The organism is Mesorhizobium sp. WSM4313, assembly GCF_002294725.1.
Classification (GTDB): domain Bacteria; phylum Pseudomonadota; class Alphaproteobacteria; order Rhizobiales; family Rhizobiaceae; genus Mesorhizobium.
Map to the genome: position 1 here is coordinate 56,435 of NZ_NSFT01000015.1, position 57,202 is coordinate 113,636.

Sequence of the window (57,202 nt, forward strand, 5' to 3'; positions counted from 1 at the left end):
ATAGTGGTGTCGCGCCGCACCGTGCTCGAAGAGAGCCGCGCCGAACAGCGTTCGGAAATCGTGCAGAACCTCGAGGAAGGCCAGGTGGTCGAAGGCGTGGTCAAGAACATCACCGACTACGGTGCGTTCGTCGACCTCGGCGGCATCGACGGCCTGCTGCATGTCACCGACATGGCCTGGCGCCGCGTCAACCATCCGACCGAGATCCTCAACATCGGCCAGACGGTCAAGGTGCAGATCATCCGCATCAACCAGGAAACCCACCGCATCTCGCTCGGCATGAAGCAGCTCGAGTCGGATCCGTGGTCGGATATCGGCACCAAGTTCCCGATCGGCAAGAAGATCAAGGGCACCGTCACCAACATCACCGACTACGGCGCGTTCGTCGAGCTGGAGCCGGGCATCGAGGGCCTCATCCACGTTTCGGAAATGTCGTGGACGAAGAAGAACGTGCATCCCGGCAAGATCCTGTCGACGACGCAGGAAGTCGACGTGGTGGTGCTCGAGGTCGATCCGGCCAAGCGCCGCATCTCGCTCGGCCTCAAGCAGACGCTAGAAAACCCGTGGCAGGCTTTCGCCTCAAGCCATCCGGTCGGCAGCCAGGTCGAGGGCGAGGTCAAGAACAAGACCGAGTTCGGCCTGTTCATCGGCCTGGAAGGCGACGTGGACGGCATGGTGCACCTCTCCGACCTCGACTGGACCCGTCCGGGCGAGCAGGTCATCGAAGAGTACAATCGCGGCGACATGGTCAAGGCGCAGGTGCTCGACGTCGACATCGAGAAGGAGCGCATCTCGCTCGGCATCAAGCAGCTGGCCCGCGACACTGTCGGCGAGGCGGCCAGTAGCGGCGAGCTGCGCAAGAACGCCGTCGTCACTTGCGAGGTCATCGGCGTGAAGGATGGCGGTCTGGACGTGCGGCTGGTCGACAGCGGCATCGAGACCTTCATCAAGCGTTCGGACCTTTCGCGCGACCGCGACGAGCAGCGCCCCGAGCGCTTCACCGTCGGCCAGAAGGTCGATGCCCGCGTCATCGCCTTCGACAAGAAGACCCGCAAGCTGCAGGTCTCGATCAAGGCGCTGGAAATCGCCGAGGAGAAGGAAGCGGTCGCCCAGTACGGCTCGACCGACTCCGGCGCGTCGCTCGGCGACATCCTGGGCGCGGCGCTGAAGAAGCAGGGCAACTAAAGCCTTCCGGGAAAGCCGTTTGCGGCTTTCCGTCGGAATTGCGTAAGCCCTTTGGCGAACAGCAAAAACCCCGCCGGAGCGATCCGGCGGGGTTTTTCTATTGCCTGGATTTCTGTGCGGTCAGGCGCGTCCGTAAAGCGGAACCAGCGTGCCGCTCATCGCCAGGTTGGCGGGCGAGGCGAGGTAGGCGATCGCTTCCGCCGCGGCCTCCAGGCTGACCCATTTGGCGAAATCGGCATCGGGCATGTCGGCGCGGTTGGCGGGCGTGTCGAGCGTCGAGGGCGCCACGGCGTTGACGAGGATGCCCTTGCCCTTCAACTCCTCGGCCATGGCCACCGTCATCGCAGCGACCGCCGCTTTGCTTGCGGCATAGGCGACCATGCCGGAGCCGCGCCTCGGATCGAGTCCGGCGCGCGCGGTGACGTTGACGATGCGGCCGGCCGTGTTGGAGTCCAGCATCGAGCGCACCGCGGCGCGGCTGCACAGGAAAGCCGTGCGTGCGTTGGTGTCCATCATCTCGGCGAAGGAGGCCGACTCGATCTTTTCGACCGGCGCCATGGTGAAGCCGCCGGCAAGGTGGATCGAGGCCCAGAGCTCGGGAACCTGATGGTAGAAGGCCTCGACCTTGGCCGAATCCGACAGGTCGACATTATGCGCCAAATGCACGCTGGCATGGGCTGCGTAAGGAAAATGCGGCGGGGCCGCCGCGTGGGCATTTGGCACGTGGCAGATCGCGCCTTGCTCCAGCAGTCTGCCGACAACCGCGCCGCCGAGCGCCCCAGTGCCGCCCGTCACCACGACATGCCTGCCATTCAGCGTTTCCGTCATACCTAGACCGCTCCTGTCATTTTTTTTTATGATTATATCTTGGGTTATGCCGCCCCAGGCTCGAACGTCGCGCCTTTCGCGCTGTCACTCAATTGAAATATCGACATGGCAGGCGCAGCGTCTTTGCATGCGTCGGACGTTGGCGGGCGGCATCGATTTGCCGGCGCCGAAAGGGGTCAACCGGCAGATGCACCGATCTTTCAGTCGACGGTGATTTCGATGACGCGCGGCCTGCCGGCCGCCCGCGCGCGCTTCAGCGCCAAGGCAAGGCCGCCAGCCCCGGCCAGCCGCTCGGCCACGATGCCATAGGCCTCGGCGAGCTTGCAGAAATCGGGCGGTACCGGCGACACGCCGACCGGCTCGACGCCGACATCGAGCATCGAGGTTTCGATCTCGCGATAGCCGCGATTGTTCCAGACGACGAAGATTACCGGCGCTTCGGCGTCGAGCGCGGCGCCGATCTCCGGCAAGGTGAACTGGAAGCCGCCATCGCCGGTGAGGCACACCACCGGCGCCTCGGGCACGGCAAGTGCCGCGCCGATCGCCGCCGGCGGACCGTAGCCGAGCGCGCCGAAGCCGGTCGCGGCGTTGAACCAGCCGCCGGGACGGTCGTGGTCGTAATAGAGGTTGGCGGCATAGATCGGCTGGGTTGAATCGCCGACGATGATGGCGCCCGGCAGCGCGTCGCGGATTGCCTCCACGGCGCGAACCTGCGCCAGGTATTCGGGCTTCAGCTCGGCCAGCGCTGCCTTCCGCGCGGCGGCCGCGCGAGCCTCGCTATCGCTTGCCGCGGCATGGCCAGATCCGATCGCTGCAAGCAGCGCCTCGATCGCTTCGGCGCAATCCGCGTGGATGCCAACCGTCACCGGCCGGCGCGCGATCTGGTCGGCGCCGATATCGATGCGGATCAGGTTCTTCGGCAGCACGAAGCCGCCGTCGCCATAACCGTCATAGTCGGTCGGGCCGAACTCGGTGCCGGCGGCGATCACGAGATCGGCGTCCGCTATCAGCGCGCGCACGGCCTTGAGGCTGGGGCTCGCCGGCACGCACAGCGGATGGCCATGCAGCAGGCCACGCGCATTGGCGGTCTCGGCCACGGGGGCGCCGAGCATCTCGGCCAGACGCCGCAGCGCCGCATCGGCCTTCTTGGCGCCGCCGCCTGAAAGGATCAGCGGACGGCGTGCGGCCCTGCAAAGCCGTGCGGCCTCGGCGATCGCCGCCAACTCCGGAGCGGGCGGCGCGGCATTGCTAAGGATGGCCGCAACACCATCGGCGGGCTTGACCATGACGTCGGTGGGGATCTCGATATGGACCGGCCCCGGGCGTGAGGAGGAGAAAACGGCGAAGGCGCGGGCGAGCGCGCCAGGCAACTGCCCGGCCTCGGTGATGCGCTCGGAAAACAGCGCCACCTTCTCCATCATGCCGCGCTGGTCGGGCAGCTCATGCAGGAAGCCCAGCCCTTTTCCCAGCGTGTCGGTGGCGTTGACGCCTGAGATGACCAGCATCGGCACCGAATCGGCGCGCGCCTGGCCCATGGCGGTGATGGTGTTGGTGAGGCCCGGCCCGGTGATGACGAAGGCGACGCCGGGACGGCCACCGGCGCGCGCATAACCATCGGCCATGAAGCCGGCGCCCTGCTCGTGGCGCGGCGTGACATGGCGGATCTTCGAGCCCGCCAAGCCGCGATAGAGCTCGACCGTATGCACGCCCGGAATGCCGAAGACGGTGTCGACGCCATGCGCCTCGAGCAATTTGATCAGCGCCTCGCCGATGGTGGTCATTGGTTTCCTCCCTTTTCCGGCGCCAAGCCGAGCTCGGCCTCTATGGCTTTGACGCCAATCGCCGCCAATTCGCCAGGCGAGAACATCTCTGCTGCCAGGCAGCCTTCGATCCAAAGCCCGTCGATGATCGCGTTGATCGCGATGGCATGGCGACGCAGCTCGCCTGCGTCCGGCTTGCGCCGCTCGGCGGCGAGGACCTCGGCAACGACCGCTTCCACCTCGTCGCGAAAGCCGAGATAGCCTTCGCGATGGGCACGGGCGAGCGCCGGATCCGCATTGGCGCGGCCAAGGAAGGTTGCCCAGAGCGAAAACACCCGCCGGTCGACGATCGGCGCGTTGAGGTTGGCGGTGACGAAAGCCGCGAGGCGTTGGCGAGGCGAGGCGTCTTCCATGACCAATGCCGCCTTCGCCTGCTCGGTCATGCGGCCGACCAGCGCCGTATAGGCTTCCTGCAGCAATTCTTCCTTGCCGGGAAAATAGTGCCGGATCAGCCCGGCGGTGACGCCGGCGCGCAAGGCGATGGTGCGCAAGGTGGCGCCCTGAAGGCCATATTCCGCCACGCTGTCCAGCGTCGCATCGATCAGATCCTGCCGCCGCCGCTCCTCGCCCTCGCGGCGGAACTTGCGGCGCGCATTCATTGGCGCAGGATCGGCCGCGTCAGGCATGTCGGCCCGCCTTCGCAGGCGATGCAGAGCGCATCCGCCTCGAATGTCTCGACCGTGCAGCCGGCCGCTTCCATCGCGGCCTTGGTCTTGGGAAAACCCGCAACGGCGATGACCTTGTGCGGGCTGGTCGGCAGCACGTTCAGGCTGAGGCCGTTGGAAGCGGCGAACTCTTCGGCGTCGCCTTCGACCAGCCGGATGCCGCGCGCCTTCAGCATCTGATAGAACGCCGCCGGCAGAAGCGGCGAATGGACCAGGGCCAGGTCGTCGGCCAGCGGGCTGATCACCGACATCAGATGCAGGCACGCCTCTTCGCCCTGCCACAGCGGCAAATCGAAGCCGTAGACGGAAATGCCCAGCGGCGTCAGCAGGTTGGAAACCTGCTGGATGCCTTCCTGGTTGGAGCGCACACCACGCCCGATCGCCAGCGTGCGGGCATCCACCCATACGCAGTCGCCGCCTTCGACCTGACCAGGCGCCTCGACACGACCGAGGACGGGAATGCCCAGTCTCTTATAGGTTTCCTCATGCAGCGAGGGCTCCCGAGCGCGCAATGGTTTGCCCATGGACAGGATCAGCGCGCCGCGGTCGGTCATCAGCGACGGGTCATGCGTGAACACCGAATCCGAAAGGCCGTCGGTCGTGTCCTCGATCCATTCGATCTCGGCGCCGGAAGCCGCCACCATGTCGGCAAGGGCCGCATGCTGCACGGCTGCTTTCGCCGGGTTGAATCCCGGGCCATAGTGCCAGGCCGCCCTGTCGGCGTCGCGCATGGCGTTGGCCGCCGACCGCATCAGCACGCGCCGCAGCGGCGCCGCCATGGACTGTGACCCGAAAGCGCTCATCGATGCCCTTTTAAGATGAAAAAAATCGTGAAAATTTCATGAAAGGCTATTTATACACTTGCGCAACAAGGCCGCAAGTGCCGTAATGAGCGGGATTGACGGGCTCGCGCTGTCGGGTCCATGCTGAAGCCTGGAGCGGGTCAGTGCAGCGTATGTTGATTAGCCGGATAGACGTTCGACGACCTGCCGTCGGCCAGATAGAGGTCACCCGGTGAGCGCTGCAGCAGCTGCCGCAGACCAATCCGGTGAGGCGCAGAACGGCGCCGCCGAAGCCATCCATGTCGAAAACCTGCACAAGAAGTTCGGCCAGCTGCACGTGCTGAAGGGGGTTTCGCTGTCGGCGCGCGACGGCGAGGTGGTCGCCATCATCGGCGGCTCCGGTTCCGGCAAGTCGACGCTCTTACGCTGCATCAACTGCCTGGAGAACCCCACAAGCGGCATCATCCGGGTCAATGGCGAGGAGATCAAGCTCAAGGCCGACAGCCACGGCCACACCGTTCCGGCCGACCGCAGGCAGATCGAGCGCATTCGCTCGAGGCTCGGCATGGTGTTCCAGAATTTCAACCTGTGGAGCCACATGACGCTGATAGAGAACGTCATCGAGGTTCCGGTGCATGTGCTGGGCGTCAAGCGCGACGACGCGATCGCCCAGGCCGAGAAGCTGCTTACCCGCGTCGGGCTGGCGGAGAAGCGCGACGTCTATCCGGCGTTCCTGTCCGGCGGCCAGCAGCAGCGGGCCGCGATCGCCCGCGCGCTGGCGATCAATCCGCGCGTCATGCTGTTCGACGAACCGACTTCCGCGCTCGATCCCGAGCTGGTCGGCGAAGTGCTGAAAGTCATCGGCGACCTGGCGCGCGAGGGGCGGACCATGGTGCTGGTGACGCATGAAATGAAGTTCGCCCGCGAGGTCGCGACGCATGTCGTCTATCTCTACAACGGGCTGGTCGAGGAAGAAGGTCCGCCGGAACAGCTGTTCGGCGCGCCCAAATCCGAAAGGCTCAAGCAATTCCTCCGCAATGTCGGCTAGGTGCCGGCATCAAGCGGAGCGAAAAACCGGGAACAACAACAAACTGGGAGTCCTGACATGAAGACTGTTCTCAAGACATTTGCCGCCGCGCTGCTTCTCGGCGTCGCGGCGATGGGCGGAGTGGCCAAGGCCGAGCAGGTCAAGATCGGCGTCGCCGCCGAACCCTACCCGCCCTTCACCTCGCCCGACGCCAGCGGCAAATGGGTGGGCTGGGAGATCGACTTCGTCAACGCCGTCTGCGCCGAAGAGAAACTTGACTGCGTGATCACACCGGTGGCCTGGGACGGCATCATCCCGGCTCTGACGACCAAGAAGATCGACGCCATCGTCTCTTCCATGTCGATCACCGACGAGCGCAAGAAGACGATCGACTTCTCGGACAAGTACTACAACACCCCGACCGCGATCATCGGGCCGAAGGACCAGAAGTTCGGCGCCACGCCGGACGATCTCAAGGGCAAGGTGATCGGCGTCCAGGTCTCGACCGTGCATGCCGTGTACGCGAAGAAGCACTTCACCGGCGCCCAGGAAATCAAGGAATACCAGACCCAGGATGAAGCCAACCAGGATCTGGCCGCTGGTCGCATCGACGCGGTGCAGGCCGACTCGATCGCGCTCGGCGAATTCCTGAAGTCGGACCAGGGCAAGGCCTGCTGCGACCTGAAGGGCATGGTGGCGCCCGACGACGAAGTGCTTGGCCCGGGTGTCGGCGCCGGTATCCGCAAGGAAGACACCGCGCTCAAGGAAAAGTTCAACGCCGGCATCAAGGCGATCCGCGCCAACGGCAAGTATGACGAGATCTCGAAGAAATATTTCGACTTCGACATCTATGGCGGCGCCACGCAGTCGAACTGAGCCCTCTCGAAATGAGTGAGGGCATGGCGTCCGCGCCATGCCCGATCTTGCCACGCGTGCCCGCCGCTGACCTGACCATCGGCGGCTCGCCAGCAATCCGGGGACGAAGCTGATCGACGCCTTTCTTCCGGCCTCCGCGGCCGGCATCATCGAACTCCTGTCGCCCGTGGCGCCCGGCTGGGGCGGCACGCTGCTGGTCGGCCTGCTGCATTCGATCGAGATCGCCATAGGCGCGACCTGCCTCGGCCTCATGATCGGCACCGCCGGCGCGTTCGGCAAGCTCTATGGCGGCCCGGTGACGCGCGATCTGCTCGCGGTCTACACGACTGTCGTGCGCGCCGTGCCGGAACTGGTGCTGATCCTGCTGCTCTATTACGCCGGCACCGACCTCATCAACCAAGTGCTGACGGCGATCGGCTACAGCCGTGTCGACATCAGCGGGCTCGCGGCCGGCATTTTCGTGCTGGGTTTCGTCCAGGGCGCCTATTCGACCGAAGTCATCCGCGGCGCCATCCTCGCCATCCCGCAAGGCCAGATCGAGGCCGCCCGCGCCTACGGCATGTCGCCGGGCCTGATGCTGCGACGCATCACTGTGCCGGCCATGCTGCCCTTCGCCCTCCCCGGCCTGGCGAATCTGTGGCTCATCGCCACCAAGGACACCGCGCTGCTTGCCGTCGTCGGCTTCTTCGAACTGACGCTGGCGACGCGCCAGGCGGCCGGCGTGACCAAGGCCTACCTGCTTTTCTACCTTGCGGCCGGCGCGCTCTATCTCGCGCTCTCGCTGTTCTCCAACCTGATCATCGGCCGCGTCGAGGCCTGGTCGCGGCGCGGCATGCCCTCCGTCAGGGAGGCGCGCTGATGTCCGCCGAAGCCTCCGCGATCCACATGGCGGCGCGCGCCTCGATCTGGCTCAAGCCGCACCGCATCGTGCTGATCCTGATCGGGCTGGCGCTGGTTCTGTGCGCCGCCGTCTTCATGCGCTGGGACTGGCTGCCGCAATATTGGGAAATGGGCCTGATGGGCATCTGGCGGACGCTTTGGATCCTCGCCGTGACCTGCGCGCTGGGCTTTGCGCTGGCCGTGCCGCTCGGGCTCGCCCAGGCAGGCGGACCGATCTGGTTCTCGGCACCGGCGAAGGTCTTCTGCACGATCATCCGGGGAACGCCGCTACTCCTGCAGCTCTGGCTGCTCTATTACGGCCTCGGCTCGATCTTTCCGCAATATCCGTGGATCCGTGAATCCTGGCTATGGCCGTATCTCAGGCAGGCCTGGCCCTATGGCGTGGTAGCGCTGACCTTTTCCTTCGCCGGCTATGAGGGCGAGGTTATGCGCGGCGCCTTTGCCGGCGTGCCGCGCGGACAGTTGGAGGCCGCCCGTGCGTTCGGCATGAGCCGCTGGAAAATCTTCCGGCGCATCTGGTTGCCGCAAGCCTTCTACCGTGCTCTGCCGACGCTGACCGGCGAGACCGTGCTGCAGTTGAAATCGACCCCGCTGGTGGCGACGATCAGCGTCATCGATATCTTCGCCGTCTCCTCCAAGGTGCGCCAGGACACCTATCTGACCTACGAGCCTTTGCTGCTGCTGGCGCTGATCTATATGACGATCACCGGTATCCTGGTCTTCGTCTTCAGCCGGATCGAGGCACGGATTCCGGTCAAGATCGGATAGCGAATAGAGAGTAGCGAATAGCGAGTAGTTTCTTTATTTCCCCCTACTCGCTACTCGCTATTCCCTATTCGCTACTCGCTGCAGGGCAACACTGATGCAACTCACCCTCGCCCAGGCAACAGGCCTATGCCGGATGGCGGCGCTTGGCGCCGGCGCCAATGGGGAGGCGGCGCAGTCGCTGACAGCCTCGATCATCGCCGCGGAGGCCGAAGGCCTGTCGACGGTGGGGCTGTCGCATTTCATCGACTATCTGGAAGCGCTCGAAGCCGGCCGCATCGACGGCAACGCCGATCCGGCGATCACGCGGCCGGCGCTCGCCGTCTATCTTTCGGATGCGCGCGGCGGACTTGCCCATATCGGCTTCGACCGCACAATCGACGACCTGGTCAAGGCGGCAAAACTGTTCGGCGTCTCGATCTTCTCGCAGAAGAACGCCTACACATGCGGCGCGCTCGGCTATTTCACCGGTCGGCTGGCCGACCAGGGGCTGGTTTCCTTCGCCGCCACCAACGGACCGGCGGTGCTTGCCGGCTCGGGCTCGGTCAAGCCGGTCTATTGCACCAATCCGATGTCCTTTGCGTCGCCCGCCGCCGACGGGCCGCCGCTGATCATCGACCAGTCGTCGAGCGCGACCGCCTTCGTCAACATCCGCAAGGCGGCCGAGGACGGCAAGAAAATCCCCGAAGGCTGGGCGCTGGATGCCAGCGGCAACCCGACCACCGATCCGGCGGCGGCGATGAAGGGCGCCATGCTTGCCTTTGGCGGCCAGCGCGGCGCCAACATCGCTTTAATGGTCGAGGTGCTGGCCGCGGGCATTTCCGGCGCCAACTGGTCGCTCGACGCGCCCTGGTTCACCGATGGGGCGGAGAGCCCCGGCACCGGCCTTTTCGTTCTGGCCATCGAGCCAAAGCTGCTCGACCCGAATTTCGAGCGGCGCATGAAGGACCAGCTCGAGCGGTTGCGGCGGCGCTATGGCGTGCATATCCCCGGCCGCTCGCGCGCTGACGCCGCCGAGAAGGCAAAGGCGCGCGGCATCACCACGTCCAGGGCAGTGGTGCAGCGCATTTCGGAATTCGCCGAGCGTTATTCGGCCTGATTTTCCCTCCGCGATTGAACTTTTTTTCGACGTGACACGACTCATATCCGGCACCCCACGCCGCGAGCCGCCCGATTGGCTTCGTCGCGGCTGGCGGCGCCACGCCGGGCGTTCAGGGCGGGGCGGGCGTGCTTGCTTCACGCCACCTTGATGCCGTCTCAGGTCAGGCCGTCTCGTTGGACACTGCTTCGGTGTGGACACTGCCCGGAAAACCCCGCTTCGGCGGGGTTTTCTGTTCTCCCAAATGCGGCGGGGCAGGCATTCCGGGCAAGTTCAAAAACAAGCCGACGGCGACTTCCGGTCGCTCTTTGCCTTTGGCGAGAAACGGATTAAGAAACGGCTTCAGCCAAGCATTTGCGCGCGGAGCCAGTCATGACCGAAATCCTGCAGACCCCCAAGCTCGTCGTCGTCTTCGGCGGCTCGGGCTTCGTCGGTCGCCACGTCGTGCGAGCGCTGGCCAAGCGCGGCTACCGCATCCGGGTCGCCTGCCGGCGGCCCGACCTTGCCGGCCATGTGCAGCCGCTCGGCAATGTCGGCCAGATTCAGCCCGTGCAGGCCAATGTGCGCGTGCGCTGGTCGGTCGACCGCGCCGTGCAAGGCGCCGACCATGTCGTCAACTTGGTCGCCATCCTGCATGAGACCGGCCGCCAGAAATTTGGCGCCGTGCACGAGTTCGGCGCGCGCGCCGTCGCCGAGGCCGCACGCTCGGTCGGCGCCGGCCTCACCCAGATCTCGGCGCTCGGCGCCGATCTCAATTCGCCGTCCAACTACGCCCGCACCAAGGCGCTGGGCGAAAGGGCAGTGTTCGAGACGATTCAGGATGCCGTCATATTCCGGCCGTCGATCAATTTCGGACCGGAGGACCGCTTCTTCAACCGCTTCGCCGGCATGGCGCGCCTGTCGCCCGTCCTGCCGCTGATCGGCGGCGGGCAGAACAAGCTGCAGCCGGTCTATGTCGGCGACGTCGCCGAAGCGATCGCGCGCTCGGTCGACGGCAATGTCAAGGGCGGCCAGATTTATGAACTCGGCGGCCCGCAGGTGCTGACCTTCAAGGAATGCATGGAGGAAATGCTTGCCGTGATCGACCGCAGGCGCCTCCTGGTGCCGGTGCCGTGGTGGGTGGCGAACATCCAGGCGTCGATCCTCCAGCTGCTGCCCAATCCGCTCCTGACCAAGGACCAGGTGCTGCAGTTGCGTGAGGACAATGTCGTCTCGGACGAAGCCGCCAAGGCCGCCAGGACGCTTGCCGGGCTGGGCATCCAGCCGCAGGCGATCGCCACCATCCTGCCCAGCTATCTCTGGCGCTTCCGCGCCGCCGGCCAATTCCAGCAGCGCCGGCCGATCGCGGACCGTTAGACCAGTTTCTACGCCCGCCGGGAGACCTGCATCGGCAGGCCGCCCTGCGGCTGCGTGGTGAGCTTCTGCACCGGCCATGGCCGGGTCTGCGACGTAGCATCGAAGCGGAAGCGCGACAACAGGATCGCCAGCGCGATGATCGCCTCCTGCATGGCGAAGCTGGCGCCGATGCAGACGCGAGGCCCGGCGCCGAAGGGCAGGTACTGGAAGCGGTCGATCCTGTCGCGGTTTTTGGGATGGAAACGTTCCGGCAGGAAGGCGTTCGGCCTGTCCCACAGCTTGCGGTGGCGATGCACCACCCAGGGCATCACCAGCACGGCGGCGTATTTCGGAATATATAAGCCGTTCCAGGTCTCCGGTTCGATCGGCTCGCGGTTGATCGAGGGCGCAGGCGGATAGAGCCTGAGCGCCTCCTCGAAAGCGGCGCGGGTGAGCGGCATGGCATCCAGCCACTTGGTCGGATCGGGTTCGCGCGCCAGCACGGCGTCGATCTCCTGCTCGATCTTGTCGCGTTCCCAGGGCGCCCCGGCGAGGCAATAGATCGTCCAGCCCAGCGCCCGCGCGGTCGTCTCATGGCCGGCGCCAATGAAGGTGATGATGTTGTCCTCGACTTCGGCGCGGGTCAGCCCGTCCGGCCCCTCGGCGCGCAGCAGAAGCGTGAGAAAATCCTGCGGCACGCCGTCGGGATCGCGCTTCAGCCGCTCCTCGCGCATCTTCACTGTGTTGGCCACGATATTGCGGAAATAGGCCATGGTCTTGCGGCCGCGGATGCGGGTTAGCCGCGGCAGCCATTCCGGCGCGCGCAACAGGTCGAGCGGATCGACGCGGCCCATCGTTTCGAACAGCCGGTCGATCTCCTTGGCGAAGCTGCCGGGCTCGCCGGCGATCTCGCCGGAAAACAGCGTTTCGGCGAGGATGTCGTAGGTGAGCAGCGTCATGTCATGCGCGACATCGGTCATGCCGCCGGCCTCGTAGCGGGTGACGAAATCCAGCGTGCGCTTCAGCATCGGCCCGGCGAAGCCGAAGATGTGGCGCGGTGTGAACACCGGCGCCATCGCCTTGCGCGAGCGCCTCCAGACCTCGCCTTCGGCGGTCAGCAGCCCGTCGCGCAGGATCGGCCGCAGGATCAGCTGGCGCACAGTCGCCATCTTGTAATTCCTGGCGTTATCGATCAGCACATGGCGGATGAGGCCGGGATCGTTGGCGATGACCAGAGGGCCGCCGATGCCGGTCACCGAGATCCAGGGCTCGTTGTAGGTATGCTCGCCCCACAGCTCGAGCGGATTGCGGTAGACGATGCGCATCATCTCCAGCGTCGAAGGCGGCGTTGTGCGCGGCGTCGGCGCCGGCGGCACGAAAGGGGCGGGCTTGGTGTCCATGAAGCATGCTCCGCTGACAGCCGAATGTAGTGTCCGACGAAGCGGGCGTCCATCTGGCCGAGCAGGTCCGCGACCGTCACCAAATGTGACTCGCGTTCAGCCAGCTTGCCGGTCCGTCGGCTGGGGTGAATGAAAGGCTTCTCGCCAAGCCGGCAAAATGGCCGCAAACCTTGGAAAACCAGCCGTTTGCGCCTATATCTAGGACATCAAAACGGCGCGATTCGGGGTGACTTTCCCGTGCCGGACCATCGACATCAATCAGACAGGTATTCATGAGCGACCAGACCGAAAGCGCCATTGGCGTGGAAGCCGAGTACGGCGCCGATTCCATCAAGGTTTTGAAGGGGTTGGATGCCGTTCGCAAGCGTCCAGGCATGTATATCGGCGATACCGATGACGGCTCGGGCCTGCATCACATGGTCTATGAGGTGGTGGACAACGCCATCGACGAGGCGCTGGCGGGCCATGCCGACCTCGTCTCGGTGACGCTCAACCCGGATGGTTCCGTCACCGTGATCGACAATGGCCGCGGCATTCCGACCGACATCCACTCCTCAGAGGGTGTTTCGGCTGCCGAAGTGATCATGACGCAGCTGCATGCCGGCGGCAAATTCGACCAGAACTCCTACAAGGTTTCCGGCGGTCTGCACGGCGTCGGCGTCTCGGTGGTCAACGCGCTTTCCGCATGGCTCAAGCTCAAGATCCGCCGCAACGGCGAAATCTTCGAGATGAGCTTCACGCATGGCAATGCCGACGCGCCGTTGAAGGTGACGGGCACATATGAGCAGAACAAACAGCCCGGCACCTACGAGGGCCGCAGCGGCAGCGAGATCACCTTCTTCCCGTCGGCCGAGACCTTCACCATGGTCGAATTCGACTATGGCACGCTGGAGCACCGGCTGCGCGAGCTCGCCTTCCTCAATTCCGGCGTGCGCATCGTGCTGACCGACGCGCGTCATGCCGACCTGGTGCGCCACGAGCTGCATTATGACGGCGGCCTGGAAGAGTTCGTCAAATATCTCGACCGGGTGAAGAAGCCGCTGATCGAAACGCCGATCGCCATCCGCGCCGAGCGCGACGGCATCACCGTGGAAGTCGCGATGTGGTGGAACGACAGCTATCACGAGAACGTGCTGGCTTTCACCAACAACATCCCGCAGCGCGACGGCGGCACGCATCTGGCGGGCTTCCGCGCGGCGCTGACCAGGCAGATCACCGGCTATGGCGAATCGTCCGGCCAGACCAAGAAGGAAAAGGTTTCGCTGACCGGCGACGACTGCCGCGAAGGCCTGACCGCCGTTCTATCGGTCAAGGTGCCGGACCCGAAATTCTCCTCGCAGACCAAGGACAAGCTGGTTTCGTCCGAGGTCCGCCCGGTGGTGGAAAGCCTGGTCAACGAGGCGCTGGGCACCTGGCTGGAAGAGCATCCGAGCGAAGGCAGGGTGGTGGTCGAGAAGGTGATCCAGGCGGCGGCCGCGCGCGAGGCCGCGCGCAAGGCGCGCGACATCACCCGCAAGAGCTCGCTCGGCGTCACCTCGCTGCCCGGCAAGCTCGCCGACTGCCAGGAGCGCGATCCGGCGAAGTCGGAAATCTTCATCGTCGAGGGCGACTCGGCCGGCGGCTCGGCCAAGGGCGGACGCTCGCGCCAGAACCAGGCGATCCTGCCGCTGCGCGGCAAGATCCTCAATGTCGAACGGGCGCGCTTCGACCGCATGCTCTCTTCGGACATGATCGGCACGCTGATCACCGCGCTCGGCACCTCGATCGGCAAGGACGAGTTCAATGCCGACAAGCTGCGCTACCACAAGATCATTCTGATGACGGACGCCGACGTCGACGGCGCCCACATCCGCACGCTGTTGCTCACCTTCTTCTTCCGGCAGATGCCGGAGCTGATCGAGCGCGGCCATCTCTACATCGCCCAGCCGCCGCTCTACAAAGTGACGCGGGGCAAGAGCTCGCAATATCTCAAGGACGAAAGCGCCTATGAGGAATATCTGATCGGGTCCGGACTGGATGAGGCCTCGCTGGTGCTGGCCTCCGGCGAGGTACGGACAGGACAGGACCTGCGCGCCTCGGTCGACGACGCGCTTTCGGTGCGCCAGCTAATCAACGGGCTGCATACGCGCTATAACCGCAGCGTCGTCGAGCAGGCGGCGATCGCCGGCGCGCTCAATCCCGACCTGCTTGCCGATCTGGGCCGCGCCAATGCCATGGCCGAGCGCGTCGCGAAGCGGCTTGACATGATCGCCGAGGAGACCGAGCGCGGCTGGACCGGCAGGCTGTCGACGTCCAATGACGGTTCGGGCGGCTATGTGTTCGAGCGCACCGTGCGCGGCGTCAAGGATGTGGTCCAGCTCGACGCCGGGTTGATCAATTCGGCCGATGCGCGCCAGCTCGACCGCTACGCAGCGCGCCTGGCGGAAGTCTATGGCGAGCAGCCGGCCTTGCGTCGGAAAGAGACCTCGGAACTCCTCTCGGGGCCGCTGGCGCTGCTCAACGCAGTGTTCGCTTCAGGCCGCAAGGGCCTCACCATGCAGCGCTACAAGGGTCTCGGCGAGATGAATGCCGAGCAGCTCTGGGAAACCACGCTGGACCCGAATGTGCGCTCTCTGCTGCAGGTCAAGGTCAACGACGCGACCGACGCCGACTCGCTGTTCTCGCGGCTGATGGGCGACGAGGTGGAACCACGCCGCGAATTCATCCAGGACAATGCGCTGTCGGTGGCCAATCTGGATATCTGAGCGCGCCTTTACAGATTCAAAAAGAAAGGCCCGACAGCTGTCGGGCCTTTCTTTTTGATGCCTGCCATGACGCTCAGTGATCCATCGCCTTGACGATTTCCTCGGTCATCTTCTTGGCGTCGCCGAGCAGCATCATGGTGCCGTCCTTGTAGAACAGCGTGTTGTCGATGCCGGCATAGCCGGAACCGAGCGAGCGCTTGACGAAGAGGCAGGTGCGGGCCTTGTCGACGTCGAGGATCGGCATGCCGTAGATCGGCGAGGACTTGTCGTCGCGCGCAGACGGGTTGGTGACGTCATTGGCGCCGATGACATAGGCGACGTCGGCCTGCGCGAATTCCGAGTTGATGTCCTCCAGCTCGAACACCTCGTCATAAGGCACGTTGGCCTCGGCCAGAAGCACGTTCATGTGGCCGGGCATGCGTCCGGCGACCGGGTGGATGGCGTATTTCACCTCGACGCCGTTGGCCTTGAGCTTGTCGGCCATTTCGCGCAGCGCATGCTGCGCCTGGGCGACCGCCATGCCATAGCCGGGCACGATGATGACCTTCTGCGCGTTCATCATCAGGTAAGCCGCGTCGTCGGCCGAGCCCTGCTTGACGGTGCGCTCGATGCCGTCGCTGGCCACCGCGGCCGTCTCGCCGCCGAAGCCGCCGAGGATGACCGAGATGAAGCTCCGGTTCATGCCCTTGCACATGATGTAGGACAGGATCGCGCCCGACGAGCCGACCAGCGCGCCGGTGATGATCAGCGCCAGGTTGCCGAGGGTGAACCCGAGTGCCGCCGCCGCCCAGCCGGAATAGGAGTTCAGCATCGACACCACGACCGGCATATCGGCGCCGCCGATCGGGATGATCAAGAGCACGCCGAGCACCAGCGAGGCGGCGACGATCAGCCAGAAGACGAGCTTGGACTCGGTGGTCACGAGCAGCACGATCAGCACCACCAGCGCGATACCGAGCGCGATGTTGATCAGGTGACGGCCGCCGATCATGATCGGCTTGCCGGACATGCGGCCGTCGAGCTTCAGGAAGGCGATGACCGAGCCGGTGAAGGTGATGGCACCGATGGCGACACCCAGGCTCATCTCGACCAGCGCCTGGGCGTGGATGTCGCCCGCCGTGCCGATGCCGAAACTTTCCGGCGCGTAGATGGCGGCAGCCGCCACCATCACGGCGGCGAAGCCGACGAGGCTGTGGAAGGCGGCGACCAGCTGCGGCATCGAGGTCATGGCGATGCGACGCGCGGTGACGGCGCCGATGCCGCCGCCAATGGCGAGACCGAGCACGATCAGGCCGAAGCGGCCGGCCGAAGGCAGCGCCAGCGCCAGCGTTGTGGCGATGGCGATGCCCATGCCGATCATGCCGTAAAGATTGCCCTGGCGGCTGGTGGTCGGGTGCGACAGGCCGCGCAGCGCCAGGATGAACAGGATGCCGGAGACAAGATAGAGGAAGGAAGCGAAGTTGGCGTTCACGTCACTTTTCCTTCTTCTTGTACATGGCGAGCATGCGCTGGGTGACGAGGAAGCCGCCGAAGATGTTGACCGAGACCAGCACCAGCGCGACGAAGCCGAAGCCCGCGGCCAGGCCGGAAGCGGCGATGCCGACGGCGAGCAGCGCGCCGACGACGATGACCGAGGAGATGGCGTTGGTGACGGCCATCAGCGGCGTGTGCAGCGCCGGCGTCACCGACCAGACGACATAATAGCCGACGAAGATCGCCAGCACGAAGATGGCGAAACGGAAGACGAAGGGATCGATGGCGCCGCCCGAAAGCGCATGCGCGGCGTTGCCGGCAGCCTCGCCGACCGGTGCATTGGCGAGATCCTGCACCGCAAGGCGGACGGCGGCGGTCGCCTGATCGAGCTGGTCGAGGGCTTTCTGCAGCTGTTCCATCACGCGGTCCCTTTCGACTTGGACGAGGGCGACTTGGCAGCGGCAGGATTCTTTGCCGCTGTCTTCTTCGGAGCAGGATTGGAGGCGTCGGCGACCATGGTCTTGGCAGGAACGGCGGCCGGTTCGACGCGCGGCTCTTGCGCCGCCTTGGCGAAATTCGGGTGCACGACTTGGCCAGCGTCAGTCAACATGGTGGCCTTGACCAACTCGTCGTCGCGCTTGATGGCGAGCGTCTTCGCGGTCTTGTCGACCATCGTCTCGAGGAAGGCGTAGAGGTTCTTGGCGTAGAGCAGCGAGGCGGAAGCAGCAACACGACCAGGCACGTTGAGATGGCCGACGATCTTGATGCCGTTTTCCGTCGTCACGACCTTGCCGGGCACGGCGCCCTCGACATTGCCGCCGCGCTCCACCGCCAAGTCGACGATCACCGAGCCCGGCTTCATCGAGGCGACCATGGCAGCCGAGATGAGCTTCGGCGCCGGACGGCCAGGGATCAGCGCGGTGGTGATGACGATGTCCTGCTTGGCGATGTGCTCGGCAGTCAGCGCCGCCTGCTTGGCCTGGTATTCCTTCGACATTTCCTTGGCGTAGCCGCCGGCCGTCTCGGCCGCCTTGAACTCCTCGTCCTCGACCGCCAGGAATTTGGCGCCGAGCGATTGCACCTGCTCCTTCACCGCCGGACGCACGTCTGTAGCGGTGACGATGGCGCCTAGCCGCCGCGCGGTGGCGATGGCCTGCAGGCCGGCGACGCCGACGCCCATGACGAAGGCTTTCGCCGCCGGCACGGTGCCTGCCGCCGTCATCATCATCGGCAGCGCGCGGTCATATTCGGCGGCCGCGTCGATCACCGCCTGGTAGCCGGCGAGGTTGGCCTGCGAGGAAAGCACATCCATCGACTGGGCGCGGGTGATGCGCGGCATGAATTCCATCGAAAAGGCGGTGATGCCGGCCTTGGCCATCGCGGCGACAGCGGCATCGTTGCCGTAAGGATCCATGATGGCGATGACGGCGGCGCCCGGCTTGTAGCCCTTGAGCTCGCCATCCGTCGGCCGGCGCACTTTCAGCACCACATCGGCCTTTTTGGCGTCGGCCGCCGTTCCGATCGCGCCGCCGGCAGCAGTGAAATCCTGGTCGGGAATGCGTGAGCCGAGGCCGGCACCCTTCTCGACGATCACGTCGAAGCCGAGACCCGCCAGGCGCTTGACCGTCTCCGGCGAGGCCGCGACGCGCGGCTCGTTCGGGTCAATCTCGCGAGGGATGAATACGATTTGTCCCACCGGATGATCCTTTCGGCTGGAACCTTGACTGCGCAAGGCGTCGGCCGGACGTCCGGCGACGTCGAGGGCAATGGGCTTGGGAAGTCTACCGCAGAATGAGAGTGCCGACGGCCATGATCAGGATAAACAGGATGGTCGCCGAGAAGAAGCCGCCGACGAAGAAACCGAAGGCCATTGCAATAAGGACGGCGGCACAGAACAGCGAGCCGTATTTGGCAAGACCGAGGAAGCCTTTGTAGGTACGGTCGTGCTCGGCATAGTCCATCTGCGCGCCCAGCTCGACAGGACCGGTCGGCGTGTGATCAGCCATGGAAGTACCCCTTCGAAAATGCCTTCGAGGCACATAGCGAAAAGCCGAACCAAGAGCAATGGCGCTATTGCCGCACAGTCCGCGACAACAGCCTCAAACGAAAGTTGAAATCGAAATGCCGCGCGATGTCGACGCGGCCGGCGCGGGATTTCAGCCCGCGAGTTGGGGGAAAAGGCCGAGCAGGCCGACAACGATCAGGTAAAGCGCGACGATGTAGTTGAGGAGCCGAGGCATCACCAGGATCAGCACGCCGGCGATCAGCGAGATCAGCGGCGTCAGCGCGAGCGAGTGGATGGTCATGCGGGATCCTTTCTTATGACAGGCGCGATCGCCTGGGCAGACCGGGCTGCGGAGCTTGTATCGACGCAATTCCGAACGGAAAAACGCTCACACTTTTCCTGGAATTGCTCTGACAACGTCGCCGCCGGCGAAAGGTTCATGGCCTGCATTCAGGCCGCGGCGCGGTAATATTTCGCCGTCGGCAGAATGGTGAGGGGCGTCAGCCGGTTGATGGCCGGATTGCCGAACATCATCCGCTGCTCCATCGGCGTCGATCTGAAGAACGGCAATCGTTTGAGCGTCAGGCGCATGTTTTCGCCGGCCGGGATTTCGAACAGTGCGAGCGGGGGAAGAACGCCCGGAAATACTTTAGCCTCTGTCCTCTGCACGGCCTGAAAGTAACGAACGTAAAAAGCGGAATGCTCCATCTTGACCGGCGTCAGTACCGAGTCCTGGCCAAAATAACAGGAGGCGACCATGGCAATCCTGAGTGTCAGGAAAGGTATCACTCCGGGCGACGGTGCGCTGGCAGGATCGGCTGCGAACCGGGTTCCATCGATGAAGGTTTCTCCGAGCGCAAGCCGCTCCCTCAATATTTCCGGATAGGCATCGACGGAGGGCGAGAACGGGCACTCGCTGGTAATATAATGGAAACGCAGTGTGCTGACCAATTGGCCATAGCAATAGACACCGAACCGGTAGGCGTTGGGCAGATTATCCCAGCGATCCTCGAACATACCGCTCGCGATCGGACCACACATACCTGAGCGCCGATAGGAATTGTAGCGGAGCCGGTATATCGCCTCCTGATCTTCACCCCCGGTGATGAGACGATATTCGACATGATCCAGCAGTTGCATCATGGATCGGTTGAGCGCCGAGTCGATTCTAGCGCTGGCGTCGACCGACGCGCTCTTTCTAGCAACAACCATAGTCTGTCCTCGAATTCCGCTTATAAATAAGCTATTCGAGTTGAAATGAGACACAAGCTGAAAATTCGATATCGCTGGTTTACCGGTTGTTAACCTTAACGGCCGTGAATCGTTCGGCGATCTCATGTGAAAAATGCAGGATCGTGCAGCCGGGTTGTCTGATCCGAACTGGCGGCGATCACCGCGGTGATTCTGAAATCAGGTGCTGCGCGCACCAGGACGTGGCGGATTTAGACAGCGCCCGAGCTGTCATCCTTTCATTGGGTGAACATTCGATCTGTTTTTTGAACGCAATAGCGTTCAGCTGGCTGTCCGTTTGCCGGCGATATACAGATCCGCTGCAAACGGCCACGTGACACTCGACATCGTCTCGATGCCCGACGCGCTGAGCGCGGCGCCGAAGAGGAAGCCCTGCACGAAGTCCGGCTTGACCAGATGGACCAGCGTCTTCAGCTGCTCGAAGGTTTCGACCCCTTCGATGGTGACAGAAAGACCCAGCGTCCGGGACAGGCCGACGATGCCCTTCAGAAGATCGAGCGACTGCCGGTTCTGGTTCAAATCGATCAGGAAGGAGCGATCGATCTTGATCTTGTCGAGCGGCAGCTTGTGCAAATAGCTGAGGCTGGAATAGCCGGTGCCGAAATCGTCGAGCGCAATGCGGACGCCAAGCGTCTTCATCTCTTCGATCAGCTCGCGCGTCAGCGATTTGTCGTCGAGCAAGGCGGTCTCGGTGACCTCGATTTCGAGCCTGTGCGGCGCAAGGCCTGACGCCGCCAGCGCGTCACGAACCTTCTGCACGACATCGCGGTTGCGGAAATCCTTGGCCGAAAGGTTGACCGATACGCTGGTCTGCGTCGGCCATTTGGCGCATTCGGCGCAGGCCGCCTGCAACACGAAAGTACTGATGTCGGCAATGATGCCCATCTCCTCGGCGAGCGGGATGAAGACGCTGGGCGAGATCGGGCCGAGATCGGGATGGTCCCAGCGGCAGAGCGCCTCGCAACTGGCGATGCGCATGGTGCTGATGGCCACGATCGGCTGGTAGACGACGCGCAACTCCCTGGCCTGCACGGCATTGCGCAGGTCGGCCTTCATCAGCTGGCGACTGCGGAACGCGGCATCCATTGATGCCTCGAACAGCCGCCAGCTGTTCTTGCCGAGCTCCTTGGCCTTGTAGAGGGCAAGGTCGGCCTTGACGATCATGGCGTCGACATCGGTGTCTTCGACCCTGGACAACACGGCGCCGCCGCTGGCCTGGATGCGTAGGCTGTGACCGGCGACATCCACCTCCCCCTGCAGGTTGACGAAGATCTCGTCGAGCAAATCGTTGAGATGGCTCTCGTCCTCGATGCGGTCGAAGAAGACCATGAACTCGTCGCCGCCGAAACGGCTGACATTGATGCCTGGCCCGGCGACCGCAGCCAGCCGCTCGGCCAAGGCATAGATCAGCCCATCGCCGACCGGATGGCCGAGTGTGTCGTTGACGCTCTTGAAATCGTCGAGGTCGAGCACGGCGAGGCCGCAGAGCCGGTCGCGGTCGCCGGACGCCATGGCTTCGCCGACCAGTTCGTTGAAATAGGCGCGGTTCGGCAGCCCCGTCAAATTGTCGTAGCGCGCCATGAAGCGGATCTTTTCCTCCGCCTCGACGCGGGCCGTCACGTCCTCGAAGGTGATGACGCCCAATTCCTGACTGCCTTCGCGCGCGGAAAATTCATAGTGCTGGCCATTGGCAAGCGAAACCAGCACCTTGCGGTCGCGGCCTTCGCGCAAGGCGCGCGTCAGCTGCGCCTCGATGTAGCGGCAGTCCTTTGGCGCCAGCATGCCGCCGGCAACGCCGCGCATCAGCAGGCTGTGGATCGAGCGCCCGAGCAGCGCCTCGGACGATTTCAGCGACATCAGATGGGCAGCCTCGGCATTGGCCACCGCGACGCGGCCGTCCGGGCCCAGCATGACCAGGCCGTGCGACATGGTGTTGAGCGCGCGGTCGAACCGGCGCGTCAGGTTTCTCGCCTGCTTGTGGCCGATGACCGCGGAGAAGAGCACGTTGCGGACATGGTCAGCGCTGCTGATCGTGACGAACGTCAGTGGTATGATCATCAAGCCGAGGACGACAGAAGCCATATCCATACGCAGGATGAGCGCAAGAGCCGCCGGCCCGACGAGGGTCAATGAAAAAATCTGGACCATGCGCATGGACCCGTAACTTCGCCCGACAACCGTTACCAGGGTCGTCAACGACAACGACACCGACGCCAGTTCACCAAACTGGTCAGGACGCAGGTAGATCGACACGAAGCAGAATGACCCCAATGCGAGGCCCTGCGCGCTGCCTTTGATAATGTAGTTGCGCTCTATCGCTTCTGCCTCTGCGACACTTGCTATGGTGCCGCCCGCTCTATGGAAGCCTTGGATGCTGAAGTACCGCCAGAGGCTGGCCGATAGCAGAACGAAAGCCAAGGCCAGATAAAGCAGATCCTGCGTGCGCAGGTAGACCATGAAACCGACAATCCAGTAGCATACGCCGCCGATCGCCACCATGCCGGCGTTGTCGAACAATGCCCGCACGAACTGGATATAGACGTCCGCCGGGATGCTCTCGGTCTTCGCTCTGCCCATACACTCGGCCCAACACTACGCCTTGTCATGCCACACCCCGCCTTAAGAAAGGCTTAGAACGGCGCGCGGCGACGGTTGCAGAGGGTTGCTATAAGCAGGACGGATAAGGGATTCGGGATTTTGGCGCGGCGTCCAACGCGCCGGTGCGATCATTCCGCAGCCCGAAGCGAAGGCTCCGCGGGGGCTTGCTTGAAACGCTCGATCAAACGCGAGCGCTCGCCCGCCGCCTTGTCGGCGCTGGCCTGCCGGACATGGCCGTAGCCGCGGATGAGCGCCGGCACGGAGGCCAGGGCCGTCGCGGCTTCCATCCTGCCCGGCGCCAGCGCGCCGGCGATCAGGTCGAGATCGGCTTCGTATGCCCTCAGCGACTGCCGCTCGATGCGCCGCTCGGCCGTGTAGCCGAAAAGGTCGAAGGCGGTTCCACGCAGGCCCTTCATCGCCGCCAGCAGCCGAAAGCCCTTCATCATCCACGGGCCGAAGCTCGATTTGCGGGGCTTGCCGTCATTGCCGCGCCGCCCGAGGATCGGCGGCGCGAGATGGAACTCGAGCTTGTCGTAGCTCTGGAACTGCTTGGCGAGGTCGGCGGCGAAAGTGCCGTCGGTGTAGAGCCGCGCCACCTCATACTCGTCCTTGATCGCCATCAGCTTGAAGAGGTTCCTGGCGACGGCCTCGGTCACTGCGGTCGAGCCGGGCACGGCCTTGGCTTCGGCGGCGCGCAACGTCGCCACGCGGTCGGCGTAACGCCTGGCATAGGCTGCGTTCTGATAGGCGGTAAGGAAGGCGACACGGCGGGCGATGACATCGTCCAGCGTCTCCGCCGGTCGGGAAGCCGGCTTGTCCGTCTGGCTGACCAGGCCGCGCACGAAATCGGGCTGATGCGCGGCGCGGCGGCCCCAGCGGAAGGCCGCGATGTTCATCGGCACCGCCTCGCCGTTCAATTCTATCGCCTTTTCAACGGCTTCGGCGGAAAGCGGCAGCCCGCCATGCTGGAAGGCGAAGCCGAGCATGAACATGTTGGCGCCCAGCGAATTGCCGAACAAAGCCGTCGCCGTGCGGGTGGCGTCGAAGAAATGCGCCTTGTCGTCGCCGGCCGCCGCCCGGATCGCCTTCTTCAGCCGCTCGATCGGCAGCGAGAAGTCGGCGGACCGGGTGAATTCGCCGGGCATGATCTCGGCGGTGTTGGCGAGGAAGATCGTGTGGCCCTCGCGCACCGCGCCCAGCACCTTCTTGGCGCCGGAGACGACGAGATCGCAGCCGAGCACAAGGTCGGCCTTGCCGGCCGAAACGCGGATGGCATGGATATCCTCGGGCGTCGGGGCGATGCGGATATGGGTGAAGACCGAGCCGCCCTTCTGGGCGAGGCCGGCCATGTCGATCATGCCGCAGCCCTTCCCTTCAAGATGCGCGGCCATGCCGAGCACCGCGCCGACGGTGACAACGCCGGTGCCGCCGACCCCGTCGATGATCCCCGCCCAGCCCTGGGTGCCCATGCGGAATTCAGCCGGCGCGGGCACGCCGTCGAGAGGATCGGCCTTGCCGGCAATGCCCTCTGCCTTCCTGATCTTGCCGCCATGCACGGTGACGAAGGACGGGCAGAAGCCGTTGAGGCAGGAGAAGTCCTTGTTGCAGCTCGACTGGTCGATCCGGCGTTTGCGGCCGAATTCGGTCTCGACCGGCTGGATCGAGACGCAGTTCGACTGGACGCCGCAATCGCCGCAGCCTTCGCAGACCAGTTCGTTGATGAAGACGCGCTTGTCCGGATCGGGGAAGGTGCCGCGCTTGCGGCGCCGGCGTTTCTCGGCGGCGCAGGTCTGGTCGTAGATGAGAACGGAAACGCCTTTGAGCCCACGCAACTCGCGCTGGACGAGATCGAGGTCGTCACGGTGATGGATGCTGACGCCGGCCGGGAAATCGGCCTTGCCGGCATATTTGTCGGGCTCGTCGGTGACGACGGCGATGCGCTCGACGCCCTCGGCGCGCACTTGTCTGGCGATCATGTCGACGGTCAGGCCGCCCTCATGCGGCTGGCCTCCGGTCATGGCGACGGCGTCGTTGTAAAGGATCTTGTAGGTGATGTTAGCGCCCGAGGACAGCGCGAAGCGGATCGCCAGCACGCCGGAATGGTTATAGGTGCCGTCGCCCAGATTCTGGAAGATGTGGTCGCGCTTCGAGAACGGCGCCTGTCCGACCCATTGCGCGCCCTCGCCGCCCATGGCGGTGAAGCCGACCGTATTCCTGTCCATCCACAGCGCCATGAAATGGCAGCCGATGCCGGCGGCGGCGATCGAGCCGTCCGGAACCTTGGTTGACGAATTGTGCGGGCAGCCCGAGCAGAAGAAAGGCGTGCGCGAGCCGATATCGACAGTGTCTGCGAGCATCGCCTGGAACTGGCGCAGCTTCGCCAGCCGCGCGGCGATTTCTTCCGACGGGCCGATGGTGCGCAGAATCCGTTCGCCGAGCGCGATGGCGATCTCGTTCGGATCGAGCGCGCCCTTGGCCGGAAACAGCCAGTCGCCGCGTTCGTCCTTCTTGCCGACGATCACCGGCTGCGTGGCGGTGCCGTAGAGGTTCTCGCGCAGCTGAACCTCGATCAAAGAGCGCTTTTCCTCGACGACGACGATGGTGTCGAGGCCGCGGGCGAACTCGGCGATATGCTGGAAATCGAGCGGCCACGGGCAGCCGACCTTGAACAGGCGGATGCCGATGCGGTTGGCGGCCGCCTCGTCGATGCCGATATCCTCCAGCGCCTGGCGGACATCGAGATAGCTCTTGCCGATGGTGATGACGCCGAGCTTGGGATTGCGGCCGCCGGAATAGACGATGCGGTTGAGACCATTGGCCTGGATGAAGGCGGAGGCGGCGGCACGCTTGTACTCGTGCAGCCGCTCTTCCTGGCCGAGCATGTCAATCTCGTGGCGGATGTTGAGGCCGCCCGGCGGCATGTCGAATTCGGGAATGACGATGCCCAGACGATCGATCGAGGCGTCGACCGAGGCCGTCGATTCGATGTTGTCCTTGACGCATTTGATCGCCGCCCAGGTGCCGGCGAAGCGCGACATGGCGAAGCCGTAGAGGCCGTAGTCGATGATCTCCTGGACGCCTGCCGGGTTGAGGATCGGCACCATGGTGTCGACGAATAGGAATTCGGTGGCATGCGCATTCGTCGAGGATTCGGCCATGTGGTCGTCGCCCATCAGAGCAAGCACGCCGCCGTGCTTGGACGAGCCGGCAAGATTGGCGTGGCGGAAGACGTCTCCGGAACGGTCGACGCCCGGCCCCTTGCCGTACCAGACGGAAAAGACGCCGTCATGCTTGCCCTCGCCCAGCAATTCGGTCTGCTGAGATCCCCAGCAGGCGGTGGCGGCGAGTTCCTCGTTGAGGCCGGGCTGGAAGACGATGTCGGCAGCCGCAAGCTGCTTCTTGGCCCGCCACAGCTGCATGTCGAGGCCGCCCAAAGGCGAGCCGCGATAGCCGGAGACGAAGCCCGCCGTGTTGAGGCCGGCGCGGCGGTCGCGCTCGCGCTGCATCAGAAGCATGCGCACGACCGCCTGCGCGCCGGACAGGAAGACGCGCTCCTTGCCAAGGTCGAACTTGTCGTCGAGCGCGACGTCGTGCAGCGTCATCAGGTATTTCCTCTGCGGAGGCGGCTCAAATCAGGCAGCCAACGTCGGAGTGGGACGCCGCAGTCTTTCTTCCCTTGGCGGAGAGGTCAAACAAAATCGCAGCAGCCAGATAACACGCAACAAACGGTCTGGCGAGTGGCCGACGGCGCATGCAAGACCGCGCTAACCGCTTCCCGAGGAACAAAAATTTCGTGAGCGCTGGGCGTTTCAGGTCGCTTTCGAGCAATCCGGCTTCTGCGCATCGGGTAGTCTGCCGTCAGGATGGCCGGCAAGGTCCGGGTTGAGCTCGTATTTCGGGCCGATCACCAGCGGCCGGTCCGGCAGCATCGTCTGATCCTCCGACGAGGTCATGGTGGTGTCGATGCTTTGCAGCAATGTGCCGCTGGCATCCTGGATGCGGATCGAGACTTTGTAAGGCTTGTCCTTGACCACGCAGGAGAGCGGCGGGCTGGTGAGCGTGATATGGGGCAGCTTCGGCCAGATCTTCTGGTTGACGACGAGCGGATCGCCGCCCGCCGGATTCTGGAAGCTCACCACAGCGACCTGGCCGTCGACCATCGGGCGCAGCGGCTTCAGCGTGATGACATAGGTGGCGATGGCGAGCCGGTAATTGAATTCGAACAGCTTGCCGGAGATGGCAAAGAGCTGGTCGTTGCCGGTGTCGCGGCACGCGCCGAGCGCGAATGCAGCGATCAAGGCGACCAGAGCCGAACGCGACAATTTCCTAAGCATTGCTGACCTCCCTCGCCGCTGTGCGGCGGCGGTAATAGCGGTTTGCCTTCTGGCGGTTGCCGCAAACCGCCATGTCGCACCAGAGGCGACTGGCGTTGCGGCTGCGGTCGACGAACAGCCAGCTGCAATTGGGGCAGATCCTCAGCCTCGCCACCGTTTCGTCGCGCAGCAGCGACAGCGCCGAGACGGCCAAAGCCGCCTCGAAGGCAATCGGCGTTTGCGGATCGCCGAACGGCTGGCCCGGCACCCCGATCTCGGTCGCGCTACCGGACAGCCCGCCGGCGCAGGCCGTGAGGAAATCCGGCAAATGGCTGGTCGCAATCGCGCCGTTCGATACGGCATGGCGAAACAGGCGGTCGGTCGCTTCGCGAATCGAGACGACGGCTGGCTTTATCTCGCCCGGCTCCGGCGCCTGCAGCCTCCGGCCGCCGAGCTCGGCCGCGCGAAAGCCGCTCGCCGCCTCGGCGAAGCGGGCGATCTCGGCCGGATCGTCAAAACGGTCAAAGGACTTTTGCGGATCGTTGCGCAGCACGACGGTGTTCGCCGTGTCGAGCGCAAGGATGCCGCCGGTGAAGCGGTGCGGGGTCCAGGAAACCGTCATGACAGAAATCTAACCGATAAAACGCATTTGACAAGTTAGATTCCGAGTGCAACGGTCCGGCGGGGTCGCGTCATACGACCTGTAGGATATCGCATGCTCTATTTCTTCCAGCAGGTGCTGAACGGGCTGCATTCGGGCGCGCTCTATGCGCTGCTCGCCTTCGGCTATGTGCTGACCAACGGCATCCTGCATCGCACCAACCTGGCTTACGGCGCGCTGTTCGCCTTCTGCGGCCAGACGATGATCCTGACCGCCGCCTTCGGCTATCAGGCGCTGTGGCTGACGCTGGCCGCCGCGGTAATGCTCGGCGTCGCCGCCGCCGTGCTTTATGCCGCGCTGATCAGCCATGTCCTGTCGCGCAGCGTTTTCGAGAGGCTCGCCGACCGCTCGCCCAACGCCATCGTGGTGACGACGCTCGGCATTCTCATCTTCCTGTCGGAAGCGAGCCGCATTGCCGCCGACACGCATGACCTGTGGCTGCCGCCGATGCTCGCCAACCCCGTCATTTTTGCCCAGGGTGACGGCTTCAAGGTGACGCTCACCGTCATCCAGCTGCTCGATTGCGCTTGTATCATCGCGGTAGTGGCGCTGGCGGCCTGGCTGTTCTCGCATTCGCATTTCGGCCGCGCCTGGCGCGCCGTCTCCGACGACCCGAAAGCGGCGGCGATGTGCGGCATCGACGTCACCGCGGTGTTCCGCCGCGCCGTGCTGTTCAGCGGCTTTTGCGCCGCCCTGGCCGGCGTGCTTGCCGGTCTATATTATGGCAATGTCTCCTTTGGCACCGGGCTGGTCTACGGCCTCAAGATCCTGTTCGTGACGGCGGTCGGCGGCTATCTGTCGCCGCTCAAGGCGGCGCTTGGTGCCGCGGCCTTCGGTATGGCGGAATCGCTCTGGGCCGGCTATTTCCCGCTCGAATGGCGCGACGCCTGGATCTATCTCTTCCTCGTCGCCATGCTGGTGCTGATCGGCGCCGGGCGCGACCAGGCCAAGATCGCCTGAGCTCCCAGACTTTGGTTGCATGACGTGGCGTCATGCGGCGGCATTCCGCCTCTGCGCGGCTTGCCGATCTGTTTGCCGTCGCTTTGTCATGTTGACCTGCCGGACCACGCACTGCATATCGTTGGGCCAAGCGGCGCGACACCGGAGGGGGAAACGGGCGCGCTGCCGGTACCAGGGAGGACTATGCATGGCAGGGCTGCTCGCTCTATCCAGGACGATCGACCGCATCAACGAGTTCATCGGCCGCTGGGTGTCGTGGCTGATCCTGCTCGCGATCCTGGTGAGCGCTGGCAATGCCGTCATCCGCAAGGTGTTCGACATCTCCTCCAACGCCTGGCTGGAGCTGCAGTGGTACCTGTTCGGCGCCGCCTTCATGCTGGCCGCCGCCTACACGCTGAAACAGAACGATCATATCCGCATCGATATCGTCTACGGCATGTTCTCGCGCCGTGTGCAGCACTGGATCGACCTCTTCGGCCATCTCTTTTTCCTGATGCCGTTCGTGGTGCTGATGGTGATCTATTTCGTGCCTTATGTGTCGCTTTCCTTCCGCAGCGGCGAGATGTCGACCAATGCCGGCGGCCTGATCGTGTGGCCGGCCAAGGCCATCCTGCTGGTCGGCTTCTTCCTGCTCGCGCTGCAAGGGATTTCCGAAATCATCAAGAAGATCGCCATCATGCGTGGCGACATGGACGATCCCACTCCTTTCATCTCGGCCCATGAGCAGGCCGAGCTCGAGGCCAAGGCGCTGGCCGAGGAAGCCAAGGCGCTCGCGGGCGAGGTGCGCTCGTGATCGAATTCATCGCGCAGAACATGGCGCCTATCATGTTCGCCTCGCTGGTCATCTTCCTGTTGATCGGCTACCCCGTAGCCTTCTCGCTCGCCGCCAACGGGCTGATGTTCTTCTTCATCGGTGTCGTGCTGTCGCCCTATTCCGGCGGGTCGATCAACCTTGCCTGGCCGCTGTTGCATGCGCTTCCCGACAATTTTTACGGCACCAGGGTGATGTCGAACGACACGCTCTTGGCGATACCGTTCTTCACCTTCATGGGTATCGTGCTGGAGCGCTCCGGCATGGCCGAGGACCTGCTCGACACGATCGGGCAGCTGTTCGGGCCCATCCGCGGCGGGCTTGCCTATGCGGTGATCTTCGTCGGTGCGCTGCTTGCCGCGACGACCGGCGTGGTGGCCGCTTCGGTCATCGCCATGGGCCTGATCTCGCTGCCGATCATGTTGCGCTACGGCTACGACCGGCGCGTGGCCTCGGGCGTCATCGCCGCCTCCGGCACGCTGGCGCAGATCATCCCGCCGTCGCTGGTGCTGATCGTGCTGGCCGACCAGCTGGGACGCTCGGTCGGCGACATGTATGCCGGCGCGTTGATCCCCGGCCTCGTGCTCACCGGCATCTACATGCTTTACATCCTGATCATGTCGATCGTCCGGCCGAACTCGATGCCGGCGCTGCCGCTCGAGGCGCGTACGCTCGGCCACGGTGTGATATCTCTGCTGGTGGCAGTTGTGGTGACGGGCGCGATTTCATACGCGGCCTATCGCTACCTTGCGCCGACCCACGGCGACAATGCCGACATCCTCGGCTTCGCCGTCGGCGTCATCATCATTTATGTCGTCGCCATCCTCGATCAGCGGCTCCGTATCAACATGATGTCGAAGCTGGCGCAGCAGGTGGTGATCGTGCTGATCCCGCCGCTGGCGCTGATCTTCTTGGTTCTGGGCACCATCTTTCTCGGCATCGCCACGCCGACGGAAGGCGGCGCCATGGGCGCCGTCGGCGCGCTCATCATGGCGGCAATGAAGGGCCGCCTGACGATGGACGTCATCAACCAGGCGCTGGCCTCGACGACCCGGCTTTCCGCCTTCGTGCTGTTCATCCTGATCGGCGCGCGCGTCTTTTCGCTGACCTTCTATGGCGTCAACGGCCATATCTGGGTCGAGCACCTGCTGACCTCGCTGCCCGGCGGCGAGACCGGCTTCCTGATCGGCGTCAACATCCTGGTCTTCGTGCTTGCCTTCTTCCTCGATTTCTTCGAGCTCGCCTTCATCATCGTGCCGCTGCTGGCGCCGGCGGCGGACAAGCTCGGCATCGACCTGATCTGGTTCGGCGTGCTGCTCGGCGTCAACATGCAAACCAGCTTCATGCACCCGCCCTTCGGCTTCGCGCTGTTCTACCTGCGCTCGGTCGCAGCCCGCGTGCCTTACCTCGACAGGATCACCGGCAAGCAGATCGCGCCGATCACTACCGGGCAGATCTATTGGGGCGCCGTGCCGTTCGTCCTGATCCAGGTGATCATGATCGGGCTGACCATCGCCTTCCCGCAGATGGTCATGCGCTACAAGGGCGCCGCGGTGGAGCCCAGCACCATCGACCTCAGGCTGCCCGACATGCCTTCGCTGTCGCCGCTCGGCACGTCCCCGGCGAACAACAATGGAGCTGCGCCGTCCAATGGCGGCGCTCCGGCGGCACCCGGCACGCCCGACCTGTCGCAGCCGCCGAGCTTCGGCGATGCGCCGGCCAAGCCGGCGGCGCCGGCGCCCGATCTCTCGCAGCCGCCCAAATTCAATTGAGGATACCCATGAGAGCCGTGCGGCTGGAAGCGGTAGGTAAGATCGGGTTGCGCGAGGTCGCAAAACCCGTTCCCGGGCCTGAGGGCGTTCTGGTGCGCATCGAGGCCTGCGGCGTCTGCGGCACCGACCGCCACCTCTTCCATGGCGAATTTCCCTGCACGCCGCAGGTGACGCTCGGCCATGAGTTCTCCGGCATCGTCGAAGCGGTCGGCGCGGCGGTGACGGGCATTGCCGTCGGCGACCGCGTCACCGGCGATCCGAACATTGCCTGCGGGCGCTGCGCCCACTGCCACGCCGGCCGCGTCAATCTCTGCAGCAATCTGCGCGCCATCGGCATCCACCGCGACGGCGGCTTCGCCGATTACGTGCTGATGCCGCAAAGCCAAGCCTTCCGACTGCCCGCAAACCTCAAGCCGATGCATGGCGCTTTCTGCGAGCCGCTCGCCTGCTGCCTGCACGGCGTCGACCTTGCCGCGATCCGGCCGGGCGCATCGGTCGTGGTGCTGGGCGGCGGCGTCATCGGCCTGCTCGTCGTGCAGCTGGCCAAGCTCGCGGGCGCGGCGACCATCATTCTGTCGACCCGGCAGGCTTCGCGTCGTGCGCTCGCCGAGGAACTCGGCGCGACCGCGACGATTGACCCAAGCGCCGGCGACCCGATCGCGGCCGTCGCTGGGCCGAATGGCCTGGCGCCCGGCGGCGTCGACGTGGTGCTGGAATGCGCCGGCGTTCGCGACACGGTGGAGCAGTCGATGCGCATGGCAAGGGCGGGCGGCACGGTGGTGATCGTCGGCGTGGTGCCGCAAGGCATGAAGGTGGAGATCGAGCCGTTCGATCTCTTGTTTCGCGAACTGAAGGTGCTCGGCTCCTTCCTCAACCCGTTCACGCATGGAAGGGCGGCGCAGCTGATTGCCTCCGGCGCGATCGAGATCGACCGGCTGATCTCGAAGCAGGTCAGCCTCGAAGAGGCACCGGACGTGATCGCCAATCCGCCGGCGCCGGGCGAGGTCAAGGTGCTGGTGGTGCCGGGCCAAGGCTGACCCACTTCCTGGGAAAGCGTTCCAGTTCACTGATGTACAGGCGCTGGCGCTGCCCGTCATCTGGCTAGGCGCGGTTTTCCCTTCTCCCCTTGTGGGAGAAGGTGTCGCCGAAGGCGACGGATGAGGGGTGCTCCAGCTTGGCAAGGACGGCGATCCTTCCAACACCCCTCATCCGTCTCGGCGCTTCGCGCCGATCCACCTTCTCCCACAAGGGGAGAAGGAGGGCGGCGGTCTACAGCTTGCCGTTGCGCTGCTGCACCATCATGAAGGTGTCGTAATTGTATTCGGCGACCTGGGCCCAGAGATAGTGCTCCTTGCGGAAGGCCTTGATCGATTCCCAGATCTTCTTGAACGGCGCGTTGTTGGATTCCATCTCGGCATAGACCTCGTTGGCCTTCTCGAAGCAGGCGGCCATGATCTCCTGGCTGAACGGCGCCAGCTTGGCGCCGTTCGACACAAGCCGCTTCACCGCCGCCGGATTGAGATAGTCGTACTTCTGCAGCATGTTGGCGTCCGCCGCTTGCGCGGCGGTATGCACGAGCGACTTGTAGGCCGGCGAAAGCTCTTCGTATTTGGCCTTGTTGAACATCAGATGCACGGTCGGGCCGCCTTCCCACCAGCCGGGATAGTAGTAGTAGGGCGCGACCTTATAGAAGCCGAGCTTCTCGTCGTCATAGGGGCCGACCCATTCGGCGGCGTCGATGGTGCCCTTCTCCAGCGCCGGATAGATGTCGCCGCCGGCGATCTGCTGCGGCACGACGCCGAGCTTCTGCACAACTTTGCCGGCAAAGCCGCCGATGCGCATCTTGAGGCCCGAGAGATCGGCCACCGTGTTGATCTGCTTGCGGAACCAGCCGCCCATCTGAACGCCGGTATTGCCGCCCGGCAGGCCGAACAGGCCTTGCGTGGCGAGGAACTCGTTGAACAGGTCGATGCCGCCGCCATGATAGTGCCAGGCATTCATGCCGCGCGCGTTGAGCGAGAAGGGCACTGCGGCACCGAGCGCCCAGGTCGGGTCCTTGCCCCAGTAATAGTATGCGACCGTATGGCAGGCCTCGACTGTGCCGGCCGTGGTGGCGTCCGCAGCCTGCAGGCCGGGCACGAGCTCACCGGAGGCGAAGACCTGGACCTGGAAATTTCCGTCGGTCGCCTCCGACAGCATTTTTGAGAAGACTTCCGCGCCGCCATAGATCGTGTCGAGCGATTTCGGGAAGGACGATGCAAGCCGCCAGGTCACCTTGGGATTGGACTGGGCAATGGCCGGCGTGGCAAGTGCCGCCGCGGCTGCCGCGGCGCCCACGCCGGACGCACCGGCCTTGCGAATGAAAGAACGACGATCCATTAAGTTTCCTCCCTTGCGGATCAGCTGACCGACGTCAGGGCATCCTCGTGCCCGGATCGGTTGGGGAAGAAACATACACAGGCAAAGGGTCGAGTCCAGTGTTGCGGGCGAGGGTTGCAGCCATTCCGGCGCCGCGTGCAACTATAGTCTAACGAGCCTGCCGCTGGCCCATGCAAGGCAGCGAAACTTGCCATGGCAAACTGCCTTCAGATCGCCTATTTTGTAGGCAGATTAACTCCTTAGCTCTCGAAGGAACCCAAACCCAAAATGCAGCAACCGCTCGTCGCAGTCTCGTCCGACGTCCGCCAGTTCGACAACTACACCTGGCACGCGGCACCCCAGCAGTATCTGGAAGCGGCGGTTGCCGGCGCCGGCGTGTTCCCGCTGCTGGTGCCGTCCTTCGGCGACCGGCTCGATTTCGACGAGCTGCTGTCGTCGGTCGACGGCGTCATGGTGACGGGCTCAAAGTCCAACGTGCATCCCTCGCTCTATGGCGGCGATCCCAGCGAGGCCAACGGCCCCTATGATCCGGCGCGCGACGCAACCACGCTGCCGCTGATCCGCAAGGCGATCGAGCGCGGCGTGCCGTTGCTTGCCATCTGCCGCGGCATCCAGGAGCTGAACGTCGCGCTCGGCGGCACGCTGGGCACCGAGATCCAGGAGCGCGATGGCTCGCTCGACCACCGCGCGCCGGTGAGCGACAATCAGGACGAGCGCTTCGGTATCCACCAGACGATCTCGATCAAGCCCGGAAGCTGCCTTGCCGGTGTGTTCGGCGCCGGCGAGATCAAGGTGAACTCGCTGCATCGCCAGGCGATCGACCTGCTGGGCTCCAGGCTCCAGGTCGAGGCTTTGGCCAGCGACGGCACGATCGAAGCAGTCTCCGTCAAGGATGCTCGTGCCTTCGCAGTCGGCGTGCAATGGCACCCCGAATACTGGGTGAAGTCGGACAGCAATTCCGCCAAGATCTTCAAGGCCTTCGGCGATGCGGTGCGCCTGCATGCGGCCGCCAAAACAGGTGCCCGCGCCGCGGCAGAGTAAGCCTGGACAGTTCCGCGGCTATTCGCTCGTGCTCAGCGCCAGAAGCGGCGCGGCCGGCGCGTAGGATTCGTAGCCGTCGCCATCAGCAACGCCGAAGGTGACGATCGGATCGACCCCGTCGTCACTGAAAGCGACCGAACCATCCGCCTGCTCGCGCCAGAATTTCGCGTGCTCGATGCCAGGCATCAGCTTGCGGCAGTTCGGGGCGACGGAAAGCAACGACAGGCCTTTCGAGACTTCGGCGCCGCGCTGGATGGCGCAGGCCGCTTCATCGCCATTGGCGGTCAGCCGATAGGCGTTTGTCGGGATGAGTTCGGTGGCCTCGCTTTGGCCGTTGCCGCCATGCAGGAACTGAACGCCCCCGAACAACGCTACCGATGCTGCCAAGCCAACGAACAGCTTCACCCTGCCTCTCCGCACATAACCAAGTATGCAGAATGATTCCAAAGGGTTAAGTGGGCGTTAATAAATGTGGCGACGGGTGCGGATTGGAGCAATTTCCAGGACGGCTTTCCGTCCGGAATTACACCAAAACAAAGAGGCAGGCGGTTTGCCGTTTTCGTGAGGACCGAGAAACGCCTCAGGCGCGCGCCTTGACGTTGAGCGTCTCGGGCACCGGTGTCAGCGGCCGGCGGTCGGTAAACCACGACACGAGGTTGTCGACGCACAGATCGGCCATGGCGCGGCGGGTGTGGACCGACGCCGAGCCGACATGCGGCAGAAGCGAGGCGTTGGGAGCATCGAGCAGGGCCTGCGGCACGTTCGGCTCGTCGGCAAAGACGTCGAGCCCGACGGCTGCGATGGTGCCGCTCTTGAGGGCGGCAGCAAGGGCTGCCTCGTCCACCGTCGAGCCGCGGCCGATATTGACAAAGACGCCGTTCGAACCCAGCGCCGACAGGATCTCGGCATTGACCGCTTTCTCGGTGGAGGTGCCGCCCGGGGCAATACAGATCAGCGTGTCGACGGCTTCGGCAAGCCCCTTCAAAGTGGCATGATATTCGTAAGCCAGGCCTTCGACCTTGCGGCGGTTGTGATAGGCGATCGGCAGGCCGAAGGCTTCAAGGCGACGGGCGACGGCCCGGCCGATGCGGCCCATGCCGAAGATACCGACGCGGCGGCCACGCAATGTAAGCCGGCTCAGGCGATAATTGCCCTTGGTCACCCAGTCGCCGTCGCGCAGCCATTTCTCGGCGGCGTAGAGCTCGCGCACAGTGTTGATCAGAAGGCCGATGGCAGTATCGGCGACCTCCTCGGTCAAAACATCGGGCGTGTTGGTGACCATGACGCCGCGCTTGGCCGCATGACCGGCGTCGACCGAATCATAGCCGACGCCGAAACTGGCGATGATCTCAAGATTGGGCAGCGCATCGATCATCGCCGCGTCGATGCCTGCATAGGAGGCGATGCCGCGCACCGTGGCGCGGATCTCGTCCGTAACCAAAGACGGATCGGCGCGTTCGATCCGCACACACTTGAACGCCTCGTCGATGCGGCCGAGGGCATGGTCGTTGAAATCGCCCGGCACAAGGATGGCGACCGGCAATTTTCCTTCGGCCTTCATGCACGCTCCACCGGCTTGCCGGTCGACTGCCGCACATGCAGTTCCGGCTTGATCAGCTCCTGCGAGGGCCGCACTGCCTGTCCGTTCAATTTGTCAAGCAGGGCGCTGGCGGCGCGGCGGCCGACCTCGCGCTGGCCGTTCCAGACCGTGGTCAGGGCCGGTGTCGCGATTGCCGCCTCCTCGAGATCGTCATAGCCGGTGACCGAGATATCGACGCCCGGCACGAGGCCGGCGCGCGCGATGCCGTTCATCAACCCGATCGCGACCAGATCGTTCCAGCAGCAGGCAGCGGTGGGCCTGTCCTTCAGCGCCAGAAACTGTCCCGAGGCCTCGAAACCCGCCTGCTTGGTGCGCGGCCCGGGAATGCGCCAGGACGGCTTCACCTCCAGGCCGGCCGCCTCCATCGCGTTGAGATAGCCCTGGTAGCGGTCGCGGCCGGTCGAGGTCTGGTCGGTGCCGCCGACCATGGCGATGCGCTTGTGGCCGAGCGAGATCAGATGATTGGTGGCGAGCGCCGTGCCATAGGCATCGTCGCCGCGGAACACCGGCACATCGGCGCCGGCAACGGTGCGCGCGATCAGCACTGCCGGCAGGCCGTTTTCCTCGGCCATGATGATGTCCTCGGCCGGCGTGCCGATGGCCGGCGACATGATGACGCCGTCGGCGCCCAGCTGCAGCAGCGTGTCGATGAAGGTGCGCTGCTTTTCCAGCTGGTCGTAGTGGTTTGACAGGATGAAGGTCTGGCGGCTGCGGTCGAGCTCGCTTTCGATCGAGCGCAGTATCTCGGCGAAGAACGGGTTCATGATGTCGTGCACGACGACGCCGACGATGCCGGAGCGCGAGGTGCGCAACGAGGCGGCGCGACGGTTGTAGATATAGCCGATGGCGCGGGCGTGCTCCTTGATGCGCTCGCGCGTCGTTCCGGCGACCAGCGGGCTGTCGCGCAGCGCCAGCGACACCGTTGCCGTGGACACGCCGAGCGCATCCGCGATCGTCGAAAGCTTGATCTTCTGTGCCAGTGCCCTTCGCTCCCCAGGGTCTTTAAATTTTTTAAAACGGCCTTATGCCACCGGATTCGGCGCAAATCAAAGTTTTTTCGCCAGCGCCTCGGCCTCGGTGTCGAGCGAGGCGGAGTTGCGGACGCGAAGCCGGTGCTCGCGATGGATGATGTAGAGCCCGCTGGCAACGATGATGGCGGCGCCGAGCAGCGTCCAGCGGTCGGGGAACTGGTGGAAGATCAGCCAGCCGGAAATGATCATCCACACCATCTGCGAATAGGGATAGGGCGCGAGCTGGGTCGTGGTCGCCAGACGATAGGCCCGGACCAGCAAATAGTGGCCGCCGGCGCCGAAGACGCCGAGCATCAACAGGATGACCCAGTGCCAGCCATCCTGCGGCAATGACAGCGAGAAAGGCAGCAGCGGCAGGAGCAGCACGGCGGGTGCCAGCGCCGAAAAGAGGATCAGGCTCTCCGAGGTCTCCGTCGACGACATGCGCCGCGTCATGATCACGTAAAAACTGTTCGACAGCATCGAGCCAAGCGCGAAGAGATGACCGATGCCGAACACGCCGACGCCAGGCCTGGTGATGATGAGCACGCCGACGAAGCCGGTGAGAATCGCCAGCCAGCGCCGCCAGCCGGCCCATTCGCCGAGCAGCGGGCCGGCAAGCGCGGTGATGACCATCGGGCCGAAGAAATAGATCGACGTTGTCTCGGCCAACTGCAGCGTGCGCAGCGCCAGGATATTGAACATGGTCGAGCCGAACAAAAGGACGCCGCGCAAGAGGTGCGCCGGCAGGTTGTTGGCGCGGAAGCGAACCGGCTCGCGCCAGCCGCGCAGGAAGATGCCGACCAGCAGGACATGCACGGTGAAGCGGGCCCAGGCGACGATCAGCGCCGAGACGCCGGCCAGCACCAGATATTTGCTGGAGGTGTCGAGAAAGGTGAAGCAGACATAGACGCACAGCATCAGAAGCATCGCCGCGGGCGGCGTCGCGCTGTCGTCATTGTTTCTGGGAGCGCTCAAGGTCGGGCCGAAGGAAGATAGACGGTACCCTTCTGAGGCAATCGGCCCTTGCCAGCAAGCCAAAAGCGACTGGCCCAACAAGCGCTTCGGACAGGCTTAGAGCGCATTGTTGCTTGGCGATGGCCTGAGTGCACCTCGCGGTCGTCATTCTATGGCGGAGCAAGGAGCGAAGCGGACGCGGAGACCCGAGGATCCATTCCGTGACTGCGACGTGTTGCGACGGTGCAGAATTCTGCTCCGCAGCACCCTACGATCAAAATCACGGAATGGATCCTCGGGTCTCCGCGTCCGCTTCGCTCCCGCTCCGCCCGTGGATGACGAAGCTGGTGAGTTCGCTGCCAATCTCGACGGTTCAGATGGCATAATTCATCCATGCATGCGCGCGCCCTTAGTGATCTTGTCGACGAGCTTTTTCTCGCCGCGCATGGCGATGCCGACGACCTTGGCGTCGTCCGGGGCGAATTCGGCGAAGACGGCGCGGTTGGCGACGTCGTGCCCGGTCGAAAACATCTCCTCGACATAGGCGGATGTCGTCACGCCGCGTTCCAATGCCCGGCGGTGAATCGTACCCAGCGTCGCCGCATCGGCCGACAAGACAATGACCGGCTGGATCGACATCGGGTTGTAGAGGTTGCCGGCACGATCACGGTAAGCCTCGCCGATGATTTCGGGGAACTGCGCAACGATGCCGCTGGTCAGGAACGCGGTGACGTTGAGCTTCTGCCACACCGGCAGGTCCTCTCTGAGAACAATTGCAATTTTCGTGTCGAACACCAAGATTGAGACTCCGAGACGGCCCGTGACGGGCGGGACAGGCGATGGCGCAGGCTCTAAGCGAAGAAGCGAAGGAAGGTCTTGAACGTTCGTGCGCGGATGCGGCCAACGGCGATCGCATCGTTTCGGCTCCGGGCGGCTCGGGTCTCGAACGCATCGAGGCGCGCTTCCATGGCAACGCCTTCGAGCTGCACCGGCACGACACCTACGCGATCGGCGTGACCTTGCATGGCGTGCAGCGCTTCCATTATCGCGGCGCGCTGCAACACAGCCTGCCCGGCCAGGCGATCGTGCTGCATCCAGACGAATTGCACGATGGCGGCGCCGGCACGGAAGACGGCCTGCGCTACAGGATCCTGTATCTGGAGCCGTCCCTGCTGCTCGACTGCCTCGATGGCGAGCCGCTGCCTTTCGTCCGCGACGCCGTGGTCGACGATCCATGCTTGCGCGACACGTTGTTGTCGGCGCTGGCACCGCTGGACGAGGCACTCGGCGACCTGTTCGTGGCAGATTTCGTTGCGCAGCTGGCGCAACACCTCAAACGCCATGCCGGGCAGCCGGCAAAGTCAACGGGCAAGACCGCATGGCGCGCCGCCGCGCTTGCCCGCGACTATCTCGAGGAGAATGCCGAGCGACCGGTGCGCTCCGATGAGCTGGAGGCCGTCACCGGCCTCGACCGCTACGCGCTGTCGCGCCATTTTCGCGCCACCTATTCGACCAGCCCGCATCGCTTCCTGCTGATGCGCCGGCTGCAAAAGGCGCGGCGCATGATCGCCGAGGGCGAGTCGCTCGCGGAAATCGCCGCCGGCGCCGGCTTCAGCGACCAGAGCCATTTCAACCGGCATTTCAAGAAGGCGTTCGGCATGACGCCGGGGCGCTGGGCAGCGCTGGTGCGCGACGCGTAAGCGCGACGCGCAGCGTCGTCGCTCAGGCGCGATGCGCAGCATCGTCGCCTTTTCCGCTAAGCCGCCGATACTTGGGTGAAGCGACGACGCTTACGCGTCGCGCTTGCAATGCTAAGCCGGTGCGTGGAGCGACGATGCTACGCATCGCGCTTCGAACGTCTCGCGGTGAGCGATGACGCTCACGCGTCACGCTTCATCCAACTCCGCGTCATCGTCGATCAGCACCAGATCTTCGTTCGACAGATTCGCCTCGATGCGGGCGAGCAGCTTGAACAGCGCCTTCTGGTCCTTCTTGTCGAGGCCTCTCAGCGCCTGCTTCTCGGTCTTCTTGACCGACTTCTCGATGGCGCGGATGGTTTCACGGCCGGACTCGGTGAGGAAGATATGGGCCTGGCGGGCATCGGCGTTGGAGGCGCGCTTTTCCAGGAAACCCTGCGCCTGCAGCCGGTTGATGGTCTTGGTGATGGTCGGCGGGCGCACGCCGAGCCGACCGGCGAGGTTGCCGGGGGTCTGGCCGTCCTCGCGGTCGAGCGCCAGCATGATCTGGTCCTGGCCGGCATAGAAGCCGTGCGCCAGAAGCCGCGCGGCGAGCGCTGTACGCGCCAGCCTTGCCGCCGAATGCAGCCGGCTCATTGTCGCTGTCTTGTCCGCCTTGGCCATGGTCGTTCCCTCTTCGGCCGAACCGGCGCGGACAAGCATAGAGGCTGTCCGACGGCTGGCAAATGACGATTTAAAGAGTCCGGCTTGCGGAACGCTTTGCCGGCAAGCATTGCGGTGCCCGCGCAGGTGATGCCAGATGTTTATTTCAGTTAGATGACAAACGACTTTTGCACCGGCGAGATTCACAGCGGACGCTGATGAAGGCGCTTGGGCGCCCGAGCAGTTCCTGCGTCTGGCCTGCCTCGGCCGCCGCCGATCCGTGTGTGGCGCCGCTCCGCTTGGAGGGCCGGCCTGGCCCATCGGTTTGGCGCGTGCAAAAGCGCGACACCCATCCTATATCAGGCCGACAATCCAGGATTTTCGAGGCTACCCATGAGCGACGCACAGACGCAAATCCCCGTAACCGTTCTCACCGGCTATCTCGGCGCGGGCAAGACGACGCTGCTCAACCGCATCCTGTCGGACAGCCACGGCAAGCGTTACGCCGTCATCGTCAACGAGTTCGGCGAGATCGGCATCGACAACGACCTGATCGTCGAATCCGACGAGGAAATCTACGAGATGAACAATGGCTGTGTCTGCTGCACGGTGCGCGGCGACCTGATCCGCGTCGTCGAAGGCCTGATGAAACGCCCGGGCCGCTTCGATGCCATCGTCGTCGAGACCACGGGCCTCGCCGACCCGGTGCCGGTGGCGCAGACCTTCTTCATGGACGACGACGTGCGCACCAAGACCAAGCTCGACGCGGTTGTGGCGCTGGTCGACGCCAAGCACCTGCCGCTGCGCCTGAAGGATTCCAAGGAAGCCGAGGACCAGATCGCGTTCGCCGACGTGGTGGTGCTGAACAAGACCGACCTCGTCACGCCCGATGAGCTTGAAAAGGTCGAAGCGACGATCCGCGCCATCAACCCGGCGGCAAAAATCCATCGCACCCATCGTTCCGGCGTGGCGCTTGACGAAGTGCTCGACCGCGGCGCCTTCGACCTGTCGCGGGCGCTGGAGAACGATCCGCATTTCCTCGACGCGCATGATCACGACCATGACCATCATCATGATCATGACGGTCATGATCATCACCATCACGACCATGCTTCCGACATCCATGACGTGACGGTGAAGTCGGTGTCGCTGCGCGGCGGCGAGATGGACCCCAAGAAATTCTTTCCCTGGATCGAGAAGGTGACCCAGATGGAAGGGCCGAACATCCTGCGGCTGAAGGGCATCATCGCGCTGAAGGGCGACGAGGACCGCTATGTGCTGCAGGGCGTGCACATGATCCTCGAAGGCGACCACCAGCGCGCCTGGAAGGATGGCGAAAAACACGAAAGCCGGCTGGTCTTCATCGGCCGCGATCTCGACGCCGAGCGGCTCAGGAAGAGTTTTGAGGCCTGCCAGGCGGCTTGATTTCCGCGCCTTCTTCCTTCTCCCCTTGTCGGAGAAGGTGAATCGGCGCGCAGCGCTGAGACGGTTGGGGGTGTTCCAGCGGAGTGAGACGCTGGCTTTCCCTGGAGCACCCCTCATCCGGCCGCTTCGCGGCCACCTTCTCCCACAAGGGGGGGAAGGGAAAGTCGCAATGCCGGCGCCCTTCCTTACCGCAATCCGAAGCGGGTTGAGGCCCTTAGCCCAACCGCTTATGGGAAGGGCAGGAATCTCAAATGGATTAAGTCCTCATGCCCACAGTCGCCCCGCTTGATCTCGAAGGCCATTGCGTTGCCGCCGTCTTCTTGAACGACGTGCCGCATTTCGCGCTCGCCGACGGCGCGATCCACCGGCTCGATAATGGGCACAAGACGGTTCAGGCCAATGACGGCCTGCTCGCCGCCTTCCATGACGCGGCGAACGACCGGCTGATCACCGGCGGCGAGGATGGCAAGGTGTTTGCCGTGAAGGCCGGCGGCGAGGTGAGCGAGCTGGCCAGCGCCGGCAAAAAGTGGATCACCAGCGTCACTGCCGGACCGCAGGGCGCGATCGCCTATGCTTCGGGCAAGACGGCCTTCGTGCGTTTCGCCGACGGCAAGATCAAGGAATTTAGCCATCCGCGCTCGGTGGAGGGGCTGGCCTTCTCGCCCAAGGGCATGCGTTTCGGCGTCGCCCGCTACAATGGCGCGACGCTGCATTTCCCGGCGGCCGAGGGCAAGCCGGTGGAGCTCGAATGGGCAGGCGCCCATACCGGCATCACCTTTTCACCGGACGGCGCCTTCCTCGTCACCACCATGCAGGAGAACGCGCTGCATGGCTGGAAGCTTGCCGACGGCAAGCAAATGCGCATGAGCGGCTATCCCGGCAAGGTGAAGAGCCTGTCCTGGAGCGTGAAGGGCAAGTGGCTGGCGAGCTCCGGCGCGCCGGCAGCGATCGTGTGGCCGTTCGCCAGCAAAGACGGGCCGATGGGCAAGGCGCCGCTGGAGCTCGGCACGCGCGGCAATACCATGGTGACCTGCGTCGCTTGCCATCCGAGCCAGGATGTCGTGGCCATCGGCTATGAGGACGGCATGGTGATCGCGGCGCGCTTCGCCGACGCCAAGGAAGTGCTGCTGCGCCGCCCCGGCAAGGGCGCCATCACGTCGATGATGTGGGACAAGGAAGAACGCCGCGTCGTGTTTGGCAGCGCCGCCGGCGATTGCGGCGTGATCGATATCACCGCGTAGCCAGTAGGGAATAGGCAGTAGGGCTTAGGGACGACCGCACCTACTGCCTACTGCCTACTGCCTACTGCCTACTGCCTACTGCCTACTGCCTACTGCCTTACTGCCTGAGGGGACTTCATGCATTCAATCGACCGGACTTCCATCGGCGGCATCGACGTCGCCCGCATCGCCGAATTGCGCGAGACGGAGGCGGCCGCTTTCCGCAAGGCGCGGCCGAAATCCGAGGCGAAGCTCGGCAACGGCATTGCCGGTTTCCTCGGCGGGGTGCCGATGCACTGGATGAGCGACTGGCCGACGCCGTTCCCGATCCTGGTCGACGGCGCCAAGGGCGCTACCATCACTGACATCGACGGCAATAGGCTCGACGATTTCTGCCTCGGCGATACCGGCTCGATGCTCGGCCATTCGCCGCCGGCGGTCGCCCGCGCGATCCGCCGGCAGGCCGCTCGGGGTCTGACTTATATGCTGCCAAGCGAGGATGCGCTGGCGATCGGCCCACTGCTTCAGCAGCGCTTCGGCCTGCCCTACTGGCAGATCGCCACCACCGCCACCGACGCCAACCGCTTTGCGCTGCGCGTCGCCCGCGCGGTGACCGGGCGCGAGAAGATCCTGGTCTTCAACGGCTGCTATCATGGCTCGGTCGACGAGACGATGGTGCGGCTGATCGACGGCAAACCGGTCAACCGGCCTGGGTTGGCCGGCGAATTCCGCGACCTGGCGCGAGCCACGAAGATTATCGAATTCAACGATGTTGCAGCCTTGGAAGCAGCACTTGCCGACCGCGACGTCGCCTGCGTCATCACCGAGCCGGTGCTGACCAATTCCTGCATGGTGCTGCCGGAACCCGGCTTCCACGACGCGCTGCGGCGCCTGACCCGCGCGGCCGGCACGCTGCTGCTGATCGACGAGACGCACACGATTTCGACCGGCCCGGGCGGCTATACGCGCAAGCACGGGCTGGAGCCGGACCTGTTCGTGCTCGGCAAGCCGGTGGCCGGCGGCGTGCCGGCGAGCATCTGGGGCATGAGCGAGGAGGTCGCCACGCGCTATGGCGCCTACAACCAGACCAAGGAGCCTGGCTATTCCGGCATGGGCACCACGCTGTCGGCGAACCCGCTGCAATTCGCGGCGATGCGCGCCACGCTGGAAGAGGTGATGACGGAGGCAGCCTACGCCCATATGGACCGGCTGGCGCGCCGCCTCGATGCGGGACTCTCCGCCGTCATTCAGCGAAACAAGCTGCCCTGGCATGTCGCGCGGGTCGGCGCCCGCGTCGAGTTCATCTGCGCGCCCGGACCGCTTGGGAACGGCGGCGAGGCGGAACAAGCGCATGCGCCGGAGCTCGAAGCCGCCATCCATGTCGCGCTGGTCAATCGCGGCGTGCTGATCGCGCCGTTCCACAACATGATGCTGATCTCACCGGCAACGACTTCGGCGCAAGTGAGCCGACTGATCGCCGCCTTCGCCGCGGTTGCGGGCAAGCTTGCGGCGTGAGAAAAGCGGCGATGGACAATCTGAACGCCGCTACCACCTCTCCTTCCGGCTCGACTCCCGCCGAGGCGAAGGCGTTTCTCGACGCGCATCCTGAGATCGAGGCGTTCGACATCGTGCTCACCGACGCCAACGGCATCGGCCGCGGCAAGATCGTGCGCCGGCACGAGCTGATGGGCATTTTCGAGAACGGCCGGCATCTGCCGATCTCGATCCTCGGCCTCGACATCACCGGCGAGGATGTGCACGAAACCGGACTGGTGTGGGACACCGGCGACGGCGATCTCAGGGCATGGCCGATCCCCGGCACGCTGGTCCCGCTCTTCGGCACCAACCCGCCGCGCGGCCAGGTGCTGATGTCGATGCACCATCTCGACGGCCAGCCGATGACCTCCGACCCGCGGCTAGTGCTGGCAAGGCAGGTGGAACTGCTGGCGGCACGCGGCCTGCATCCGGCCGGCGCCTTCGAGCTTGAGTTTTTCCTGCTGTCCAATGAGCGCGACGCGGATGGCAAGGTTCAGCCTGCCCGCGCGGTGCTCGACGGCCGCCGCTCGGCCAAGACCGAGGTCTATTCGGTCGACCATCTGCATGGCATGGAGCCGCTGTTTTCCGACATCTACGCAGCCGCGAGGGCGCAAGGCATTCCAGCCGAGACGGTGATTTCCGAATACGCGCCGGGCCAGTACGAACTGACGCTCAACTACCGCAGGGACGTGATGAGGGCGGCCGATGATCTCGTCATGCTGAAGCGGCTGGTGCGGGCGCAGGCGCGGCGGCACGGCGTCACCGCCTGCTTCATGGCCAAACCCATCGAGGCCTATGCCGGATCGGGCATGCATTTCCATGTCTCGCTGCAAGACGATGGCGGCCGCAACGTCTTCACCGAGGCAGCCGGCGAGAAATGGTCGCTAAGCCTGCTCAACGCGCTTGGCGGCCTCATCCACACCATGGCGGAATCCATGCTGGTGTTTGCGCCGCACGCCAATTCATGGCGCCGCTTCGTCTCGCAATCCTATGCCCCCGTGGCGCCCAGTTGGGGCGTCAACAATCGCTCGGTGGCGCTGCGCGTGCCGGCGGGCGACGCCAGGAATCGCCGCATCGAGCACCGGCCATCGGGCGTCGACGCGAATCCGTACCTTGTCGCCGCAACGGTGCTGGCCGGCATCGTCAAGGGCCTGGACGAGGGTCTGGACCCAGGCCTCGAGACCACCGGGAACGGCTATGAACAGGCAACGGAGAAATCGACCATGCCCGCCGACTGGCGCGCCGCAATCGAGGCGGCCAGAGGCTCCGATTTCCTGAAGTCGGCGCTCGGCCCCGACCTGCACAGAACCTTCGTGGCGATCAAGCAGGCGGAATATCTGCGCGTTGCGCGGACCGTCAGCGAGCTGGACTATCATCTTTATCTGCATGAGGTTTGAGCACAGGGCCTGACAGGCGCGGCAATCATGTTTTGCCGACGGCAGGAGATGCCGAAGAAGTATTGGCGGAACCTTCCCGTGGCCTCGCTCATTCCAGATTTGATAGCAGGAGCAGACAGAGCCGCGTCAGAGATGATCGACCGGATGCCAACCACCCCAGTACCGCGCCATGCCAAGGTGAAGGCCAAGCATTGGCCGACGCCCGAGCCGGCCGATGTGGTGGCGCCTGAAGCCGAAGATATTCCGGAGTTGCGCGAAGAGGCGAAGGGCTGCCGCCGCTGCCCGCTTTGGCATGACGCAACGCAGACCGTGTTCGGCGAAGGACCGGAAAGCGCGGACGTGGTCTTCGTCGGCGAACAGCCAGGCGATCAGGAGGATCTGGCCGGCAAACCATTTGTCGGCCCGGCCGGCAGAATATTCGACAGCATCCTGGACGACGCCGAAATCGATCGCCGCAAGGTCTATGTGACCAATGCGGTCAAACACTTCAAATTCGAGCCGCGCGGCAAGCGGCGCATCCATTCCAAGCCCAATGCGGGCGAAATCCAGGCCTGCCGCTGGTGGCTGGACAAGGAGCTCGACCTCGTCAAGCCGAACCTCGTGGTGGCGCTCGGCGCGACGGCGGCGCAGTCGCTGCTCGGCAAGGCCGTGCCGATCACCAAGATGCGCGGCGATGTGATCGAGCGCGAGGATGGCTTGCGCGTGTTTGTGACCATCCACCCCTCCTTCATCCTGCGCATCCGCGATCGTGAGGACAAGGAGGCGGAGAGGGACCGGTTTTTGCATGATATGCGGAAGGTGAAAGGGCTGATGGCTGCTTGATCGTTCTACGCACCCGAGGGACCGGTGGGCGTGCGCTTTTGAACGGCTCTGCGGCGTTGGAGATTAGCCGAAGCGCCTATCGCTTCGTCATCCACGGGCGGAGCAAGGAGCGAAGCGACGCGCGCAGACCCGAGGATCCATTCCGTGACTTCGATGCGCCGCAACGGTTCAGAATTCAGCTCCGCTGCATTCCTTGCCCGACGTCACGGAATGGATTCCAGGGTCTTCGCGACGGAGCTTCGCTCCTGCTTCGCCCTGGAATGACGGCTTTGCCGCTAGCGGATAAGAATTGCCCTTAAATCATTCACATTCGTGCCGGTCGGCCCCGGGACGAACAAATCTCCGACCGCATTGAAGGCCGTCCAGGCATTGTTGCCGGCGAGCATCGCCTTGGCGTCGACGCCTGCCGCGCGCATGCGCGCCACGGTCGAGCCGTCGGCGAAGGCGCCGGCATTGTTCTCCGAGCCGTCGATGCCGTCGGTGTCGGCGGCCAGAGCGTGGATGCCGTTCACGCCGTCGATGCCGATGGCGAAAGCGAGCAGGAATTCGGAATTGCGGCCGCCCTTGCCCTTGGCGCGCAATGTCACCGTCGTCTCGCCGCCGGACAGGATCAGCACCGGCTTTGCGAACGGGCGATTGCGCGTCGCCACCTCGCGGGCGATCGCGGCGTGCACGCCACCGACCTCACGCGCTTCGCCTTCGATGGCATCCGAAAGGATGACAGCCTCGATGCCTTGCCGCTTCGCTTCGGCGGCAGCGGCTTCCAGAGAGACGCCGGCCGAGGCGGTCAGGTGCACTTCGTTGCCGCCGAAGCGTGGATCGTCGGGGCGCGGCGCGTCCGCGGCCGGAGACTGGATATGCGCCATGACCGAGGCCGGCAGCTTCATGCCGTAGGCGGCGATCGAGGCCAGCGCATCCGCGCGGCTGCCGGTGTCGGGAACGGTCGGTCCCGATGCGACCAGCGCCGGATTGTCGCCCGGGATATCGGAAACGACCAGCGACACCACCCTCGCAGGATGGGCAGCGGCGGCCAGGCGTCCGCCCTTGATGGTCGAGACATGCTTGCGGATGGTGTTCATCGCCGCGATTGGCGCGCCGGAGGCAAGCAGCGCCTCGTTGACGGCGATCTCGTCGGCAAGCGTCAGCCCCGGAGCCGGCGACGGCAGCAGGGCCGAGCCGCCGCCGGAAATCAGCGCCACGACCAGGTCGTCCGAAGTCAGCCCACGCACTTTCTCCAGCAGCCGGCGCGACGCCTCGAGACCGGCGGCATCCGGCACCGGGTGCGCCGCTTCGATGATCTCGATGCGCTCGCATCTGGCGCCATAGCCGTAGCGGGTGACGACTAGTCCATCGATCGGGCCATCCCAGACCTTCTCAAAAGCGGCGGCCATCTGCGCCGAGCCCTTTCCCGCGCCGATGACTACGGTGCGGCCCTTCGGCTTCGCCGGCAAATGATTGCGGATCGTCTTTTCCGGATCGGCGGCGGCGACGGCGGCGTCGAAGATCGAGGTGAGAAAGCTTTTCGGGTCGGTCATTTTTCTTCCGGCGGCAGCACGAGCCCGCTCGCATCGATGCCAAGATGCGCGCAGAGCGCATCGACCACGACGCCATGATCCTCGCGCTCGGGCAGGCCCGAGACGGCGATGACGCCGATGACGCCGGCACCCTTGACGGTGACCGGAAAGCCGCCGCCGGCGAGCACATAATCGGCAATGTCGAGCGCTTCGCCGATTTTGAACGTGCGGTCCGGACGCTGCTGCTCCAGCACCAGGCGATAGGTGCTTCTGAGATAGCGCCTTACGACATTGATCTTGCGCCGCGCCCAATCGGGATTTGACGCGTTGGAGCCGGGCATCGCGGCATAAAAGAGCGGCCGGTCGAAGGTCCTGATGTCGACGATAATAGGCAGGTCTTCCTTCAGAGCCCTGTCCCTGATGGCAGAGCCGATCTTGAAGGCGACGGCCTCGTCGAAGGCCGGGAAGACCAGCGTGGCTTCCTGTTTCTTGATCAGAGCGATGTCGTCGGCGGTGGCCATGTCTCTTTCTCCGAAAATCGACACCGTCGTTTGTACGACAAGCTCTGTCTGGTCAAGCACTCGTCGCGGGCGCGCCAGGGTCGACCCCCACTCCGTCGAGCTTCGTTCGACACCTCTCCCCCGATCGACGGGGGAGAGGAAAGGCGCGAAGCGATTCAAGCTGGCGCCTTTCCAGTTGGCCCCTTTCCTCTCCCTCCGGAGGGGGGAGAGGTGGCGCCGCGAAGCGGCGACGGAATGGGGGAACCACTTGGCAACCAGGCGCAGTCATCATCTTGCCCTACTCGAAGATCTACCCCATTGTCGGGACTTATCCGGCCACAATCGCGCTCTTCGCCGGCCGGCCTGCCACATAGACCTCGCGCACGGCACGATCGTCGCCCAGCGTCTGCAGCAGGAAGAGCTCTTCCGCCAGCGTCTCCACAGTCTCCATCCTGAGCCGCATGCCCGGCGTGGCATGAGCATCGAGCACGACGATGTCGGCATCGGTGCCTTCGTCCAGCGTGCCGACCCTGTCGGCCACCGACAGCGCCTCGGCATTGCCGAGCGTCAGCTGCCAGAAGGACTGGAACGGGTTGAGCTTCTCGCCGTTCAGCGCGATCACCTTGTAACCCTCATCCATGGTGCGCAGCATCGAATAGTTGGTGCCGCCGCCGACATCTGTGGCGGCGGCGATGCGAAGCGGCTTCTCGCGCCGGCGGTAACGCTGATAGTCGAACAGGCCGGAGCCGAGGAAGAGATTGGAGGTCGGGCAGAACACCGCGGCCGAGCCCGATTGCGACAGCGCGTCCGCCTCGCGTTCCGACAAATGGATGCAATGGCCGAACAGGCTTTTTTTGCCAAGCAGGCCGTAATGCTCATAGACGTCGGTGTAGTCGCGCGACCAGGGGTAAAGCTCCTGGGTGAAAGCGATCTCGGCGTGGTTTTCCGACAGATGCGTCTGCATGTGGAGATCGGGATGCTCACGGCAGAGCACGCCGGCCATCTCCATCTGCTCGGGCGTAGAGGTGATGGCGAAGCGCGGCGTGATGGCATAGAGCTGGCGGCCCTTGCCGTGCCATTCGGCGATCAGCGCCTTGGTATCGTCATAGCCTGTCTGCGCCGTGTCGAGCACGCCGTCCGGCGCGTTGCGGTCCATCATCACCTTGCCGGCAATGTTCAGCATGTTGCGCTCATGCGACTCGGCGAAGAAGGCTTCAGCCGAAGACTTGTGCACCGAGCAATAAGCGACGACGGTCGTCGTGCCCTGGCGCAGCATCTCGTCGAGGAAGACCCTGGCGATGCGGCGGCCGTGCTGCGCGTTCTGGAATTTCGACTCTTCGGGAAAGGTGTATTTGTTCAGCCAGTCGAGCAGCTCGGCGCCGTAGGAGGCGATGATCTGCATCTGCGGCACATGAACGTGCGCATCGAGGAAACCCGGCAGGATCAGATGCGGGCGATGGTCGATCGTCTCGACGCCGGCGCCCGCCTTCTTCAAGACCTCGGCATAGGAGCCGGCTGCGGCGATCCTGCCGTTGTCGACTAGCAGCCCGCCGTCTTCCTCGTAGCGCCAGGCGGAATGGTCGTCGATCGTTTCGGGCCAACGCAGGAAGGAGAGTGTGCGGCCGCGCAGAATTTTCGCTGTCATGCTTACTTTCCGGCGCCTTCGAACCAGGCGACCAGAAGGGCCCGTTCCTGGTCGGTTATCTGGGTGACGTTGGCGGGCGGCATGGCATGCGCCCGGCCGGCCTGGATGTAGATCTCGCGCGCATGCTCGGCGATGCGCTCATCGGTGTCGAGCAGCACGCCCTTCGGCGCATGGTAGATGCCTTCATAGACGGGCTCTTGCGTGTGGCACATCGAGCAGCGGCCCAGCACGGTGTCGCGCACGGCCGGGAAATGCGCCGAGGCGATGTAGACCTGCGCGGCGGCGGATGCGGCGGAGATCTTTGGCTCGCCGGTCAGCACCTTCGGCACGGTCGACAGCCAGATGATGATCATGAACAGCACGGCAGCGCCCAGCCAGGTCCAGGTCGGGTTGCCCTTCCTTGCATGCACGGTGTTGAAATAGTGCCGGATCAAAACGCCGATGATGAAGACCAGCGAAGCGATGACCCAGTTGAACTCGGTGCCGAAGGCCAGCGGGTAATGGTTCGATAGCATCAGGAACAGGACCGGCAAAGTCAGGTAGTTGTTGTGCAGCGAACGCTGCTTGGCGATCTTGCCGTATTTCGGGTCGGGCTTGCGGCCGGCGATCAGGTCGGCGACGACGATCTTCTGGTTGGGGATGATGACCATGAAGACATTGGCCGACATGATGGTCGCGGTGATGGCGCCAAGATGCAGGAAGGCGGCGCGGCCTGTGAAAAGATGCGTCAGCCCCCAGGCGATGAACACCAGCACGCAATAGAGCACCAGCATCAGCCCGGTGTCGCTCTTGCCGAGCGGCGAGCGGCAGAGCAGGTCGTAGACAATCCAGCCGACGCCGATGGTGGCCAGCGACAAGAGGATGCCGACCGGCACCGAGATGTTGAGCACGTTGGGATCGATCAGGAAGAGATCGGCGCCGGCATAATAGACCACGCAGAGCATGGCGAAGCCCGACAGCCAGGTGGCGTAGGATTCCCATTTGAACCAGGTGAGGTGCTCCGGCATCTCGGCCGGCGCCACCAGATATTTCTGGATGTGGTAGAAGCCGCCGCCATGCACCTGCCACTCCTCGCCGAAGGCTCCGGCGGGCAGGCCGGGCCGCTGGCGCAGGCCGAGGTCGAGCGCGACGAAATAGAAGGACGAGCCGATCCAGGCGATGCCGGTGATGACGTGCAGCCAGCGGACCGCGAAACTCAGCCAGTCCCAGAAAATCGCGAAATCCATCATTGCACTCGTCCCTGCCGATGAGAGCGACTTTACGGTCTGGCGCGCAAACGAAAAGAGGCGAGGTGCGCGATGACTTTCAAAAAAAAATGGAAAATACTAGGGTTGCCCCGCTCAGCCTTTTGAGAGCCACACATGGCCTATCTCGACAACATCGCTGTCTTCGTCCGCGTCGTCGAGCTCGGCAATTTGTCGGCGGCGGGGCGCGACATGCGCATTTCGCCGGCGGTCGCCTCCAACCGCATCAAGGAGCTTGAGAAGCATCTTGGGGTGCGGCTGTTCAACCGTACGACAAGACAGTTGATGCCGACCGAGCATGGCACGGTATTCTACACCGGCGCCAAGCAGGTGCTGGACGCGATCACCGAGGCGGAAGCGGCGGTCGCGGCGCTCTCCGGCCAGCCGCGCGGGACCATCAGGGTTACGGCGCCGCTCGGCCTCGGCCGGAGGCTGATCGCGTCAGGCATTCCGGACTTCCACGACAGATATCCCGATATCGAGGTGCGGCTTCGGCTTTCCGACCACAATGTCGATATCATGAAAGAAGGCATCGACGTCGCCTTCCGGCTCGGCATCATCGAGGATTCGAGCCTCAGGATGCGCGGCATCATGGAATGCGAGCGCGTGCTGGTGGCGGCGCCGAAATACCTGGAAGCGCGCGGCGAGCCGACCGAGGCGCAGGAGCTGATCGGTAAAAAGCACGACTGCCTGATGCTGCGCTATGCCGGCGCGCGCGAATATGTCTGGACGCTGCAGACGCCGAACGGACCTCAGAAATTCGAGGTGCACGGTCCCTATGACACCGACGACGGCGACGTTCTGACCGGCTGGGCACTATCGGGGCGCGGCATCATCAACAAGCCGCGTTTCGAGGTCGAGCCGTTCATCCGCGACCGGCGGCTGAAGGTGATCCTGCCCCAGGCGCCGCCGACGCCGGTGCAGTTCGCCGCCGTCTATCCGCACAAGAAGCTGCAGGATCCGAAGGTGCGGCTGCTGCTCGATTTCATGGCCGAGCGCTGCCAGCGGCTGATCAAGGACCTCCTGGCCGGGAAGTAACGGCCGGTGGCGTCACCATTCCGGACGGAAGGCTACGGCGAAAGGCGCCGAACCTAACTGCGGCGCATTTTGTCTAGAATTGCTTCAGATCAGTCCATTAGCCTGGCCGTTCCGGACACCCTGATCGAGCTGCCGGGGGCCGGTGGAATATCGGCATGAAGGCGCGAGCGCATACCCATATCCTCGCCTTGGACGATGTCGATGGCGCCGCCATGCGGCCAGCCGAGATCACGCAGATAGCCGGCAAAGGCAGCGGTCGCAGCGCCCGTCGCCGGGTCCTCGTAGACGCCGCCGGACGCGAAGGGATTGCGCGTGTGAAAGAGGCGTGGCGTCTCGGCATGGGCGAGAAGGATGGTGACCAGGCCTTCGCGCCGCATGAAGGACTGGCCTTGCTTCAAGTCATAGGCCATGGCCGCCAACGCCTGGCGCGACTTCAGCGCCAGCACGAGATGATCGGCGCCGCCATGGATGAGCGCCGGCGGAATGGCGGGATCGAGATCGCCCGGCTCATAGCCAAGCAAGGCGAGCGCTTCGCCGACCAGTTCCGAGGATGCGGCCTTGCTGCGCGTCGGTGGCGACTGCAAGGCGGCGGCAAAGTTGGCGCCATCGCGAAAGCCTTCGACGGTGATGTCCGCCTGGTTGAGGGTCAGCCTGAAGATGCCGTCGCCGAACTTTCCGACCAGCGCCGCGCCGAGCGCGATCGTGGCATGGCCGCAGAACGGCACTTCCGACTCCGGCGAAAAGTAGCGCACGCGCCAGCCGCTGCCTTCGGGCGCCGCGAAGGCGGTTTCCGAGAAGCCGACTTCCGCCGCGACACGCTGCATGTCGGCGACGTCGGGCAGTGTCTCGCCAATCACCACGCCGGCGGGATTGCCGCCGGTGTTCCCGTCCGAAAATGCGGCGATCTTCAATATGTCCATGTTCCTGACCCCGTTATCCGTGAGGCGCAACAAACACGTTTCGCGCCACTTTGGGAAATGAGGAAAGCAGCAAGCAGCGGTGAGCGCCAGTCACACCTGCAATCGGGGATGGTGCCCCTCGATCCAACGCGGAACGAAATTCTGGTCATCGCCGTTCTGACGATTGGCGGTCGTTCGGGCCGCCTTCAGCTTTCATCATGCGACGCAGCGGGACAGGAGCCGACCATGGACGCCATCGTCACCAAGAACGACCTCAAATCCGATGCCAAGAAGGAATCGATCGATCTGCTCAACGCCAGGCTTGCCGACGCCATCGACCTGGCGCTGATCACCAAGCAGGCGCATTGGAACGTCAAGGGCCCGCAATTCATCGCCATCCACGAGATGCTGGACGAATTCCGCGAGGAGATCGACGGCCATGTCGACATCATCGCCGAGCGCGCCGTGCAGCTCGGCGGCACCGCGCACGGCACCTCGCAGGAAGTGTCGAAGGCGACGAGGCTAAAACCTTATCCGACCGACATCCACAAGACCAAGGATCATCTGGCGGCGTTGATCGACCGCTATGCCACGGCCGCCAAGCTGACCCGCGAAGCGATCGACGAGGCCGACGACGCCGGCGATCGCGATACGGCGGACATCTTCACCGCCTATTCGCGCTCGCTCGACAAATTGCTGTGGTTCCTCGAGGCGCACACGCAGGAAAAGGAATAGCCAGAGGCTTCCCGGCTTTCACAACATGGCCGGCAGGAGTTACTCGCCATCGTCTTTTCGGGCGCGGCCGAAGCAGCCGGCTGGGCGCCGTGCGACACCAGCGCCGTCATGATCTCTGCGGCGGCGAGCGCTGCAATCACCGATGGGCGCTTGTCCTTCACCGCATTGCCGCCGATCGGCGAGACGAGCCGAGCGAACTGCGCTTCGCTGCCCTCGGCGGATTTCAGGAACCAGTTCCTGAAGGTCGCCTTCTTGGTCTTCGAGCCGATCATGCCGACATAGGCGCTGTCGTCGCGCTTCAGCGCCTCGGCGACGATCAGGAAATCCAGCGCATGATCATGGGTCAGGATCGCGAACGCCGATCCCGCCGGCGCCTCGCGCACCACGGCTTCGGGCAACGATGTCAGCCGCGTCTCCACCGTTTCCGGTATGCCTTCCAGCGCCTCAGCGCGGGTCTCGACGACGAACACATGGATCGGCAGCAACGCCAGCGACGCGGCCAGCGCCTGGCCGACATGGCCGCCGCCGAAGAGATAGACATGCGGCAGACGCACCTCTTCCGATTCAGCCTTGGCGATCAGTTGCTGCTCCAGCGAGGCATCGACGAGCCGGATCGACACCTCGACCCGGCCGCCGCAGCATTGGCCGATTTCCGGCCCGAGCGGGACGTCAAGCGTTGCGCAGACCTCATCGACCTCGGTTCGGGCTTCACCGGCCGGAGATCGCGACCGCTGCCCTGCATTCAATACCTGCCGCGCCTTGTCGATCGCCATGTATTCGAGCTGACCGCCGCCGATGGTGCCGAAAATCGACGATGCCGAGACAAGCATGAAGGCACCGGCTTCGCGCGGCGTCGAACCCTTCGTCGCCGCCACCTCCACCAATGCAGCCCGGCCGACCCGGCCGAGGAATTCCTTCAGCTGTTGCGCCTTCGAGTTCATCGTCTGCATTTCCACTTGGGAAATATAGGGTTTTTCGGCCCGAATTGCACGCTTTAGGCCGGCTTCGCGGCTTCCCGCTTCAACCTCTCGATCGCCATCAGCACCCGTTCGGGCGTCGCCGGCGCGTCGAGGCGCGGACAGATCTTGTGATCCGCGACGCTGGCCACCGCGTCCGACAGCGCATGCAGCACCGACATGCCGTGCGGCAGCGGCGGCTCGCCCACCGCCTTTGAGCGATGGATGGTCGGCTCATAGGCCGAGGACCAGTCGGTCAGCTTGACGTTGAAGATCTTCGGACGGTCGGACGCGAGCGGAATCTTGTAAGTCGACGGCGCATGCGTACGCAGCCGGCCGCTGTCGTCCCACCACAGCTCCTCCGTCGTCAGCCAGCCCATGCCCTGGATGAAACCGCCCTCGACCTGGCCGAGGTCGATAGCCCGGTTCAGCGAACGGCCGGCGTCATGCAGGATATCGGTGCGCTCGACGACGTATTCGCCGGTCAGCGTGTCGACCGAGACTTCCGAGCAGGCCGCGCCATAGGCGTAATAGTAGAAGGCATGGCCGCGGCCCTTGCTGCGGTCCCAATGGATCTTCGGCGTCTTGTAGAAACCGGCCGCCGAGAGCTGGATGCGATTGATATAGGCCTGCTTGACCAGATCGTTGAAGGCCACTTCCTGGTTGCCGATGCGCACCCGGTTGGGCAGGAACACGACCTGATCGTGCGGCACCTGATACTTGTCGGCGGCGAAATCGGTCAGCCGCTTGCGGATCTGGCGGGCGGCATCCTGCGCCGCCATGCCGTTGAGGTCGGCGCCGGACGACGCGGCCGTCGGCGAGGTGTTCGGCACCTTGGCGGTGGTGGTGGCGGTGATCTTCACCCGATCGAGGTCGATCTGGAATTCTTCCGCCACAACCTGCGCCACCTTGAGGTGCAAGCCTTGCCCCATCTCGGTACCGCCATGGTTCATATGCACCGAGCCGTCAGCATAGACATGCACCAGCGCGCCGGCCTGGTTGGCCTCGGTCTTGGTGAAGGAGATGCCGAACTTGACCGGCGTCAGCGCCAGGCCGCGCTTGATGAAGCGGCTGTTGTTGTTGAAGGCGCTGATCTCGCGGCGTCGCCGCGCATAGTCCGCGCTCTCCTCCAGCTCGGCCACGATGCGCTGGATGATGCAGTCCTCGACCTTCTGGTGGTACGGCGTGACGCTGCGTTCGCCGATCGCCTCCATCGGATCGTAGAAATTCAATTTGCGGATTTCGAGCGAATCCTTGCCGACGGCGAAGGCAACCTCGTCGATGACGCGCTCCGCGCCGACCATGCCCTGTGGGCCGCCGAAGCCGCGAAAGGCGGTGTTGGAGACGGTGTTGGTGTAGAGCGGCGCCGACTTCGCATGCACCGCAGGATAGAAATAGGCGTTGTCGCAGTGGAACAGCGCGCGGTCGCCGACCGGACCGGAGAGGTCGGCGGAGAACCCGCAGCGCAACGCATAGGTGAAGTCGACGCCCAGGATATTACCCTCGTCGTCGAAGCCGACCTCGTAGTCGATGGCGAAGTCGTGCCGCTTGCCGGTGGCGGTCATGTCCTCGTCGCGGTCGAGCCGGATTTTCACCGCGCGCTTCAGCTTCTTGGCGGCGATGGCCGCGATGGCCGCGCACTGGTTGGCCTGCGTCTCCTTGCCGCCGAAGCCAC

At 64.4% G+C, this 57,202-nt stretch carries 50 protein-coding genes (2 of these 50 cut by a window edge); 21 read left to right on the forward strand and 29 right to left on the reverse strand.

Features of this window, described 5'->3' with window-relative positions; all coding sequences use genetic code 11:
- Nucleotides 1-1,185 carry the 3' portion of a 30S ribosomal protein S1 gene (rpsA, locus tag CK219_RS25410; protein ID WP_095769359.1) on the forward strand. It extends 513 nt beyond the left edge of the window, so the window shows 1,185 of its 1,698 coding nt (coding positions 514-1,698); its start codon lies off the left edge, out of view; it ends in the stop codon at nt 1,183-1,185.
- A gap of 120 nt (nt 1,186-1,305) precedes the next feature.
- On the opposite strand, the gene CK219_RS25415 is transcribed toward rpsA, so the two are convergent.
- The 4 genes from CK219_RS25415 to CK219_RS25430 form a co-directional block, all read right to left on the reverse strand.
- Nucleotides 1,306-2,013, reverse strand: coding sequence for an SDR family NAD(P)-dependent oxidoreductase (locus CK219_RS25415; protein ID WP_095769360.1), 708 nt, complete (start codon nt 2,011-2,013; stop codon nt 1,306-1,308).
- 200 nt (nt 2,014-2,213) lie between these two features.
- Nucleotides 2,214-3,794 (reverse strand): 5-guanidino-2-oxopentanoate decarboxylase, encoded by a 1,581-nt coding sequence (locus CK219_RS25420; protein ID WP_095769361.1) that lies wholly within the window; start codon nt 3,792-3,794, stop codon nt 2,214-2,216.
- Nucleotides 3,791-4,459 carry a TetR family transcriptional regulator C-terminal domain-containing protein gene (locus CK219_RS25425; RefSeq protein WP_095769362.1) on the reverse strand — a complete coding sequence of 223 codons (669 nt, stop codon included), beginning with the start codon at nt 4,457-4,459 and terminating at the stop codon, nt 3,791-3,793. Before CK219_RS25425 ends, CK219_RS25420 begins: the two co-directional genes overlap by 4 nt.
- The gene (locus tag CK219_RS25430; RefSeq protein ID WP_095769363.1) at nt 4,429-5,301 is read right to left on the reverse strand and encodes a dimethylarginine dimethylaminohydrolase family protein; all 873 of its coding nucleotides are present in this window, start codon (nt 5,299-5,301) and stop codon (nt 4,429-4,431) included. The genes CK219_RS25425 and CK219_RS25430 overlap by 31 nt, the downstream gene beginning before the upstream one ends.
- A gap of 211 nt (nt 5,302-5,512) precedes the next feature.
- Between CK219_RS25430 and CK219_RS25435 the strand changes: the two genes are divergently transcribed.
- From CK219_RS25435 to CK219_RS25460, 6 genes are all read left to right on the forward strand, one after another.
- Entirely contained in the window at nt 5,513-6,328 is an 816-nt protein-coding gene (locus CK219_RS25435; protein WP_095769364.1) for an ABC transporter ATP-binding protein, read from the forward strand.
- A 57-nt stretch (nt 6,329-6,385) separates the two neighbouring features.
- A complete protein-coding gene (locus CK219_RS25440) occupies nt 6,386-7,183 on the forward strand; it encodes a transporter substrate-binding domain-containing protein (RefSeq protein WP_095769365.1) in 798 nt (265 codons plus the stop codon).
- Nucleotides 7,184-7,376: 193 nt separating this feature from the next.
- Complete coding sequence (locus CK219_RS25445; RefSeq protein ID WP_176477148.1) at nt 7,377-8,042, forward strand: ABC transporter permease subunit; 666 nt, start codon at nt 7,377-7,379, stop codon at nt 8,040-8,042.
- Nucleotides 8,042-8,851: an ABC transporter permease gene (locus CK219_RS25450; RefSeq protein WP_095769367.1), complete on the forward strand. Its 810-nt coding sequence runs from the start codon at nt 8,042-8,044 to the stop codon at nt 8,849-8,851. Before CK219_RS25445 ends, CK219_RS25450 begins: the two co-directional genes overlap by 1 nt.
- Nucleotides 8,852-8,945: 94 nt before the next feature.
- Entirely contained in the window at nt 8,946-9,947 is a 1,002-nt protein-coding gene (locus CK219_RS25455; RefSeq protein WP_176477143.1) for an Ldh family oxidoreductase, read from the forward strand.
- A gap of 372 nt (nt 9,948-10,319) precedes the next feature.
- Nucleotides 10,320-11,303 carry a complex I NDUFA9 subunit family protein gene (locus CK219_RS25460; protein WP_095769369.1) on the forward strand — a complete coding sequence of 328 codons (984 nt, stop codon included), beginning with the start codon at nt 10,320-10,322 and terminating at the stop codon, nt 11,301-11,303.
- Nucleotides 11,304-11,311: 8 nt separating this feature from the next.
- On the opposite strand, the gene CK219_RS25465 is transcribed toward CK219_RS25460, so the two are convergent.
- Nucleotides 11,312-12,682 (reverse strand): cytochrome P450, encoded by a 1,371-nt coding sequence (locus CK219_RS25465; RefSeq protein ID WP_095769370.1) that lies wholly within the window; start codon nt 12,680-12,682, stop codon nt 11,312-11,314.
- Between the two features lie 272 nt (nt 12,683-12,954).
- Between CK219_RS25465 and gyrB the strand changes: the two genes are divergently transcribed.
- Entirely contained in the window at nt 12,955-15,426 is a 2,472-nt protein-coding gene (gene gyrB, locus CK219_RS25470; RefSeq protein ID WP_095769371.1) for a DNA topoisomerase (ATP-hydrolyzing) subunit B, read from the forward strand.
- 73 nt (nt 15,427-15,499) lie between these two features.
- On the opposite strand, the gene CK219_RS25475 is transcribed toward gyrB, so the two are convergent.
- The 10 genes from CK219_RS25475 to CK219_RS25520 form a co-directional block, all read right to left on the reverse strand.
- A complete protein-coding gene (locus CK219_RS25475; RefSeq protein ID WP_095769372.1) occupies nt 15,500-16,897 on the reverse strand; it encodes an NAD(P)(+) transhydrogenase (Re/Si-specific) subunit beta in 1,398 nt (465 codons plus the stop codon).
- A gap of 1 nt (nt 16,898) precedes the next feature.
- Nucleotides 16,899-17,318 carry an NAD(P) transhydrogenase subunit alpha gene (locus CK219_RS25480; protein WP_095769373.1) on the reverse strand — a complete coding sequence of 140 codons (420 nt, stop codon included), beginning with the start codon at nt 17,316-17,318 and terminating at the stop codon, nt 16,899-16,901.
- Nucleotides 17,318-18,595: a Re/Si-specific NAD(P)(+) transhydrogenase subunit alpha gene (locus CK219_RS25485; RefSeq protein ID WP_095769374.1), complete on the reverse strand. Its 1,278-nt coding sequence runs from the start codon at nt 18,593-18,595 to the stop codon at nt 17,318-17,320. Before CK219_RS25485 ends, CK219_RS25480 begins: the two co-directional genes overlap by 1 nt.
- 85 nt (nt 18,596-18,680) lie before the next feature.
- Nucleotides 18,681-18,905, reverse strand: a complete 225-nt coding sequence (locus tag CK219_RS25490; RefSeq protein ID WP_095769375.1) for an aa3-type cytochrome c oxidase subunit IV — start codon at nt 18,903-18,905, stop codon at nt 18,681-18,683.
- Between the two features lie 150 nt (nt 18,906-19,055).
- Complete coding sequence (locus CK219_RS25495) at nt 19,056-19,205, reverse strand: DUF3096 domain-containing protein (RefSeq protein ID WP_095769376.1); 150 nt, start codon at nt 19,203-19,205, stop codon at nt 19,056-19,058.
- A 149-nt stretch (nt 19,206-19,354) separates the two neighbouring features.
- Nucleotides 19,355-20,047, reverse strand: coding sequence for a hypothetical protein (locus CK219_RS25500; protein WP_245340615.1), 693 nt, complete (start codon nt 20,045-20,047; stop codon nt 19,355-19,357).
- 369 nt (nt 20,048-20,416) lie between these two features.
- The gene (locus CK219_RS25505) at nt 20,417-22,732 is read right to left on the reverse strand and encodes an EAL domain-containing protein (RefSeq protein ID WP_095769378.1); all 2,316 of its coding nucleotides are present in this window, start codon (nt 22,730-22,732) and stop codon (nt 20,417-20,419) included.
- Nucleotides 22,733-22,881: 149 nt separating this feature from the next.
- The gene (locus CK219_RS25510) at nt 22,882-26,355 is read right to left on the reverse strand and encodes an indolepyruvate ferredoxin oxidoreductase family protein (protein WP_095769379.1); all 3,474 of its coding nucleotides are present in this window, start codon (nt 26,353-26,355) and stop codon (nt 22,882-22,884) included.
- 207 nt (nt 26,356-26,562) lie between these two features.
- Nucleotides 26,563-27,087 (reverse strand): hypothetical protein, encoded by a 525-nt coding sequence (locus CK219_RS25515; RefSeq protein WP_095769380.1) that lies wholly within the window; start codon nt 27,085-27,087, stop codon nt 26,563-26,565.
- Entirely contained in the window at nt 27,080-27,688 is a 609-nt protein-coding gene (locus CK219_RS25520; RefSeq protein WP_095769381.1) for a CGNR zinc finger domain-containing protein, read from the reverse strand. The genes CK219_RS25515 and CK219_RS25520 overlap by 8 nt, the downstream gene beginning before the upstream one ends.
- A gap of 93 nt (nt 27,689-27,781) precedes the next feature.
- Here CK219_RS25520 and CK219_RS25525 point away from each other — a divergent pair, with 93 nt between their 5' ends.
- The 4 genes from CK219_RS25525 to CK219_RS25540 all read left to right on the forward strand — a co-directional run bounded on the left by CK219_RS25525 (nt 27,782) and on the right by CK219_RS25540 (nt 32,307).
- A complete protein-coding gene (locus tag CK219_RS25525; RefSeq protein WP_095769382.1) occupies nt 27,782-28,687 on the forward strand; it encodes a branched-chain amino acid ABC transporter permease in 906 nt (301 codons plus the stop codon).
- Between the two features lie 187 nt (nt 28,688-28,874).
- A complete protein-coding gene (locus CK219_RS25530) occupies nt 28,875-29,480 on the forward strand; it encodes a TRAP transporter small permease subunit (protein ID WP_095769383.1) in 606 nt (201 codons plus the stop codon).
- On the forward strand, nt 29,480-31,270 hold the full coding sequence (locus CK219_RS25535; protein WP_095769424.1) for a TRAP transporter large permease subunit: 1,791 nt from the start codon (nt 29,480-29,482) through the stop codon (nt 31,268-31,270). Before CK219_RS25530 ends, CK219_RS25535 begins: the two co-directional genes overlap by 1 nt.
- 8 nt (nt 31,271-31,278) lie before the next feature.
- Nucleotides 31,279-32,307 carry a zinc-dependent alcohol dehydrogenase family protein gene (locus tag CK219_RS25540; protein WP_176477144.1) on the forward strand — a complete coding sequence of 343 codons (1,029 nt, stop codon included), beginning with the start codon at nt 31,279-31,281 and terminating at the stop codon, nt 32,305-32,307.
- Nucleotides 32,308-32,539: 232 nt separating this feature from the next.
- Here the strand turns inward: CK219_RS25540 and CK219_RS25545 are convergent, their stop codons facing one another.
- Nucleotides 32,540-33,649: a TRAP transporter substrate-binding protein gene (locus CK219_RS25545; protein ID WP_095769385.1), complete on the reverse strand. Its 1,110-nt coding sequence runs from the start codon at nt 33,647-33,649 to the stop codon at nt 32,540-32,542.
- A gap of 267 nt (nt 33,650-33,916) precedes the next feature.
- On the opposite strand from CK219_RS25545, the gene CK219_RS25550 reads away from it, so the two are divergent.
- Complete coding sequence (locus tag CK219_RS25550) at nt 33,917-34,690, forward strand: gamma-glutamyl-gamma-aminobutyrate hydrolase family protein (RefSeq protein WP_095769386.1); 774 nt, start codon at nt 33,917-33,919, stop codon at nt 34,688-34,690.
- Nucleotides 34,691-34,708: 18 nt separating this feature from the next.
- On the opposite strand, the gene CK219_RS25555 is transcribed toward CK219_RS25550, so the two are convergent.
- From CK219_RS25555 to CK219_RS25575, 5 genes are all read right to left on the reverse strand, one after another.
- On the reverse strand, nt 34,709-35,095 hold the full coding sequence (locus tag CK219_RS25555; RefSeq protein ID WP_095769387.1) for a hypothetical protein: 387 nt from the start codon (nt 35,093-35,095) through the stop codon (nt 34,709-34,711).
- A 175-nt stretch (nt 35,096-35,270) separates the two neighbouring features.
- The gene (locus tag CK219_RS25560) at nt 35,271-36,251 is read right to left on the reverse strand and encodes a 2-hydroxyacid dehydrogenase (RefSeq protein ID WP_095769388.1); all 981 of its coding nucleotides are present in this window, start codon (nt 36,249-36,251) and stop codon (nt 35,271-35,273) included.
- Nucleotides 36,248-37,270 carry a LacI family DNA-binding transcriptional regulator gene (locus tag CK219_RS25565; protein ID WP_095769389.1) on the reverse strand — a complete coding sequence of 341 codons (1,023 nt, stop codon included), beginning with the start codon at nt 37,268-37,270 and terminating at the stop codon, nt 36,248-36,250. Before CK219_RS25565 ends, CK219_RS25560 begins: the two co-directional genes overlap by 4 nt.
- A 66-nt stretch (nt 37,271-37,336) precedes the next feature.
- Entirely contained in the window at nt 37,337-38,221 is an 885-nt protein-coding gene (locus CK219_RS25570) for a DMT family transporter (RefSeq protein WP_176477149.1), read from the reverse strand.
- A gap of 423 nt (nt 38,222-38,644) precedes the next feature.
- A complete protein-coding gene (locus CK219_RS25575) occupies nt 38,645-39,052 on the reverse strand; it encodes a DUF2000 family protein (protein WP_095769391.1) in 408 nt (135 codons plus the stop codon).
- Nucleotides 39,053-39,096: 44 nt separating this feature from the next.
- On the opposite strand from CK219_RS25575, the gene CK219_RS25580 reads away from it, so the two are divergent.
- A complete protein-coding gene (locus tag CK219_RS25580; protein WP_095769392.1) occupies nt 39,097-39,957 on the forward strand; it encodes an AraC family transcriptional regulator in 861 nt (286 codons plus the stop codon).
- Nucleotides 39,958-40,143: 186 nt separating this feature from the next.
- Here CK219_RS25580 and CK219_RS25585 read toward each other — a convergent pair whose 3' ends face one another.
- A complete protein-coding gene (locus CK219_RS25585; protein ID WP_027169177.1) occupies nt 40,144-40,617 on the reverse strand; it encodes a MarR family transcriptional regulator in 474 nt (157 codons plus the stop codon).
- A 372-nt stretch (nt 40,618-40,989) separates the two neighbouring features.
- Between CK219_RS25585 and CK219_RS25590 the strand changes: the two genes are divergently transcribed.
- The 5 genes from CK219_RS25590 to CK219_RS25610 all read left to right on the forward strand — a co-directional run bounded on the left by CK219_RS25590 (nt 40,990) and on the right by CK219_RS25610 (nt 46,996).
- Nucleotides 40,990-42,021 carry a GTP-binding protein gene (locus CK219_RS25590; RefSeq protein ID WP_095769393.1) on the forward strand — a complete coding sequence of 344 codons (1,032 nt, stop codon included), beginning with the start codon at nt 40,990-40,992 and terminating at the stop codon, nt 42,019-42,021.
- Between the two features lie 266 nt (nt 42,022-42,287).
- Entirely contained in the window at nt 42,288-43,262 is a 975-nt protein-coding gene (locus CK219_RS25595; protein WP_095769394.1) for a WD40 repeat domain-containing protein, read from the forward strand.
- Between the two features lie 117 nt (nt 43,263-43,379).
- Nucleotides 43,380-44,756, forward strand: a complete 1,377-nt coding sequence (locus CK219_RS25600) for an aspartate aminotransferase family protein (protein WP_095769395.1) — start codon at nt 43,380-43,382, stop codon at nt 44,754-44,756.
- An 11-nt stretch (nt 44,757-44,767) separates the two neighbouring features.
- The gene (locus tag CK219_RS25605; RefSeq protein ID WP_095769396.1) at nt 44,768-46,174 is read left to right on the forward strand and encodes a glutamine synthetase family protein; all 1,407 of its coding nucleotides are present in this window, start codon (nt 44,768-44,770) and stop codon (nt 46,172-46,174) included.
- 48 nt (nt 46,175-46,222) lie between these two features.
- On the forward strand, nt 46,223-46,996 hold the full coding sequence (locus tag CK219_RS25610) for a UdgX family uracil-DNA binding protein (protein ID WP_176477145.1): 774 nt from the start codon (nt 46,223-46,225) through the stop codon (nt 46,994-46,996).
- 275 nt (nt 46,997-47,271) lie between these two features.
- Here CK219_RS25610 and CK219_RS25615 read toward each other — a convergent pair whose 3' ends face one another.
- The 4 genes from CK219_RS25615 to CK219_RS25635 all read right to left on the reverse strand — a co-directional run bounded on the left by CK219_RS25615 (nt 47,272) and on the right by CK219_RS25635 (nt 51,884).
- On the reverse strand, nt 47,272-48,531 hold the full coding sequence (locus tag CK219_RS25615; RefSeq protein WP_095769398.1) for a glycerate kinase: 1,260 nt from the start codon (nt 48,529-48,531) through the stop codon (nt 47,272-47,274).
- Nucleotides 48,528-49,031, reverse strand: coding sequence for a heme-degrading domain-containing protein (locus CK219_RS25620; RefSeq protein ID WP_095769399.1), 504 nt, complete (start codon nt 49,029-49,031; stop codon nt 48,528-48,530). The genes CK219_RS25615 and CK219_RS25620 overlap by 4 nt, the downstream gene beginning before the upstream one ends.
- A 307-nt stretch (nt 49,032-49,338) precedes the next feature.
- Nucleotides 49,339-50,655, reverse strand: a complete 1,317-nt coding sequence (gene guaD, locus CK219_RS25630; RefSeq protein WP_095769400.1) for a guanine deaminase — start codon at nt 50,653-50,655, stop codon at nt 49,339-49,341.
- A gap of 2 nt (nt 50,656-50,657) precedes the next feature.
- Complete coding sequence (locus tag CK219_RS25635) at nt 50,658-51,884, reverse strand: urate hydroxylase PuuD (RefSeq protein ID WP_095769401.1); 1,227 nt, start codon at nt 51,882-51,884, stop codon at nt 50,658-50,660.
- A gap of 132 nt (nt 51,885-52,016) precedes the next feature.
- On the opposite strand from CK219_RS25635, the gene CK219_RS25640 reads away from it, so the two are divergent.
- Nucleotides 52,017-52,937 carry a LysR family transcriptional regulator gene (locus CK219_RS25640; RefSeq protein ID WP_095769402.1) on the forward strand — a complete coding sequence of 307 codons (921 nt, stop codon included), beginning with the start codon at nt 52,017-52,019 and terminating at the stop codon, nt 52,935-52,937.
- Between the two features lie 89 nt (nt 52,938-53,026).
- On the opposite strand, the gene CK219_RS25645 is transcribed toward CK219_RS25640, so the two are convergent.
- A complete protein-coding gene (locus tag CK219_RS25645) occupies nt 53,027-53,857 on the reverse strand; it encodes a PhzF family phenazine biosynthesis protein (protein WP_095769403.1) in 831 nt (276 codons plus the stop codon).
- A 225-nt stretch (nt 53,858-54,082) separates the two neighbouring features.
- On the opposite strand from CK219_RS25645, the gene dps reads away from it, so the two are divergent.
- Entirely contained in the window at nt 54,083-54,571 is a 489-nt protein-coding gene (dps, locus tag CK219_RS25650) for a DNA starvation/stationary phase protection protein Dps (protein ID WP_095769425.1), read from the forward strand.
- Here dps and xdhC read toward each other — a convergent pair.
- Both xdhC and xdhB read right to left on the reverse strand, forming a co-directional pair.
- Nucleotides 54,508-55,512: a xanthine dehydrogenase accessory protein XdhC gene (gene xdhC, locus CK219_RS25655; protein ID WP_095769426.1), complete on the reverse strand. Its 1,005-nt coding sequence runs from the start codon at nt 55,510-55,512 to the stop codon at nt 54,508-54,510. The genes dps and xdhC overlap by 64 nt on opposite strands.
- A gap of 53 nt (nt 55,513-55,565) precedes the next feature.
- On the reverse strand, nt 55,566-57,202 hold the 3' portion of the coding sequence (gene xdhB / locus CK219_RS25660) for a xanthine dehydrogenase molybdopterin binding subunit (protein WP_095769404.1). The gene runs 727 nt beyond the window's last position; only the last 1,637 of its 2,364 coding nucleotides appear in the window; the start codon falls outside the window, past its right edge; the stop codon is at nt 55,566-55,568.

What these genes read in the sequence shown, in the direction of transcription:
- CK219_RS25415 (WP_095769360.1), bottom strand. Translation starts at nt 2,013, where the DNA reads ATGACGGAAACGCTGAATGGCAGGCATGTCGTGGTGACGGGCGGCACT.
- CK219_RS25420 (WP_095769361.1), bottom strand. Translation starts at nt 3,794, where the DNA reads ATGACCACCATCGGCGAGGCGCTGATCAAATTGCTCGAGGCGCATGGC.
- CK219_RS25425 (WP_095769362.1), bottom strand. Translation starts at nt 4,459, where the DNA reads ATGCCTGACGCGGCCGATCCTGCGCCAATGAATGCGCGCCGCAAGTTC.
- CK219_RS25430 (WP_095769363.1), bottom strand. Translation starts at nt 5,301, where the DNA reads ATGAGCGCTTTCGGGTCACAGTCCATGGCGGCGCCGCTGCGGCGCGTG.
- CK219_RS25440 (WP_095769365.1), top strand. Translation starts at nt 6,386, where the DNA reads ATGAAGACTGTTCTCAAGACATTTGCCGCCGCGCTGCTTCTCGGCGTC.
- CK219_RS25450 (WP_095769367.1), top strand. Translation starts at nt 8,042, where the DNA reads ATGTCCGCCGAAGCCTCCGCGATCCACATGGCGGCGCGCGCCTCGATC.
- CK219_RS25455 (WP_176477143.1), top strand. Translation starts at nt 8,946, where the DNA reads ATGCAACTCACCCTCGCCCAGGCAACAGGCCTATGCCGGATGGCGGCG.
- CK219_RS25460 (WP_095769369.1), top strand. Translation starts at nt 10,320, where the DNA reads ATGACCGAAATCCTGCAGACCCCCAAGCTCGTCGTCGTCTTCGGCGGC.
- CK219_RS25465 (WP_095769370.1), bottom strand. Translation starts at nt 12,682, where the DNA reads ATGGACACCAAGCCCGCCCCTTTCGTGCCGCCGGCGCCGACGCCGCGC.
- gyrB (WP_095769371.1), top strand. Translation starts at nt 12,955, where the DNA reads ATGAGCGACCAGACCGAAAGCGCCATTGGCGTGGAAGCCGAGTACGGC.
- CK219_RS25480 (WP_095769373.1), bottom strand. Translation starts at nt 17,318, where the DNA reads ATGGAACAGCTGCAGAAAGCCCTCGACCAGCTCGATCAGGCGACCGCC.
- CK219_RS25490 (WP_095769375.1), bottom strand. Translation starts at nt 18,905, where the DNA reads ATGGCTGATCACACGCCGACCGGTCCTGTCGAGCTGGGCGCGCAGATG.
- CK219_RS25495 (WP_095769376.1), bottom strand. Translation starts at nt 19,205, where the DNA reads ATGACCATCCACTCGCTCGCGCTGACGCCGCTGATCTCGCTGATCGCC.
- CK219_RS25500 (WP_245340615.1), bottom strand. Translation starts at nt 20,047, where the DNA reads ATGATGCAACTGCTGGATCATGTCGAATATCGTCTCATCACCGGGGGT.
- CK219_RS25505 (WP_095769378.1), bottom strand. Translation starts at nt 22,732, where the DNA reads ATGGGCAGAGCGAAGACCGAGAGCATCCCGGCGGACGTCTATATCCAG.
- CK219_RS25510 (WP_095769379.1), bottom strand. Translation starts at nt 26,355, where the DNA reads ATGACGCTGCACGACGTCGCGCTCGACGACAAGTTCGACCTTGGCAAG.
- CK219_RS25515 (WP_095769380.1), bottom strand. Translation starts at nt 27,087, where the DNA reads ATGCTTAGGAAATTGTCGCGTTCGGCTCTGGTCGCCTTGATCGCTGCA.
- CK219_RS25520 (WP_095769381.1), bottom strand. Translation starts at nt 27,688, where the DNA reads ATGACGGTTTCCTGGACCCCGCACCGCTTCACCGGCGGCATCCTTGCG.
- CK219_RS25525 (WP_095769382.1), top strand. Translation starts at nt 27,782, where the DNA reads ATGCTCTATTTCTTCCAGCAGGTGCTGAACGGGCTGCATTCGGGCGCG.
- CK219_RS25530 (WP_095769383.1), top strand. Translation starts at nt 28,875, where the DNA reads ATGGCAGGGCTGCTCGCTCTATCCAGGACGATCGACCGCATCAACGAG.
- CK219_RS25540 (WP_176477144.1), top strand. Translation starts at nt 31,279, where the DNA reads ATGAGAGCCGTGCGGCTGGAAGCGGTAGGTAAGATCGGGTTGCGCGAG.
- CK219_RS25545 (WP_095769385.1), bottom strand. Translation starts at nt 33,649, where the DNA reads ATGGATCGTCGTTCTTTCATTCGCAAGGCCGGTGCGTCCGGCGTGGGC.
- CK219_RS25550 (WP_095769386.1), top strand. Translation starts at nt 33,917, where the DNA reads ATGCAGCAACCGCTCGTCGCAGTCTCGTCCGACGTCCGCCAGTTCGAC.
- CK219_RS25560 (WP_095769388.1), bottom strand. Translation starts at nt 36,251, where the DNA reads ATGAAGGCCGAAGGAAAATTGCCGGTCGCCATCCTTGTGCCGGGCGAT.
- CK219_RS25570 (WP_176477149.1), bottom strand. Translation starts at nt 38,221, where the DNA reads ATGCTGTGCGTCTATGTCTGCTTCACCTTTCTCGACACCTCCAGCAAA.
- CK219_RS25580 (WP_095769392.1), top strand. Translation starts at nt 39,097, where the DNA reads ATGGCGCAGGCTCTAAGCGAAGAAGCGAAGGAAGGTCTTGAACGTTCG.
- CK219_RS25585 (WP_027169177.1), bottom strand. Translation starts at nt 40,617, where the DNA reads ATGGCCAAGGCGGACAAGACAGCGACAATGAGCCGGCTGCATTCGGCG.
- CK219_RS25590 (WP_095769393.1), top strand. Translation starts at nt 40,990, where the DNA reads ATGAGCGACGCACAGACGCAAATCCCCGTAACCGTTCTCACCGGCTAT.
- CK219_RS25595 (WP_095769394.1), top strand. Translation starts at nt 42,288, where the DNA reads ATGCCCACAGTCGCCCCGCTTGATCTCGAAGGCCATTGCGTTGCCGCC.
- CK219_RS25600 (WP_095769395.1), top strand. Translation starts at nt 43,380, where the DNA reads ATGCATTCAATCGACCGGACTTCCATCGGCGGCATCGACGTCGCCCGC.
- CK219_RS25605 (WP_095769396.1), top strand. Translation starts at nt 44,768, where the DNA reads ATGGACAATCTGAACGCCGCTACCACCTCTCCTTCCGGCTCGACTCCC.
- CK219_RS25610 (WP_176477145.1), top strand. Translation starts at nt 46,223, where the DNA reads ATGCCGAAGAAGTATTGGCGGAACCTTCCCGTGGCCTCGCTCATTCCA.
- CK219_RS25615 (WP_095769398.1), bottom strand. Translation starts at nt 48,531, where the DNA reads ATGACCGACCCGAAAAGCTTTCTCACCTCGATCTTCGACGCCGCCGTC.
- CK219_RS25620 (WP_095769399.1), bottom strand. Translation starts at nt 49,031, where the DNA reads ATGGCCACCGCCGACGACATCGCTCTGATCAAGAAACAGGAAGCCACG.
- guaD (WP_095769400.1), bottom strand. Translation starts at nt 50,655, where the DNA reads ATGACAGCGAAAATTCTGCGCGGCCGCACACTCTCCTTCCTGCGTTGG.
- CK219_RS25635 (WP_095769401.1), bottom strand. Translation starts at nt 51,884, where the DNA reads ATGATGGATTTCGCGATTTTCTGGGACTGGCTGAGTTTCGCGGTCCGC.
- CK219_RS25640 (WP_095769402.1), top strand. Translation starts at nt 52,017, where the DNA reads ATGGCCTATCTCGACAACATCGCTGTCTTCGTCCGCGTCGTCGAGCTC.
- CK219_RS25645 (WP_095769403.1), bottom strand. Translation starts at nt 53,857, where the DNA reads ATGGACATATTGAAGATCGCCGCATTTTCGGACGGGAACACCGGCGGC.
- dps (WP_095769425.1), top strand. Translation starts at nt 54,083, where the DNA reads ATGGACGCCATCGTCACCAAGAACGACCTCAAATCCGATGCCAAGAAG.
- xdhC (WP_095769426.1), bottom strand. Translation starts at nt 55,512, where the DNA reads ATGAACTCGAAGGCGCAACAGCTGAAGGAATTCCTCGGCCGGGTCGGC.